Origin of the sequence: Pseudomonas koreensis, assembly GCF_036668835.1 — a bacterium.
Classification (GTDB): Bacteria; Pseudomonadota; Gammaproteobacteria; order Pseudomonadales; family Pseudomonadaceae; genus Aquipseudomonas; species Aquipseudomonas koreensis_I.
In genome coordinates this window covers 1-57,671 of sequence record NZ_JAZEVW010000008.1, presented here as the reverse complement: position 1 = coordinate 57,671, position 57,671 = coordinate 1, and the positions used below count along the sequence as shown (strand labels likewise).

At 60.3% G+C, this 57,671-nt stretch carries 49 protein-coding genes and 1 pseudogene (1 of these 50 running past the window's edge); 22 read left to right on the top strand and 28 right to left on the bottom strand.

Going from position 1 to position 57,671, the window contains the following annotated elements; translation table 11 throughout:
* The 4 genes from hmgA to V6F91_RS21000 form a co-directional block, all read left to right on the top strand.
* Positions 1-813 carry the 3' portion of a homogentisate 1,2-dioxygenase gene (gene hmgA / locus V6F91_RS21015; RefSeq protein WP_332767807.1) on the top strand. 492 nt of this gene lie to the left of the window's left edge, so 813 of the gene's 1,305 nt are visible here — the last part of the coding sequence; its start codon lies off the left edge, out of view; it ends in the stop codon at positions 811-813.
* 3 nt (positions 814-816) lie between these two features.
* The gene (fahA, locus tag V6F91_RS21010) at positions 817-2,121 is read left to right on the top strand and encodes a fumarylacetoacetase (protein ID WP_332767804.1); all 1,305 of its coding nucleotides are present in this window, start codon (positions 817-819) and stop codon (positions 2,119-2,121) included.
* 12 nt (positions 2,122-2,133) lie between these two features.
* Positions 2,134-2,769: a maleylacetoacetate isomerase gene (gene maiA / locus V6F91_RS21005; RefSeq protein WP_332767802.1), complete on the top strand. Its 636-nt coding sequence runs from the start codon at positions 2,134-2,136 to the stop codon at positions 2,767-2,769.
* A 150-nt stretch (positions 2,770-2,919) separates the two neighbouring features.
* A complete protein-coding gene (locus tag V6F91_RS21000) occupies positions 2,920-4,290 on the top strand; it encodes an aromatic acid/H+ symport family MFS transporter (protein WP_332767800.1) in 1,371 nt (456 codons plus the stop codon).
* 685 nt (positions 4,291-4,975) lie between these two features.
* Here V6F91_RS21000 and V6F91_RS20995 read toward each other — a convergent pair.
* Positions 4,976-5,779: a SirB1 family protein gene (locus tag V6F91_RS20995; protein WP_332767798.1), complete on the bottom strand. Its 804-nt coding sequence runs from the start codon at positions 5,777-5,779 to the stop codon at positions 4,976-4,978.
* A 186-nt stretch (positions 5,780-5,965) separates the two neighbouring features.
* On the opposite strand from V6F91_RS20995, the gene V6F91_RS20990 reads away from it, so the two are divergent.
* Entirely contained in the window at positions 5,966-6,985 is a 1,020-nt protein-coding gene (locus tag V6F91_RS20990) for a Glu/Leu/Phe/Val dehydrogenase family protein (protein ID WP_332767796.1), read from the top strand.
* A gap of 154 nt (positions 6,986-7,139) precedes the next feature.
* On the opposite strand, the pseudogene V6F91_RS20985 reads toward V6F91_RS20990, so the two are convergent.
* Positions 7,140-7,394 (bottom strand): annotated as a pseudogene (locus tag V6F91_RS20985) (YebG family protein); the annotation flags it as partial.
* Positions 7,395-7,723: 329 nt separating this feature from the next.
* Here V6F91_RS20985 and V6F91_RS20980 point away from each other — a divergent pair.
* Positions 7,724-8,224, top strand: a complete 501-nt coding sequence (locus V6F91_RS20980) for a phosphate-starvation-inducible protein PsiE (protein WP_332767794.1) — start codon at positions 7,724-7,726, stop codon at positions 8,222-8,224.
* Here the strand turns inward: V6F91_RS20980 and V6F91_RS20975 are convergent.
* Positions 8,221-8,535 carry a DUF3509 domain-containing protein gene (locus V6F91_RS20975; protein WP_332767792.1) on the bottom strand — a complete coding sequence of 105 codons (315 nt, stop codon included), beginning with the start codon at positions 8,533-8,535 and terminating at the stop codon, positions 8,221-8,223. The genes V6F91_RS20980 and V6F91_RS20975 overlap by 4 nt on opposite strands.
* A 262-nt stretch (positions 8,536-8,797) precedes the next feature.
* The gene (locus tag V6F91_RS20970; RefSeq protein ID WP_332767790.1) at positions 8,798-10,174 is read right to left on the bottom strand and encodes an L-serine ammonia-lyase; all 1,377 of its coding nucleotides are present in this window, start codon (positions 10,172-10,174) and stop codon (positions 8,798-8,800) included.
* A 135-nt stretch (positions 10,175-10,309) separates the two neighbouring features.
* Between V6F91_RS20970 and V6F91_RS20965 the strand changes: the two genes are divergently transcribed.
* Together V6F91_RS20965 and V6F91_RS20960 are read left to right on the top strand one after the other, a co-directional pair.
* Complete coding sequence (locus V6F91_RS20965) at positions 10,310-11,257, top strand: LysR substrate-binding domain-containing protein (protein WP_093104610.1); 948 nt, start codon at positions 10,310-10,312, stop codon at positions 11,255-11,257.
* Positions 11,258-11,457: 200 nt separating this feature from the next.
* Positions 11,458-11,865 (top strand): HPF/RaiA family ribosome-associated protein, encoded by a 408-nt coding sequence (locus V6F91_RS20960; protein ID WP_016771629.1) that lies wholly within the window; start codon positions 11,458-11,460, stop codon positions 11,863-11,865.
* Positions 11,866-12,099: 234 nt separating this feature from the next.
* Here the strand turns inward: V6F91_RS20960 and V6F91_RS20955 are convergent, their stop codons facing one another.
* The 4 genes from V6F91_RS20955 to V6F91_RS20940 form a co-directional block, all read right to left on the bottom strand.
* Complete coding sequence (locus tag V6F91_RS20955; RefSeq protein WP_332767785.1) at positions 12,100-12,468, bottom strand: endonuclease domain-containing protein; 369 nt, start codon at positions 12,466-12,468, stop codon at positions 12,100-12,102.
* Between the two features lie 208 nt (positions 12,469-12,676).
* On the bottom strand, positions 12,677-15,010 hold the full coding sequence (fecA, locus tag V6F91_RS20950; RefSeq protein WP_332767783.1) for a TonB-dependent Fe(3+) dicitrate receptor FecA: 2,334 nt from the start codon (positions 15,008-15,010) through the stop codon (positions 12,677-12,679).
* Positions 15,011-15,099: 89 nt separating this feature from the next.
* Positions 15,100-16,032: a DUF4880 domain-containing protein gene (locus tag V6F91_RS20945; RefSeq protein WP_332767781.1), complete on the bottom strand. Its 933-nt coding sequence runs from the start codon at positions 16,030-16,032 to the stop codon at positions 15,100-15,102.
* Positions 16,029-16,517 carry a sigma-70 family RNA polymerase sigma factor gene (locus tag V6F91_RS20940; protein ID WP_332767779.1) on the bottom strand — a complete coding sequence of 163 codons (489 nt, stop codon included), beginning with the start codon at positions 16,515-16,517 and terminating at the stop codon, positions 16,029-16,031. Before V6F91_RS20940 ends, V6F91_RS20945 begins: the two co-directional genes overlap by 4 nt.
* A 185-nt stretch (positions 16,518-16,702) precedes the next feature.
* On the opposite strand from V6F91_RS20940, the gene V6F91_RS20935 reads away from it, so the two are divergent.
* The 4 genes from V6F91_RS20935 to V6F91_RS20920 all read left to right on the top strand — a co-directional run bounded on the left by V6F91_RS20935 (position 16,703) and on the right by V6F91_RS20920 (position 21,251).
* Positions 16,703-17,008, top strand: a complete 306-nt coding sequence (locus V6F91_RS20935) for a DUF3649 domain-containing protein (RefSeq protein WP_332767777.1) — start codon at positions 16,703-16,705, stop codon at positions 17,006-17,008.
* Positions 17,009-17,062: 54 nt separating this feature from the next.
* Positions 17,063-17,629 (top strand): RNA polymerase sigma factor, encoded by a 567-nt coding sequence (locus V6F91_RS20930; RefSeq protein WP_332767775.1) that lies wholly within the window; start codon positions 17,063-17,065, stop codon positions 17,627-17,629.
* Positions 17,626-18,615: a FecR family protein gene (locus V6F91_RS20925; protein ID WP_332767774.1), complete on the top strand. Its 990-nt coding sequence runs from the start codon at positions 17,626-17,628 to the stop codon at positions 18,613-18,615. Before V6F91_RS20930 ends, V6F91_RS20925 begins: the two co-directional genes overlap by 4 nt.
* Before the next feature lie 206 nt (positions 18,616-18,821).
* The gene (locus V6F91_RS20920) at positions 18,822-21,251 is read left to right on the top strand and encodes a TonB-dependent receptor (protein ID WP_332767772.1); all 2,430 of its coding nucleotides are present in this window, start codon (positions 18,822-18,824) and stop codon (positions 21,249-21,251) included.
* Positions 21,252-21,450: 199 nt separating this feature from the next.
* Here the strand turns inward: V6F91_RS20920 and V6F91_RS20915 are convergent, their stop codons facing one another.
* Entirely contained in the window at positions 21,451-22,326 is an 876-nt protein-coding gene (locus V6F91_RS20915; protein ID WP_332767770.1) for an AraC family transcriptional regulator, read from the bottom strand.
* A 190-nt stretch (positions 22,327-22,516) separates the two neighbouring features.
* Between V6F91_RS20915 and V6F91_RS20910 the strand changes: the two genes are divergently transcribed.
* Positions 22,517-23,368 carry a DMT family transporter gene (locus V6F91_RS20910; RefSeq protein WP_332768107.1) on the top strand — a complete coding sequence of 284 codons (852 nt, stop codon included), beginning with the start codon at positions 22,517-22,519 and terminating at the stop codon, positions 23,366-23,368.
* 18 nt (positions 23,369-23,386) lie between these two features.
* On the opposite strand, the gene V6F91_RS20905 is transcribed toward V6F91_RS20910, so the two are convergent.
* From V6F91_RS20905 to V6F91_RS20895, 3 genes are all read right to left on the bottom strand, one after another.
* A complete protein-coding gene (locus V6F91_RS20905; RefSeq protein ID WP_332767768.1) occupies positions 23,387-23,896 on the bottom strand; it encodes a DUF2165 domain-containing protein in 510 nt (169 codons plus the stop codon).
* A 148-nt stretch (positions 23,897-24,044) separates the two neighbouring features.
* Positions 24,045-25,019, bottom strand: coding sequence for a D-glycerate dehydrogenase (locus tag V6F91_RS20900; protein ID WP_332767766.1), 975 nt, complete (start codon positions 25,017-25,019; stop codon positions 24,045-24,047).
* 687 nt (positions 25,020-25,706) lie between these two features.
* Positions 25,707-26,675: a LysR family transcriptional regulator gene (locus V6F91_RS20895; RefSeq protein WP_090281850.1), complete on the bottom strand. Its 969-nt coding sequence runs from the start codon at positions 26,673-26,675 to the stop codon at positions 25,707-25,709.
* 261 nt (positions 26,676-26,936) lie between these two features.
* Here V6F91_RS20895 and V6F91_RS20890 point away from each other — a divergent pair, with 261 nt between their 5' ends.
* From V6F91_RS20890 to V6F91_RS20875, 4 genes are all read left to right on the top strand, one after another.
* A complete protein-coding gene (locus V6F91_RS20890; protein WP_332767763.1) occupies positions 26,937-28,436 on the top strand; it encodes an efflux transporter outer membrane subunit in 1,500 nt (499 codons plus the stop codon).
* A gap of 141 nt (positions 28,437-28,577) precedes the next feature.
* A complete protein-coding gene (locus tag V6F91_RS20885) occupies positions 28,578-30,770 on the top strand; it encodes an FUSC family protein (RefSeq protein ID WP_332767761.1) in 2,193 nt (730 codons plus the stop codon).
* Positions 30,760-30,960: a DUF1656 domain-containing protein gene (locus V6F91_RS20880; RefSeq protein WP_041479478.1), complete on the top strand. Its 201-nt coding sequence runs from the start codon at positions 30,760-30,762 to the stop codon at positions 30,958-30,960. The genes V6F91_RS20885 and V6F91_RS20880 overlap by 11 nt, the downstream gene beginning before the upstream one ends.
* A 10-nt stretch (positions 30,961-30,970) precedes the next feature.
* Positions 30,971-31,834: an HlyD family secretion protein gene (locus V6F91_RS20875; protein ID WP_332767757.1), complete on the top strand. Its 864-nt coding sequence runs from the start codon at positions 30,971-30,973 to the stop codon at positions 31,832-31,834.
* A 124-nt stretch (positions 31,835-31,958) separates the two neighbouring features.
* Here the strand turns inward: V6F91_RS20875 and V6F91_RS20870 are convergent, their stop codons facing one another.
* From V6F91_RS20870 to yaaA, 16 genes are all read right to left on the bottom strand, one after another.
* Complete coding sequence (locus V6F91_RS20870; RefSeq protein WP_332767755.1) at positions 31,959-32,957, bottom strand: sel1 repeat family protein; 999 nt, start codon at positions 32,955-32,957, stop codon at positions 31,959-31,961.
* 235 nt (positions 32,958-33,192) lie between these two features.
* Positions 33,193-34,017 (bottom strand): SDR family oxidoreductase, encoded by an 825-nt coding sequence (locus V6F91_RS20865; RefSeq protein WP_332767753.1) that lies wholly within the window; start codon positions 34,015-34,017, stop codon positions 33,193-33,195.
* A gap of 36 nt (positions 34,018-34,053) precedes the next feature.
* Positions 34,054-34,518 carry a multidrug transporter gene (locus tag V6F91_RS20860; RefSeq protein WP_130910246.1) on the bottom strand — a complete coding sequence of 155 codons (465 nt, stop codon included), beginning with the start codon at positions 34,516-34,518 and terminating at the stop codon, positions 34,054-34,056.
* Positions 34,519-34,784: 266 nt separating this feature from the next.
* Positions 34,785-36,236, bottom strand: a complete 1,452-nt coding sequence (locus tag V6F91_RS20855) for a mannose-1-phosphate guanylyltransferase/mannose-6-phosphate isomerase (RefSeq protein ID WP_332767748.1) — start codon at positions 36,234-36,236, stop codon at positions 34,785-34,787.
* A gap of 102 nt (positions 36,237-36,338) precedes the next feature.
* On the bottom strand, positions 36,339-36,995 hold the full coding sequence (locus V6F91_RS20850; RefSeq protein WP_101159307.1) for an alginate O-acetyltransferase AlgF: 657 nt from the start codon (positions 36,993-36,995) through the stop codon (positions 36,339-36,341).
* 14 nt (positions 36,996-37,009) lie between these two features.
* A complete protein-coding gene (locus V6F91_RS20845; protein WP_332767745.1) occupies positions 37,010-38,182 on the bottom strand; it encodes an alginate O-acetyltransferase in 1,173 nt (390 codons plus the stop codon).
* A gap of 10 nt (positions 38,183-38,192) precedes the next feature.
* The gene (locus tag V6F91_RS20840) at positions 38,193-39,758 is read right to left on the bottom strand and encodes an MBOAT family protein (RefSeq protein ID WP_332767743.1); all 1,566 of its coding nucleotides are present in this window, start codon (positions 39,756-39,758) and stop codon (positions 38,193-38,195) included.
* Between the two features lie 336 nt (positions 39,759-40,094).
* Positions 40,095-41,219, bottom strand: a complete 1,125-nt coding sequence (locus tag V6F91_RS20835; protein ID WP_332767741.1) for a mannuronate-specific alginate lyase — start codon at positions 41,217-41,219, stop codon at positions 40,095-40,097.
* A gap of 8 nt (positions 41,220-41,227) precedes the next feature.
* Entirely contained in the window at positions 41,228-42,694 is a 1,467-nt protein-coding gene (locus V6F91_RS20830) for an alginate O-acetyltransferase (RefSeq protein ID WP_332767738.1), read from the bottom strand.
* Between the two features lie 9 nt (positions 42,695-42,703).
* Complete coding sequence (gene algG / locus V6F91_RS20825; protein WP_332767736.1) at positions 42,704-44,275, bottom strand: mannuronan 5-epimerase AlgG; 1,572 nt, start codon at positions 44,273-44,275, stop codon at positions 42,704-42,706.
* A 26-nt stretch (positions 44,276-44,301) separates the two neighbouring features.
* A complete protein-coding gene (locus tag V6F91_RS20820) occupies positions 44,302-45,783 on the bottom strand; it encodes an alginate export family protein (RefSeq protein ID WP_332767734.1) in 1,482 nt (493 codons plus the stop codon).
* Entirely contained in the window at positions 45,780-47,291 is a 1,512-nt protein-coding gene (gene algK / locus V6F91_RS20815; RefSeq protein WP_423815345.1) for an alginate biosynthesis TPR repeat lipoprotein AlgK, read from the bottom strand. Before algK ends, V6F91_RS20820 begins: the two co-directional genes overlap by 4 nt.
* A gap of 9 nt (positions 47,292-47,300) precedes the next feature.
* A complete protein-coding gene (locus V6F91_RS20810) occupies positions 47,301-48,470 on the bottom strand; it encodes a PilZ domain-containing protein (RefSeq protein ID WP_208938654.1) in 1,170 nt (389 codons plus the stop codon).
* A gap of 35 nt (positions 48,471-48,505) precedes the next feature.
* Entirely contained in the window at positions 48,506-49,987 is a 1,482-nt protein-coding gene (gene alg8, locus V6F91_RS20805) for a glycosyltransferase family 2 protein (protein WP_208938653.1), read from the bottom strand.
* A gap of 99 nt (positions 49,988-50,086) precedes the next feature.
* Positions 50,087-51,403, bottom strand: coding sequence for a nucleotide sugar dehydrogenase (locus tag V6F91_RS20800; protein ID WP_016771595.1), 1,317 nt, complete (start codon positions 51,401-51,403; stop codon positions 50,087-50,089).
* 809 nt (positions 51,404-52,212) lie between these two features.
* Positions 52,213-52,992: a peroxide stress protein YaaA gene (gene yaaA, locus V6F91_RS20795; RefSeq protein ID WP_332767728.1), complete on the bottom strand. Its 780-nt coding sequence runs from the start codon at positions 52,990-52,992 to the stop codon at positions 52,213-52,215.
* A gap of 314 nt (positions 52,993-53,306) precedes the next feature.
* Here yaaA and V6F91_RS20790 point away from each other — a divergent pair, with 314 nt between their 5' ends.
* The 5 genes from V6F91_RS20790 (at position 53,307) to moaE (ending at position 57,508) form a co-directional block, all read left to right on the top strand.
* Positions 53,307-54,431 (top strand): polysaccharide deacetylase family protein, encoded by a 1,125-nt coding sequence (locus V6F91_RS20790; RefSeq protein WP_332767726.1) that lies wholly within the window; start codon positions 53,307-53,309, stop codon positions 54,429-54,431.
* 338 nt (positions 54,432-54,769) lie between these two features.
* The gene (locus tag V6F91_RS20785) at positions 54,770-56,164 is read left to right on the top strand and encodes a PhoH family protein (RefSeq protein WP_332767724.1); all 1,395 of its coding nucleotides are present in this window, start codon (positions 54,770-54,772) and stop codon (positions 56,162-56,164) included.
* 175 nt (positions 56,165-56,339) lie between these two features.
* Entirely contained in the window at positions 56,340-56,813 is a 474-nt protein-coding gene (gene moaC / locus V6F91_RS20780; protein WP_332767722.1) for a cyclic pyranopterin monophosphate synthase MoaC, read from the top strand.
* Positions 56,810-57,052: a molybdopterin converting factor subunit 1 gene (gene moaD, locus V6F91_RS20775; protein ID WP_332767720.1), complete on the top strand. Its 243-nt coding sequence runs from the start codon at positions 56,810-56,812 to the stop codon at positions 57,050-57,052. Before moaC ends, moaD begins: the two co-directional genes overlap by 4 nt.
* A gap of 3 nt (positions 57,053-57,055) precedes the next feature.
* Positions 57,056-57,508, top strand: coding sequence for a molybdopterin synthase catalytic subunit MoaE (gene moaE, locus V6F91_RS20770; protein ID WP_332767718.1), 453 nt, complete (start codon positions 57,056-57,058; stop codon positions 57,506-57,508).
* The last annotated feature ends 163 nt before the right edge of the window (positions 57,509-57,671 follow it).

The following is a 57,671-nucleotide window of genomic DNA, read 5'->3' as shown; positions in this document are numbered from 1 at the left end:
ACTGAATTGGGCGTGCTCGAAGTCGCGCCGTTGGAGATCGTCGTGCTGCCGCGCGGCCTGAAATTCCGCGTTGAATTGCTCGATTCGCAGGCGCGTGGCTATATCGCCGAGAACCACGGCGCGCCGCTGCGCCTGCCAGACCTGGGGCCGATCGGCAGCAACGGGCTGGCCAATCCACGGGATTTTTTAAGCCCGGTTGCCGCTTATGAAAACCTGCAGCAACCGACCACGCTGGTGCAGAAATTCCTTGGCCAGTTGTGGGCCACGGAACTCAATCACTCGCCGCTCAACGTGGTCGCCTGGCACGGCAATAACGTGCCGTACAAATACGATCTGCGCCGCTTCAACACCATTGGCACGGTCAGCTTTGATCATCCCGATCCATCGATATTCACCGTGCTGACCTCGCCAACCAGCGTGCACGGCTTGGCCAACCTCGACTTCGTGATTTTCCCGCCGCGCTGGATGGTCGCCGAAAACACCTTCCGTCCGCCGTGGTTCCACCGCAACCTGATGAACGAATTCATGGGCCTGATCCAGGGTGAATACGACGCCAAGGCCGAAGGCTTCGTGCCGGGTGGCGCATCACTGCACAGTTGCATGAGCGCTCACGGTCCGGATGGCGAAACCTGCACCAAGGCGATCAACGCCGAACTCAAACCGGCGAAAATCGATAACACCATGGCCTTCATGTTCGAGACCAGCCAGGTGCTGCGCCCAAGCCGCTTCGCCCTCGACTGCCCGCAATTGCAATCTTCTTACGACGCCTGCTGGGCCACGCTGCCCGCCACGTTCGACCCGACCCGGAGATAACCCATGACGCAGAATTCCATCACCCACAGCTGGGTCGCCTCGGCCAACGGCCACACTGAGTTCCCGTTGCAGAACCTGCCGCTCGGTGTGTTCAGCAGCAACGGTTCGGCGCCGCGCGCCGGCGTTGCGATCGGTGATCACATCTTCGATCTGCAAGTGGCGCTTGAGGCCGGGCTGTTCGACGGTGCGGCGCGCAGTGCTGTCGAAGCCATGCACGGCGGTCAGTTGAATGCGTTTTTCGAACTCGGCCGCGAGGCACGGATTGCCTTGCGCACGCGTTTGCTGGAATTGTTCAGCGAAGGCAGCACCGTACGCGGCAGCATCGAAGCGCAGGGCGCAAAAATATTGCCTCTGGCTGCCGATTGCCAGATGCACCTGCCAGCACGCATCAGCGACTACACCGACTTCTATGTTGGCATCGAACACGCGCAAAACGTCGGCAAACTGTTCCGCCCCGACAATCCGTTGCTGCCCAACTACAAGCACGTGCCGATCGGCTATCACGGCCGCGCCTCGACCGTACGCGTATCCGGCACCGACGTGCGGCGCCCGAAAGGCCAGACCCTGCCGGCCGGTCAGACTGAACCGGTCTTTGGCCCCTGCGCGCGTCTGGATTACGAACTGGAACTGGGCATCTGGATCGGCCCGGGCAACGAGATGGGCGACTCGATCGCCATTGGCGATGCCGCGCAGCATATCGCTGGTTTCTGCCTGCTCAACGACTGGTCGGCGCGTGATATCCAGGCCTGGGAATATCAGCCGCTGGGGCCGTTTCTGTCGAAGAGTTTCATCACCAGCGTGTCGCCCTGGGTGGTGACGGCCGAAGCGCTGGAGCCGTTCCGCACCGCGCAACCGCCGCGTCCGCAAGGCGATCCGCAGCCGCTGCCGTATCTGTTCGATAAACGCGATCAGGACGGCGGAGCCTTCGACATTGAGCTGGAAGTGCTGCTGCTCACCGAAGCCATGCGCGAGCAGCACCTGCCGGCCCATCGACTGACCTTGAGCAACACCCGCTACATGTACTGGACCGTCGCGCAAATGGTCGCGCATCACAGCGTCAACGGTTGCCAACTGCAGGCCGGTGATCTGTTCGGCTCGGGCACCTTGTCTGGCCCCGAGAGCGGTCAGTTCGGCAGCCTGCTGGAAATCACCGAGGGCGGCAAAAAGCCGATCGAGCTGGCGTCTGGCGAGGTACGCAAGTTCCTCGAAGACGGTGATGAAATCATCCTGCGTGCACGCTGCGCCCGCGACGGTTTTGCTTCGATCGGCTTTGGCGAATGCCGCGGCAAAGTACTGGCGGCACGCTGACGGGAGCGGCTCATGGATCTCTATACCTATTACCGTTCGACCTCGTCGTACCGGGTGCGCATCGCGCTGGCGCTCAAGGGTCTGGAATATCAGGCGCTGCCGGTCAATCTCATCGCGCCGGCGGGTGGCGAACATCGGCAAGCGGCGTATCTGGCGCTCAATCCGCAGGGCCGGGTGCCGGCCTTGCGTACCGATGACGGCGCCTTGCTGATTCAGTCGCCGGCGATCATCGAATATCTCGAGGAACGTTATCCACAGGTGCCGTTGCTGCCGGACGATCTCATTGCCCGTGCGCAAGTGCGTGGCGTGGCGGCGGTGATCGGTTGCGATGTGCATCCGCTGCACAACGTCAGCGTGCTCAATCGCCTGCGCCAGTCGGGGCAGGACGAGCCGCAGGTGATCGAGTGGATCAGCCACTGGATCAGCCAGGGCCTGGCGACGGTGGAGCAGTTGATCGGTGAGAGTGGCTTCTGTTTCGGTGAATGGCCGTGTGTGGCGGATGTCTATCTGATCCCGCAGTTATATGCGGCTGAGCGCTTCAATGTGAGCCTTGAGGCGTATCCGAAAATCCGTCGGGTGGCGGCGTTGGCGGCGGAACATCCGGCCTTCATCAAGGCGCATCCGGCCAACCAGCCCGACACCCCGTAGGGTGTCCTTGTGGGAGCGAGCCTGCTCGCGAAGGCGGAGTATCAAACACAGACGTGTTGGCTGACACACCGCATTCGCGAGCAGGCTCGCTCCCACACGTACCAGTGCTGAACCGTCAAAAAATCATAAAAATAAGACAGGTACCTTGCGATGCACAACCAGATTGCCAGCTTCCGCGCGGCACTCGACGCCCGCCCTGTGTCGCGTTATCAATGGTTGCTCTTGATCTTGCTGGCGCTGCTGCTGGTCACCGATGGCTATGATGCCCAGGTGCTCGGTTATGTAGTGCCAGCGCTGGCGCAGGATTGGGGGCTGGAAAAATCGGCGTTCGGACCGGTGTTCAGTGCCAATCTGCTCGGCCTGACGCTTGGCTCTCTGGCGGTAACGCCGCTGGCGGATCGCTTTGGCGTGCGGCGCATATTGCTTGCCTGCGTGCTGATCTACGCAACGTTGACTGTGCTGATGGTGTTCGCCGACTCGTTGAACAGCCTGATGCTCGCGCGCTTTATCTGCGGCATCGGCATGGGCGGGGCGATGCCCAGTGCCATGGCGCTGATGTCCGAATATTCACCACCACGCTTGCGCACCTTGATGGTGACGCTGGCGGCCTGTGGTTTTTCCTTCGGTGGGGCGGCTGGTGGATTCGTCGCCGCCGGGTTCATCGACCGGTTCGGCTGGCAAGCGGTGTTCCTCGCCGGTGGCGTCACGCCATTGCTGCTGTTTCCATTCCTGTGGTGGATGCTGCCGGAGTCGCTGCCGCGTCTGCTGCGTGATTCGCCACCCTATGCGCGGCTGCGCAAAGTCAGCGCGCGGATGCTGCCGGACTGGCAGCCGCCGGTAGCCAGCGTCGAGCAGAACGAGCGCGAACAGGGCAGCAAGCTTACTGTGGTCGAGTTGTTTCGTAATGGCTACGCACGGCCGACCTTGCTGATCTGGGCAACGTTTTTCGTCAGCCTGATTCTGTTGTATTTCATGATCAGCTGGCTGCCTTCGCTGCTGTTGGAAAGCGGCCTGAAACTCAACCAGGCCAATCTGGTGACCTCGATGTTCCTGTTCGCCGGAACAATTGGCGCGATCTGCATGGCCTGGTTCGCTGACCGGTTGAAGCACAAAGTGCGTCTGTTGTCCGCCGTGCTGGCCGGCGCGGCGCTGTGCACGATCCTGCTCGGCCTCAATCACGACAATCCGCGCTATCTGGTGGCCTGCGTGTTCGCGGCCGGGTTCTGCATCATCGGCGGGCAACTGACGCTGAATGCCTTTGCCAGCAATTTTTACCCGGCCCACGTGCGCGCCACCGGCACCGGCTGGGCCTTGGGCGTGGGGCGCTTCGGTTCGATCCTCGGGCCGTTGTTCGGCAGCCTGTTGCTGGCGATGCACATACCGGTGACGCAGATTTTCTTTTTCTGCGCGATCCCGGCGGTCATCGCTGCACTGCTGATCTTTCAGGTTCGTGCGCCTTCCGAGGGCATGCACAATCCTGCGGGGGCCAGTCTGCTGGCGAAGAGCGATAGCGCGGTTTGACTGTAGGACCGAGTCGCCTGCATCGCTAGCAGGGCTAGCTCCCACATGAAATCGCGCATAACCATAGGTCGAGTGTCAGCTCGCCATCCCTTCAAATCAGAAGCCCCTCACCCTAGCCCTCTCCCAGAGGGAGAGGGAACTGACCGAGTGGTTTGGTAGAGATACGCCGACCAAGATACCGAGTCGAACACAAATTCTGAAAAGCACAAAGATCGGCCCCCTCTCCCTCGGGAGAGGGCTGGGGTGAGGGGCGAACCCACCACAAACCCCAAGCCAACCACCCGCTTCTAACCACTCAACAATGAGCGCAAGCTCGAGTGCCCTTGATCTTGATCTTGATCTTGCCTAACCGGCGACATCGGAAGGCTGAGTGGAGGGATCGATCCGGGCGTGGGAGCGCAGCGACCGTCTGGCGCAGCCAGACACAGCGCAAGTAGGTGCAGCGAAGCAAACCGTAGGCGCTGCGCCCGGATCGGTCCCGCAGCGAAGGAACCCGAGCCTGCGAGGGCCGTACGTAGGAGCAAAGCCTTTTGGTTCCTTTTTGGCGTCTGAAAAAGGGACTCGCCGTAAGGGCGAAACCGCCAGCCGCAACACCCCAAGCAACGGATATATCCCCGATCAGCCAGAAAACCATAGCCTGACAAACAGCAATCGCGAGCAGTCTCACTCCTACAAAAACGACGCTTCAGTGCACAACAGAGTTAGGCGGCAAATGCCCGAGACGTTCAGTCAGGCGCAGGCGCTGGATCGGATCATCGCTAAGCAACAGAGCATGCTCCAGATCGAAGCGCTCGGCATTCGGACAGTCGAGCCGCTGATACAGACTGGCGCGAGCCAGATAATCGGCGGCCGAAGCATTGCCCAATTCCAGCACCCGTTCGGCGTCGACCAGCGCAGCAATAAAGTCATCGTGGCTCAAGTGCAACTGACGCAGATTGCGCGACAGGCGCTGCAACATTTGCTGCGGGCTTGCGGTCAGCAGATGCTCGGCACTGAGCTTCATGTTCGGCCCGTACTGACGCTGCAGCAACTCTCTGCAGTCATTGGGATACAGACGTCGACCGCCGCACGGATCAAGCAAATGATCGGCGCCCGGCGCGCGCAGCAAGAAATGACCCGGAAAGTTGACCCCGACCAGCGGAATCTCCAGACCCCGCGCCAACTCCAGCGCAATCACAGCCAGCGCCAACGGTTGTCCGCGACGGTTCTGCAAGACTTTAGGCAGCAAGGCCGCCTGCGGGCGCAGCGGCAAAAAGTCGTCCTTGGCAAAACCCAGATCGTTCATCCGCCGTAACAACGGTTGCGCCAACTCGCTGACCGGCAGCATCGGCAAGCCATAACTGACCCGTTGCTGCAGCTCCTTGAATTCCTGCAACAGCGCTTGCGGATCGACGGCTTTTTCGTGCTCGGCCGCGATCCACAACGCCGCTTCCAACAGTGCGGGCGGTGAGCGGTGCAGGCAGTCGAAAAAGCGTTGACGCGGGTTCATCGAAATCTCCAGGCATTGCCTCGTTTTTAGCCCGGTCCGCAGCATTCGTCCAGTGCCTCGCATTGCCGACAGAGAGTTATGCTGCAAAGCGGTTGTCGGCGCGGGCGCTTATTCCGGCGCGCTCCAGCAATTTCCATGGGCAAGCCTATACTGGCGTTCTACAAGAAGTGATTCGGGAGCTTGTCGATGTTCGCTCTCATGCAAAGCACTCGCCTGGAATCGCTGCACCTTAGCGTCGACCCGGTTACCGGGTTGAAGGCGGTCATTGCCATTCATAACAGTCGTCTCGGGCCTGCCCTCGGCGGGTGTCGTTACCTTGCCTATCCCGATGACGAATCAGCCATCGAGGACGCCATTCGTCTTGCCCAGGGCATGAGCTACAAAGCCGCGCTGGCCGGGCTGGAGCAGGGCGGCGGGGTGGCCGTGATCGTGCGGCCGGCCCATGTCGAAAATCGCGGTGCGCTGTTCGAAGCCTTCGGCCGTTGCATTGACCAGCTCGACGGCCGCTACATCACTGCCATCGACAGCGGCACTTCCGTGGCCGACATGGATTGCATTGCCCAGCAGACCCGCCATGTCACCAGCACCACGTCTGCCGGCGACCCGGCGCCGCATGCGGCAATGGGCGTGTTCGCCGGGATTCGCGCCACAGCCATGGCGCGGCTGGGCAGCGACAACCTCGAAGGCTTGCGCATCGCCATTCAGGGCCTGGGCAATGTCGGTTTTGCCTTGGCCGAGCAACTGCACGCGGTGGGCGCTGAACTGCTGGTCAGCGATATCGATCACGGCAAGGTGCAACTGGCGATGGAGCAACTCAACGCCCACCCGATTGCCAACGACGCCTTGCTCAGTACGCCCTGCGACATCCTCGCACCGTGCGGTCTGGGCGGCGTTTTGAACAGCCACACGGTCAGCCAATTGCGCTGCGCGGCGGTGGCCGGCTCGGCGAACAATCAGCTGACACACCTGGACATGGCCGATCAACTGGAGCGGCGCGGCATTCTCTATGCGCCGGATTACGTGATCAATGCCGGCGGCCTGATCTACGTTTCGCTGAAACATCGCGGCGAAGAACTGCCGACGATCACCGCGCATCTGTCGAAGATCAGTTCACGGTTGACTGAAGTCTTCGCTCACGCGCAGGCGGAAAAACGCTCGCCGGCGCGGGTGGCTGATGAACTGGCTGAGAAAGTTTTGTATCGCTGAGTTTCACAGACATTAAAAAGGCCCCGAGTCCTGCGACTCGGGGCCTGTTCAATTCAGGCGTTTATCACTTCGCAGCCTTCGCCGCTTTGGCCGGTTTGACCGGCGCCTCAGACGCTTCCACGCCCTCGCCAGGCTCGCTGGCCTCGACCGTTTCGGCCGGTGCGTTGATCAGTTCTATCAGCGCGTCCGGCTGGCTCTTGAATGCCCGGGCGAACACATCGCGATTCTTCGCCATGTAGATCCCGGCTTCTTCCACTTGCTGCTCAGTCAGCGACGGAACGGCTTTTTGCAGAACATCGGCCAGATATTCGGCCAGTTCGAGCATTTTGTCATGACGGTCAGCTTCGGCTTTATCCATGAACAAGCGCTCCAGATCTCGGCTGCTGCGGTATACCACTTCGACGGCCATTCACCACCTCACATGCCTTCACGTTAAGTTGTCTTGTCGACTACTGTATCTATATACAGCGAAAAGCATAAGCGAATCCCTGCGCCATGGGTAGTGGCTTTTCAATGTAGACCGGATTTTCGCTTTGTCAGAGGGGCGTGTGTCGGCTGCATTCGCGAGCAGGCTCGCTCTCACACAGCCACCGACCGTGCGACGAAACGCCACGGGGCGGGGTTGGCGGCGGTTCGCCATGATGGCGTGGCCTCGTTTCTGCATGACAACCAGGGCATGCGGCAAACCGTAACGTCCAACACGCATCATCCGCTCGAATCGGGCTAAGGAACATCATCGTGAAAATCAACTGGGCCGAGAACCTGCGGCAGAACGTGCATCAACTGGCCGAGTCCCTGGGCAACCTGTTCGTCGAAACCTTCCACTACCTGGCGCTGTTCGCCATCGGTGCGGTGACGGCGTGGGCAGCGGTGATGGAGTTTCTTGGCATGCTCGAAGTCGGGCATATCAAGATCGATGACATTCTGCTGCTGTTCATCTATCTGGAACTGGGCGCGATGGTCGGGATTTATTTCAAGACCAACCACATGCCCGTGCGCTTCCTGATCTATGTGGCGATCACCGCACTGACGCGTCTGCTGATCTCCAACGTCTCGCACCACAATCCGCCGGACATGGGCATCATCTACCTGTGCGGCGGCATTCTGTTGCTGGCGTTTTCGATCCTCGTGGTGCGTTACGCCTCGTCGCAGTTCCCCTCAGTGAAGATCGAGAACCCGCAGCGCAAGATCGGCACGGGCTCAAGCGAGCATCCGGAAGTCGAAAAGGGTGAGCTTTAAAGCCCCGCCGTCTGGCTCGGCGGGCTCTTGACTGGCGGCGGCGGGGTGAGCCCGGCGCCGTTGGTCATGGCTTCGAGAATCGACATGGCGCTGTGGCCCTGCTCGATGGCGATGCCGAACTGGATGCTCTGCACCAGACGCTTCAAACGCTCGGGGTCATTGCGCTGTTCGGCGCTGATCATGCGTTTGGCGACAATCCGGCCGCCGTTGGACAGGGTCAGCATGATGCTGCCGTCCAGCCCTTGAATGCTCAGGTTGATCTGATAGTCCGGCGCGAAAGCATCGGTAATGATCTGAAATGGGTTGTCCATGATGCGTCACCGCCTGATTGAACGTGCAGTTGTTGACCGGCCATGATCGGGTTGGTTCGCCATACCGGACCATTGGCATATCGTTCGCTGAGGTTCGCAAAGTCCGTTTGCCTCACAGGGGGTATAGCAAGGGCCATGCCGGAATAATTGTCGAACAATAAACACGGACACAACACAGGCGAGCGCTCGGGCTCGCCTGTGTTTATCGCGCGTTTTCAGGGCAGAAAGGCGTTGGTGGTCGCTGACGGTGCAGGTCGTTCGATCAGCATTCCACCCAGTTCACGGCGAGGCCGCCGCGCGAGGTTTCCTTGTATTTGTCGTGCATGTCGGCGCCGGTATCGCGCATGGTGCGGATCACCCGGTCGAGGGAAATGAAATGATTGCCATCGCCGCGCAAGGCCATTTGCGTGGCGTTGATCGCCTTGACCGCGGCAATCGCATTGCGCTCGATGCACGGCACCTGCACCAGTCCGCCGACCGGGTCGCAAGTCAGACCGAGGTTGTGTTCGAGGCCGATTTCCGCGGCGTTTTCCAGCTGCTCCGGGGTAGCGCCGAGGATCTCAGCCAGGCCCGCCGCAGCCATCGCGCAGGCCGAACCCACTTCACCCTGACAGCCGACTTCGGCCCCAGAGATCGAGGCGTTTTTCTTGCACAGAATGCCGACGGCGGCGGCGCCGAGAAAGAACGCGACGACATCATCGTCAGACGCGTCCGGGTTGAATTTCATGTAGTAATGCAGCACCGCCGGAATGATCCCGGCCGCGCCATTGGTCGGCGCAGTGACCATGCGCCCGCCGGCGGCGTTCTCTTCGTTGACAGCGAGGGCGAACAGGTTGACCCACTCCATGGCCGACAGCGTTGAACTGATCACATTCGGCTTGCCGATCTCCAGCAGGCTGCGATGCAGTTTCGCCGCGCGGCGCGGCACATTGAGACCGCCCGGCAGGATGCCTTCGTGGCTCAAGCCTTTTTCCACGCACTCACGCATCACTGCCCAGATGTGCAGCAGGCCCTGACGGATCTCGGCATCGCTGCGCCAGGCGCGCTCGTTGGCCATCATCAACTCGGACACGCGCAGGTTGTGCTGCTTGCACAGCGACAGCAATTGCGCGGCACTGGAAAAATCGTATGGCAATTCAACGTCGCCGCTGGGCGCCACACCGGACTCGGCTTCAGGGGCTTCAATGATGAAACCGCCGCCGACCGAATAGTAGGTTTGCTCGAACAACTCGCCGGTCGCGCCAAAGGCTGTGAGCGACATCGCGTTGGGGTGATAGGGCAGGCTCTCATCCAGCAAAAGCAGATCGCCCTGCCAGTCGAAAGCAATGGTTTGCTGGCCGCCGAGGCGCAGTTGGCCAGTTTCGCGCAGTTGCTGAATGCGGGCGTCGATGGTCGACGGATCGATGCTGTCCGGCCATTCGCCCATCAGGCCCATGACCGTGGCGCGATCGGTGGCGTGACCGACCCCGGTGGCGGAGAGCGAACCGTATAAACGGATTTCGACACGCCGTACGTCGTCGAGCAAATGTTGATCGATCAGGGCTTGGGCAAATGTCGCCGCCGCACGCATCGGACCCACGGTGTGGGAACTGGACGGGCCGATGCCCACTTTGAAAAGATCGAAAACACTGATAGCCATGCTAAACCCTTACAAGCAATGGAGGAGGACTCGCTGCCATTTTTTGTCGGACAAGCGCAATGTCGGCGATACTGCCCGCCTCGGTCCTAGGTGACCAACGAAACTTCCTAAGAAAGCCTTTAGCAGGACTAAACGATGAGTCGTCAATTGCATGCCCAGACTTACGTCTGGCTGCAGGTGTTTTCCTGTGCCGCTCGGCACCTGTCGTTCACCCGTTGTGCCGAAGAACTGCACATCACCCCCGGTGCCGTCAGCCAGCAGATTCGCCAACTTGAAGAGCGCCTGGGATTTCGTCTGTTTCACCGGCGCGCGCGCGGCGTGGAACTGAGTGCTGAAGGGCAGCGGCTGGCGATTACCGTCAACGAGGCTTATGGCAGCATCGATGCGGAATTGCGCCGGCTGGATGCCGGGATGATCAGCGGCACGCTACGTGTGCGCTCGATTCCGTCGTTTCTCAGCAAATGGCTGACGCCGCGTCTGCCACGCCTGCAACAGCGCTACCCGGACATTCAGTTGCGCCTGGTGGCCGAGGACAGCAGTGTGCCGTTGCACGAGGGCGAATTTGATCTGGCAATCGATCTGAACGACGGCAGCTACCCCGGATTGTTATCCACAGCTTTGCTCGACGAGCAGATATTTCCCGTATGCGCGCCGAGCCTGTTGCGCGGCCGGCCGCCATTGCATGGGCCGGCGGATCTGCTGCATTTCCCGCTGCTGCACGACATCACTGCGTGGCGCGGCAGCTATGAATACGCCGAGTGGGAATTCTATTTGAACGCGATTGGCTTCGAAGGCGCCGATGTGCGGCGCGGGCATACTTTCAATCGCAACCACCTGACCATCGAAGCGGCAATTGCTGGCATGGGCGTGGCGATTGCCCGACGTACTTTACTCAACGACGAACTGGAGCGCGGCGCACTGATCGTGCCGTTCGGCCTGTCGGTGCCTAATCACAAACGCTACGTGCTGCTCTATGCGCCGGGGGCGCTGAGCCATCCGGGCGTACGCGCGGTGCATGACTGGCTGGTGGAGGAGGCAGGGATTTTCCGCAGCTTGCACCCGCTGAATGACGGGCAATTGTGAGCAAACTTTGCCGGGGCGCAGGGCGACCCAACTCCCGACCTTACCAGCGCTTCGCTCGGTTGTCCGGCTTTTTTTGCGAATCAATATTTATCTTTTTTCAGGGGTTGAAATGTTCGCCGCTCGGGCCGATTGTTGTAATCAAGGGGTCACGAAATCCTGTTCCAGGCCCCTTGCGAGCTAGCTGAAATAAGGGATGAACTATGCAAATCCAAGTCAACAGCGATAACCATATTCAAAGCAGTAAGCGACTGGAGGAGTGGGTACGTACAACTATTGAGAGCACGCTCGACCGTTATGAAGAAGACCTGACGCGTGTCGAAGTCCACCTGAGCGACGAGAACGGCGAGAAACCAGGTCCCCATGACTTGCGCTGCCAATTGGAGGCGCGGCCAAAAGGCCATCAACCGATTTCCGTGACCCACAAAGCCGATTCGCTGGAACAGGCGATCGATGGCGCCGCCGAAAAACTCGAGCACAAACTGGATCACCTGTTCGGCAAACTGCGAGGTAAACCACGCGCTGCGGTAGTGCCATTCACCGGCAAAGCCAACGACAAGTTGCTGGCAGAAGAATTTGACGAGAACGAACAGGCAGCGATCAACAGTTGATGCGCTGATTTCATAAGCCACCCCAACGAGAACGGGCCTGCGAATGCAGGCCCGTTCTTGTTTGTGCAGGTTTTTTATGAAGGGCACGAAAAGGCAGACCCTCACCCCAGCCCTCTCCCGGAGGGAGAGGGAGCCGATCTCTATTGGTTTCAAAACTTGAGTTCGGCTCGATATTTCATGTCGACGTAATCCGCTAAAACAACTCGGTCGGTTCCCTCTCCCTCCGGGAGAGGGCTAGGGTGAGGGCGTTCTTCGATGCGCCGCGATTCTGATGATTTGCTCCAAAACATCGCCCATCTGCTGCATCACCTCAAGATTACTGAAGCGCACGACTTCAATGCCCTTCTGGTTCAGATATTGCGTCCGGCGCTGATCCTGGATCAGTCCCGGCGATTCATGGTGCTGCCCACCATCCAGCTCGATCGCCAACTTCAGCTCGGCACAGTAAAAATCCAGCACGTAAGGCGGATAGGGGAATTGCCGGCGAAATTTCAAATTGGTGATTTGCCGGGAGCGAGGCTTTTGCCAGAGCAGGTGTTCGCAGTCGGTTTTTTTGATGCGTAGCTGGCGGGCGAACTGGGCGAGGGTGGGGCGATTTTGCATGCTTCACGATCCTTGTGAAGTGGGTTTGATATTTCACTGTAGCCGAGAACCCTCACCCCAGCCCTCTCCCGGAGGAAGAGGGAGCTGATCTCTATCGGTTTCAAAACTTGAGTTCGACTCAATATCCCAGCCTGCGCAACTCGTTGAAAACAACTCGGTCAGTCCCCTCTCCCTCCGGGAGAGGGGTAGGGTGAGGGGCTCTTGGGCGTTAAAACGCTATAGAGGTCTGCACATAAACGGTCCGCGGCTCCCCCACGTACTTGCCCTTGTTGTTGTCATCGAACGAGCGCGTGAAGTACTGCGTGTTGAAAATGTTCTTCACCCCCATCGCCACATTCAGATCGGACAACTGCGGGCCGAAGTCATACCCGGCACGGCTGCTGAACAGCATGTAGCCGGGGATCTTGCCGGTGCTGCCATCGGCGCTTTCCTTCACGGTGTTGGCGTTGTCGGCGAACTGGTCGCTCTGGAAGGTGCTGTCCAGATTGAGCTTCCATGGCCCCTCGGTGTAGCCGACGCCCAGCGTGCCTTTGTGCTTCGAGGAGAACGGCACCCGGTTGCCCTTGTTCGGGCCGTCCTCACGGATGGTCGCGTCCACATAGGCGTACGAGGCGTAAACATCGAAACCGGCCAGCGCCGGATTCAAGTCGTCGAGTGCGTAGTTGATGCTGGTCTCGATGCCCTGATGGCGCGTTTCACCGCGGGCGATCACCGAGTCGTTGGTCTGGTTGCTTTCGTACTGGTTGTCGAAGTTGATCAGGAACGCGCCAATCTCCGCACGCAACGCGCCGTTGTCATAGCGCGTACCGACTTCCCAGGTGCGTGCCTTTTCCGGTTTTACTTCACCGCTGGTGACACGGTTGGGCATCTGGCTGTATTGCACGCTGCCGAACGAGCCTTCGGTGTTGGCGTAGAGATTCCAGCTGTCGTTCAGGTGATAAAGCACATTCAGCGCCGGCAGCGCAGTGTTGTAGTCGCCCTTGTATTTGACGTTGGTCAGGTTGTTGGTCTGCTGCGACTCGATCATTTCGTAGCGCACGCCGGGGGTGATGGTCCACTTGCCGATATCGATGCGATCGTCGACGAAGAACGCATTGGCCTCGGTTCCGCCACGGGTATCGCGGTCGTTGCGGCTGTTGGTGGTGGGGTATTCATTGCTCGCGATTGGCGTGCGATAGCGCAGTTCGTGGCCGGCTTCGTTGATGTAGCGGTAGCCGACGCCGACTTCATGGCTGGTCGGGCCGAGGTCGAAGCCTTGGGCGAAACGCGTTTCCAGACCGCGCACCCAATACTCGCGCGGCGACAGCGAAAGGAACGTGCCCTGGTCCAGATAACCGCTGCGCAGGGTTTTGGTGAAGAAGGTGTTGGCAGTGAATTCGCGGCGATCTTCCTGATAGCGATAGCCGACATTGAACATCGTGCGGCGGCCCCAGAACTGGTCTTTCGGTCGCGTCGACTGGTACGGATCGGCGTCGTAATCGGCGACGTTCAAACCACCAGGCATGTCGGCCTTGCCTTCGTAATACTGGGCCATGGCATTGAAGCTGTTGGCCTCGTCGAGCTGGTATTTGCCTTTGAGAATCAGGTCGTCGATTTCAGTGTCGCTGTGTTCGCGCCAGTCGCCGCCGCGAGTGCCGGAGTACAGCAACGCGCCGCCCAGGCCATTGGCGTTGGTGCCACCGGCCAACAGGTTGGCACTGGTCTTGAAGCCGTCGTGGCTCGACGAAGGGCTGGTTTCAGTCTGGAAACCGCCTTTCACGGTCGGCTCATCGGGAATCGCCCGGGTCACGAAGTTGACCACGCCGCCGACGTTCTGCGGGCCGTAGCGCACCGCGCCACCGCCGCGCACCACGTCTACTGCGTCCATATTGCCCATGCTGATCGGCGCGAACGATAACTGGGGTTGGCCGTAGGGCGCGAACGGCACCGGTATGCCGTCCATCAGCACGGTCGAGCGCGCGGCCAGACGCGGATTCAAACCGCGGATGCCGAAGTTCAGCGCCATGTCATGGCTGCCGGTGCCGTTGTTTTCCGGGGCGTTGACGCCGGGGATGCGGTTGAGCACGTCGCGTGCCTGTGTGGCCCCCTGGCGTTCAAATTCTTCGCGGCGGATCACGTCGCGAGCACCGGGATGTTCGAACACGTTGATCTGCGCAGCAGCGCCAAGCCAGTCGCCGACGACTTTCGAGGTGTCCAGCTCCAGCGCCGCGTCTGCCAGCGGTTGCAGGCTGAAGGCGTTGTCGCCCTCGGCGCGTGCTTGCAGGCCGGTGCCTTCGAGCAAGGCATCGAGACCTTGCTCGGTGGTGTAGTTGCCTTCCAGGCCACGGCTTTGCAAGCCACCGGTGACTTGCGAACCAAAAGAGATCAGCACTCCGGCTTCACGGCCGAATTGATTGAGCGCGCTTTCCAGTGACGACGGCGCAATGTGATAAGCCTTGGCATCAGCGGCCAGCGCCGCGGGCAGGGCGCTGAAGCTCAGGCTGGCGCCAAGGACGACGTTGCGCAAAGTGCGCGTCAAGGGTGTGAGGCGGGTGGGGTGCATGGCGGATGATCCTGAGAAGGTTGAATCAAGGGGCTTTCCTTCTCTGTCACGCCAGATCTGAAAAACGGCTCATTTATTTTTCAGGTGCTTCAAACCCGCGCTTCGACGCTCACCCAGTAGCGGGTGAAACGCCGGACTTTGACCGGCAGACTGATTTGCAGCAGGTCGAGAATCCGCTCACTGTCGTCCAGTGGATAAGTCCCGGAGATCAGCAGATCGGCGACGTTTTTATCGCAATGCAGCTGACCGCGACGGTAGCGGCCCAGCTCATCGAGGAAGTCGCCCAGACGCATGTGTGCGGCGACCAGCATGCCGTCAGTCCAGGCGCCGCTGTTGGCATCCAGCGGTTTGGTGTCGCTGATGGAACTCGCGGTGAAACTCAGCTGGCCCGCGACAGGCAGCAGCACGGGCGCGCGTTGATTGACGGTCAGTTCGACGCGCCCGGCAAACAGGGCAATGTGCGTGCAGTCGGCAAACTGACGCACATTGAGGCGCGCGCCTTGAGCGTTCAGAACACCTTGCGCCGTGCGGATTGCAAACGAGTTTGCAGCGCTCAGGAGCATTTCGCCTTCGAGCAAATGAATCAGGCGCTGCGCGCCATCGACATCGACGGCGCTCGCGGTATTGAGCTGCAACAGATCGTCGCCACCCAGCGACACCTTGCGCCGCTGCCCGAGCGGCGTGCGGTAATCGGCGAGCAACGACGGCAGCGGCGTGTGCTCGCGCAGGCCCCAGGTCATGGCCGAACCGGCGCCCAGAATCAGCAGCAGTTTCAGCGCCTGCCGACGGCTAGCGGACTTCGGCCCATTCAGCGCCGCATGCGCCAGCGGCGACGCCACACCGCGCAAGCGCTGATTGACCCGCTGCATGTGTTCCCAGGCGCGGCGATGTTCGCTGTGCGCGTCCAGCCATTGCTGCCAGGCCTGTTGCTGACGCGGGCTGAGGCTGCCTTGCTGCATTTCCAGCAGCCAGTGCACGGCTTGCTCGGCCACTTGCGCGGAAAAATCCGGCGCGCGGTTCATAGCGCGAAATAGCAGCGCAGCGCCGCTTTGTGCAGGTGCCGTTTGACTGTGGCCACGGAGATGCCGAGTTCTGCGGCGATCTGTGGATACGTCAGGCCATCGACCTGCGCCAGCAAAAAGGCGCGTTTGACCGCACGCGGCAGGCCGTCGAGCAATTCGTCCAGCTCGATCAAGGTCTGCAGGATGATCGCTTTGTGTTCTTCCGATGGCGCGACGAGCTCCGGCATCTGCGCCAGCGTTTCGAGGTAGGCGCGCTCGAGGTCCTGGCGACGGTAATGATTGAACAGCACGCGTTTGGCGAGGGTGGTCAGGAACGCGCGCGGCTCGATGATCAGCGGCGGCTCGCGCGCAGTCAGCACTTTGATGAAGGTGTCCTGGGCCAGGTCCGCCGCGCTGTCCGGGCAGCCGAGCTTGCGTCGCAACCAGCCGGTGAGCCAGCTGTGATGAGCCTGATAAAGCGATTCGACAGGATGGGCGGACGACAACGGAATGACTCCGGACGCAAAGAAGGCGTCGAGAACGTGCGTTAGAGAACAAGAACGGTTCGCATTGTAGGGTGCGAGCGCATCGCTCGGCAATCAGAAGCTTTTGCGTATGAGAATATTTATCATTAATATCGCTGGCTTGATCCGGCTCGTCAGCCGGACGTTTTTCGTTTCAGGGTCGAAACATGAAAGGCAAATTCGCCACACTGCCCATGTCCTGTCGCCTGGCCGTCACCTCACGGGTATTGGCGGCGGTGTTCGGTGGCTATCTCGTTGCCGCGTTGGCCAGCGTGACACTGGCGCAGTGGTTACCGCTGGGCCGCGCCGACGCGCTGGTGACCGGCATGGCCGTTTCGTTTCTGGTCTATCTGGTCGCGGTGCTTTGGTGCATTGCCTGTCGTACGGCGTGGTCGGCGTGGGTCGGCTTGCTGGTGCCGAGCGTGATTCTGGCGACTGTTTCCGGCGCAGCGCGCGGCTTGGGACTGGCATGAAACACGTTTTGCAGCAGGTGATGGCCTGGCCGCGAGCGGGGGCGCAGCGCTGACATGTTGATTGATCTGCCACCGGAGTCGCGTGACGACGAGCCGCATGGCGCGCGCGCGTATTTTCTCCAGGTGTTTCTGTCGCAGCGCTCGCAAATGGAAGCGCTGGTGAAGCGTCGTGTCGGTTGCCGCGCGACGGCAGCGGATCTGGTGCAGGATCTGTTTTTGCGTTTTTGGCGACGGCCGCTGGTGCAGGTCGAAGAGCTCAGCACCTACCTGTTGCGTTGCGCCGGCAACATTGCCATCGACCACCTGCGCAGTGAAGGCACGCGTGCGCGCGTCAACGAAGGCTGGCAACCGGACGAGCCACACAGCCACGGCAGCGAGCCGCAAGCTGCGCTCGAAGCCGGCAATGACCTGCGCCATGTCGAGGCGGCGTTGCGCGCGTTGCCCGAGCGCACCCGGCAGATTTTCCTGCTCAACCGCATCCACGGGCGCAAATACGCAGACATCGCCAGAGCCATGGGCCTGTCCCAAAGTGCTGTGGAAAAACATATGATGCGCGCCCTTGAGGCCTGCAAGGCCAGCCTGCGCGACCCCGCGCCACGTCTGCCAGGGAAAGCACCGTGAACCCTGCCGATAACATCGTTCCGACGCCCGCTCAGGAACAGGCCGCTCTGGCCTGGCTGAGCCTGCTGCATGATCGGCCCAGCGCCGGCGATCAACTGACCTTCAGCCAGTGGCTGCGCGCCGACCCGGCCCACGCCGAGGCGTATGCCCAGGCGCAGGTGCTGTGGGAGCTGAGCGAAGGCCCGGCACAAACCCTGGCCGATGAAGAGGCGTTGGCGTTGCAAGGGTATATCGACGCCATGGACCGTCCGCGACGTTCGCCGGTTTTGCGCTGGTCCGGGGGGCTGGCCATGGCGGCGTGTCTGCTGCTGATGGTCAGCCTCGGCACGGGATGGCAAGCGCAGCGCTGGCTCGATGATCTGGGCGCCGATTTTGTCTCGGCACCCGGCGAGATCCGCACGGTGACGCTGGCCGATCAATCGCAAGTGACACTGGATGCCGACAGCGCAATTGCTGTCGATTTCAGCCACGGCGAGCGCCATGTACAGCTGCGTCGTGGTGCCGGATTCTTCAGCGTCAGCCACACCGGCGCGCCGTTTGTCGTTGCGGCCGAAAACGGCGAGGCGCGGGTGCTCGGCACGCAATTCGAAGTGCGCTTGCAGCCCCATGGCGCGCAGGTCACGGTGCTGTCAGGAAGGGTGGGGGTGACGGCGAGCCGCGATGGCGAGCAGCAGATTCTCGCTGCCGGACAGCAGGTGGCTTATGGCGAAGGTGCGGCGCAAAAGCTTCATGGTGTCGACAGCGAAGCGCAACTGGCCTGGCGTCAGGGTTGGCTGACTTACTACAAATCGACGCTGGCCGAGGTGGTCGAGGATTTGCGCCGCTATTACCCGGGCAGGATCGTGTTGCTCAACGATGAGCTGGCGGCGCGCAAGGTCAGTGGCAGCTTTCCCAGCAAGGATCCGCAGGCGGTGCTCAATTCGTTGCAGGGGGTGTTGGGGTTTGAGCAGCATCGGGTGTTGGGGCATCTGATTATTTTGCGTTGAGCCGTCTGACGCCATCGCGAGCAGGCTCACTCCTACAGGGGAAACGCATTCCAGATGTAGGAGTGAGCCTGCTCGCGATGGCGCCGGATCAGTCAGCGCAAAAATAATTTCAGATTATGAGTGAGGTAAACCCAGACCCCATCCGTGTAGTGACTGAAACTGCGAGTCATTCGCATCCGTTGCGGTTCTACACAGGTCATTGAGTCATGAAGTCCAGGGCAAAATCGGGTTCGGTCAAACAGTGGTTGGGCAGGTCGGCGTTGAGTTTTTCGGCACTGGCGTTGTTGCCGGTCAGCGTCGCATTGGCCGCTGAAACGCTCAGCAGCCAAGCGCAAAAGCAGTACAGTTTTTCTCTGACCGCCAAACCCCTGCCGCAAGCCTTGAGCGACTTCAGCCGTGTCACCGGGCAAAGCGTGGTCTACACCGACGAAGCCCCGTACGGGCTGACGGCGCCGGCGGTCAACGGCCAGATGAGCGCCGAACAGGCACTGCAACGCTTGCTCAGCGGCTCCGGCCTGAACTTGCGCCGCACCGACAGCCACACGCTGGTGCTTGAGCCCAAGCCAACCGAAGGCGCGCTGAACCTCGGCGCCACCACGATCACTTCGACGCGTGACGACTCAACCAGCTATCAGCCACCGGAAACCAGTTCAGTGATGCGTTCCTCGGCGTCATTGCAGGAAGTCCCGCAGACCGTCAATGTCATCCCGGCCCAGGTGATCCGCGATCAGGCGCCGCGCAATCTTGACGATGCGCTGGCCAATGTCAGCGGCATCACCCAGGGCAACACTTTGGGCAGCACTCAGGACTCGGTGATGACCCGCGGTTTTGGCGACAACCGCAACGGCTCGATCATGCGCGACGGCATGCCGATCGTGCAGGGCCGGGGGATGAATGCCACGGTCGAACGCGTCGAGGTGCTCAAGGGCCCGGCCTCGTTGCTCTATGGCATTCAAGACCCGGGCGGCGTCGTCAACCTGGTCAGCAAGAAACCGGAACTCACGCCCTACAACGCGCTGACGGTGCGCGGCTCGACCTATGGCGAAGGCAAGAATGGCAGCGGCGGCAGCTTCGACAGTACCGGCGCACTGGGTGAGTCCGGGCTGGCCTATCGGATGGTGGTGGATCACGAGGACGAGGATTACTGGCGCAACTTCGGCACGCACCGCGAAACCTTGATCGCGCCGTCGCTGGCATGGTTCGGCGAAAACACCCAGTTGCTGTTCGCCTACGAGCACCGCGAATTTCTTACCCCGTTCGACCGTGGCACGCTGATCGATCCGCGTACCAATCACCCGCTGGACATCTCCCGTAAACAGCGTCTGGACGAGCCGTTCAACAACATGGAAGGGCGCTCGGATCTTTATCATTTCGAGGCCGATCACCAACTCAACGACGATTGGAAAGCTCATTTCGGCTACAGCTGGAACCGCGAGACCTATGACGCCAGTCAGGTACGGGTAACCGCGATCGACACCAACAAAGGCACGCTGACCCGCAGCATGGACGGCACCCAGAACGCGATCAGCACCGACCGTTTCACCACCGCCAGTCTCGAGGGCAAGGTCAACGTGCTGGGCATGCAGCATGATTTGGTGTTTGGCGTTGACGATGAGTACCGCAAGATCTATCGCGAGGATCTGATCCGGCAGAAAAGCCTGACCACTTTCAGCTATCTCAATCCGGTCTATGGCCGCGAAGTGATGGGCACTACGGTGAGTGCGCCCGACAGCGCGCAGACCGATAAGCTGCGCAGCGACTCGCTGTTCCTGCAGGACTCGATTCACCTCAACGAGCAGTGGATTCTGGTCGCTGGCGGACGCTTTCAGGAGTACGACCAGTACGCCGGCAAAGGCGTGCCCTTCAAGGCCAACACCGACAGCAATGGGCAGAAATGGGTGCCGCGCGCAGGGCTCGTGTATCGCTACACCGACGCCTTGTCGTTCTATGGCAGCTACACCGAATCGTTCAAACCCAACTCGACCATCGCCCCGCTGAGCGGCAGCAGCACTGTGCTCGACGGCAGCATTGCGCCGGAAGAAGCCAAGTCGTGGGAGCTGGGCGCGCGTCTGGATCTGCCGGGGCGCATCACCGGCAACGTCGCGTTGTTCGACATCAAGAAACGTAACGTACTGGTGGCCAATGCCGAAGGCCCGACGACGATCTACAGCGCCGCCGGTGAAGTGCGTTCGCGCGGCCTCGAAGTGGATTTGAGCGGACAGCTCAGTGACCGCTGGAGCATGATCGGCAGCTATGCCTACACCGATGCCGAAGTCACCGAAGACCCGGACTACAAAGGCAAGCGCCTGCAAAACGTGGCGAAAAATTCCGGTTCGTTGTCAGCGGTGTACGATTTCGGCAGCGTGCTGGGCGGCGACCAGTTGCGCATCGGCGCGGGCGCGCGTTACGTCGGTGAGCGCGCGGGGAACGCGGTGAATGATTTTGATCTGCCGAGCTACACCGTGGCTGATGCATTTGCGACTTACGACACGAGGGTTGAAGGGCAGAAGGTCAAGTTTCAGCTGAACGTGAAGAACCTGTTTGACCGCACGTATTACACGTCCTCGGCGAGCCGGTTCTTTGTGTCGATGGGGGATGCGCGGCAGATTTCGTTGTCGAGCACTTTGGAGTTTTAAGGCAAGATCAAAAGCCCCTCACCCTAGCCCTCTCCCGGAGGGAGAGGGGACTGACCGTGTGTTATTCGAAAGGTACTTCGGCCTGAGATTTATGTGCTGTATCCATAATCGACTGGTTCTGTCAGGTCGGCGGAGAATCTGAGACACCGCGGTCGGCTCCCTCTCCCTCCGGGAGAGGGCTGGGGTGAGGGAAACAGGCTCAACGCAAAAACGCCTGCCGATATTCCCCCGGCGTCCCACCCAGTACCTGGCGAAACCGATTGGTGAAATGACTCGCACTGGCAAATCCGCACGCCAGCGCAATCTCACCCAGCGGCAGCAGGGTCCCGCGCAACATCTGCCGCGCCCGATCCAGGCGTCGCGCCAGCACATATTGATGCGGTGGCAAACCGAAACTCGCCCGGAACATCCGCGCGAAATGGTATTCCGACAGCGCACACAATCCGGCCAGTTGCCCGAGGCTGATCGGCTCCGCCAGTTGACTGTCGATGTACGCCACCAGTTGTCGGCGTTGATGCGCCGCCAGTCCGCCCTTCAAGCGCAAGCCCTGCCGCGCACCGACCTGGCGGAGCAAAGTGTGGCTGATCAACTCGTGGGCGAGGCTACTGGTCAGCAAGCGCTCAGCGGGTTCGTCCCAGTTCAGCGCCAGCAATTGGCGAAAGCGCTGTGCCTGTTGCGGGTCTTCGAGGAAGGTATGCTCGCGCAGCTGCATTTCGCGCGGTTCGCGATCGAGCAACGTCACGCAACCGAGGGCGAATTGTTCGGCGCTGAAATACAGGTGCGCCAGGCGAATGTCGCCGTTGACCACCCAGCCCGACTCATGTTCGGCCGGCAGAATGCACAGCTTGTCCGGTGCACCCTTTCGCTGCGGTTGGCCGCGACGAAATGTGCCGGTGCCGCCGGCGATGTAGCAGGACAGGGTGTGGTGGCCCGGCGCTGAATATTCCCGGGCGTCGTGGTGATTGGTCCATACCGCGGCGGACAAGCCGTCGCCAAGCTCGGCGCTGTGCACCAGGCGGGCGTTCGGCGAGCTGTTGAGCTCTTGAAAGACTTGCAGGGTATCGATTGCGGCCATGGGCGATTTTCTCCGACGCCTTGCATGCTACTCCGTAGACGCCAGGCTGCCAGCCCGTTAACCGAGAAAAGCGCAAGAATCTGCAAGCGTGCACAGCGGCGCCAGACCGACACTCAGGGCCTGTCGAGGAGAGTGCACCATGAACCTGTCGTTGTATTTGTTGACCGTACTGATCTGGGGTACCACGTAGATTGCCTTGAAATGGCAATTGGGCGTTGTGGAGATACCGGTGTCGATCGCCTACCGCTTCGGCCTCGCCGCGCTGGTGCTGTTTGCGCTATTGCTGCTCAGCCGTCGTCTGCAGCCGATGAATCGTCGCGGGCATCTGATTTGTGTGGCGCAGGGGCTGTGCCTGTTTTGCGTCAATTTCATGTGTTTCCTCACCGCCAGCCAGTGGATTCCCAGCGGGCTGGTGGCAGTGGTGTTTTCCACGGCGACGCTGTGGAATGCCCTCAACGCGCGGGTGTTTTTCGGCCAGCGTATCGCACGCAATGTGCTGATGGGCGGCGGGCTCGGTTTGTTCGGCCTGGGCCTGTTGTTCTGGCCGGAACTGGCAGGGCATCAGGCCAGTCCACAAACCCTGCTGGGGCTTGGTCTGGCGCTGTGTGGGACCTTGTGTTTTTCGGCGGGCAACATGCTGTCGAGTCTGCAACAGAAGGCCGGCCTCAGACCGCTGACTACCAATGCCTGGGGCATGGCGTATGGCGCAGCCATGCTGACGCTGTGGTGCCTGGTCAAAGGCATCCCGTTCGACATGGATTGGAGTTCGCGTTACGTCGGCGCGCTGCTGTATCTGGTGATTCCGGGTTCGGTGATCGGTTTCACTGCCTACCTGACACTGGTCGGACGCATGGGCCCGGAGCGCGCGGCGTACTGCACGGTGCTGTTTCCGGTGGTGGCATTGAACGTCTCGGCGTTTGCCGAAGGTTATCAATGGACGGCACCGGCATTGATCGGTCTGGTTCTGGTGATGCTGGGCAACGTGCTGGTGTTTCGTAAGTCGAAAACAGTGCCAGTCTCCGCGCAGCGAAAGCTGGCTTGAATAATCGAGCGCTGAACTTCAGTGCTCGACTTTCAAGGTGATGTAAATCATCACCGGAAAAATGAAATCGACAATATGCCGGGCCCAATCCTTGGCATTCCACGATTGCGAAGTGTCCATGTCGAACCATTCGACGCCCACGGTTTGCAGGCAAACGTAGTAAATGAAAATGGCCGCCAGAATACCCATGATTGAAAACTTCTTCGCTTCATGGAAAATCTCGGCGGAGGAGTTGATATGCCGATACAACTGATAGGTGCCTATCAGGCAGAGCACGGTATAGGTGACTTCCATCGTTATGATGAACCAGTAGATCCGGTGGTGGACTATAGGCGAGTCAATGGCTCGATACTTGAGATTCTCGCTGGCGGTGGTGGTATCCATGCTCAGTATATGCGCCACGTAAGTGTAGTTTGATTCGTAGTCGGTGAAGTTGTGAATCATTACCAGCAGTCCAAAGAAGCTGATATAGGCCATCAGGATTACTTTGCTGTAACGGATCAGTTTTTCGGTGGTCAGCGTGTTCAAGGTGTGGGCTCTCCATAGCATATGTCTTTAGATAGACGGATGCGGAGAGCTTATAGTGCGGCTGTGGAAGTTTGGTCGTGGTTCGATTGCAAGTTGTGTATATGTAACTAACGGGCAAATGCAGATGTGTGCACTTGCCCGTTGTTTTTCAGCCGCGCCAGACTTGCGGGTTGACCAGATCCTGCGGACGTTCGCCGAGCAGGGCGCTGCGCAGGTTGGCCAGTGCGCGATGGGCCATGGCTTCACGGGTTTCGGTGGTGGCCGAGCCGATGTGTGGCAGGGTCACGGCGTTACTCAGTTGGAACAGTGGCGACTCGGCCAGCGGTTCCTTTTCGTAGACGTCCAGCCCGGCGCCACGGATGCGCTGGTTTTGCAGGGCTTCGATCAGTGCCGGTTCGTCGACAACCGGGCCGCGCGAGATGTTGACGAGGATGGCGCTCGGTTTCATCAGCGCCAGTTCGCGATGGCTGATGAGGTGGCGGGTCTTGTCGCTGAGCGGCACCACCAGGCAGATGAAGTCGGCTTCGGCGAGCAGTTGCTCGAGGCTGCGAAATTGCGCGCCGAGTTCCTGTTCCAGTTCGGTCTTGCGACTGTTGCCGCTGTAGATGATCGGCATGTTGAAGCCGAAACGGCCACGGCGGGCCACGGCGGCGCCGATGTTGCCCATGCCGACGATGCCCAGGGTTTTGCCGTGGACGTCGCAACCGAACAGGGGCGCGCCGACGCTGGCTTGCCATTGGCCGGCCTTGGTCCAGGCGTCGAGTTCGGCGACGCGGCGGGCGCTGCTCATGATCAGGGCAAAGGCGAGGTCGGCGGTGCTTTCGGTGAGCACGTCGGGGGTGTTGGTGAGCATGATCCCGCGTTGGTTGAAGTAGTCGAGGTCGTAGTTGTCGTAGCCGACGGAGACGCTGGAGACCACTTCAAGTTTTGTCGCGCTTTCGAGTTGTGCCTGGCCGAGTTTGCGGCCGACGCCGATCAGGCCGTGGGCGTGGGGCAGGGCTTCGTTGAATTGCGCGTTGATGTCACCGGTCTTTGGGTTGGGGACGATGACGTCGAACTCCTGTTGCAGGCGTTCGACCATGGGCGGGGTGATGCGGCTGAAGGCCAGGACTGTTTTTTTCATTGCTCGGGGCTCGTCGTGCGGCTTGATTGAAAGCACGCTAACATTTTCTGGGCTGGGTTGTCTTGGCGGCCTCTGGGCCGGCCGGGCTCTGGTTGGTTTGGCGTGTATATCCGTTGCTGCGGGTGTGGCGGCTGGCGGTTTCGCCCTTACGGCGAGTCCCTTTTTCAGACGCCAAAAAGGAACCAAAAGGCTTTGCTCCTGCGTCCGGCCCTCGCAGGCTCGGGTCCCTTCGCTCCGGGATCGATCCGGGCGCAGCGGCTACGGTTTGCTTCGCTGCACCTACTTCCGCTGTGTACGACTTCGTCGTACGGTCGCTCTGCTCCCACGCCCGGATCAATCCCTGCGCTCAGCCTTCCGATGTCGCTGGTGACGCAAGATCAAAAGCACTCGAGCTGGCGCTCATTGTTGAGTGGTGAGAAGCGGGGGGTTGGCTTTGGATTTGTGGTGGGTTTGCCCCTCACCCCAGCCCTCTCCCGAGGGAGAGGGAGCCAGATTGATGAGCTGTTCAAATCCTGAGTTCGGCTCGGTATTTCAGGTCTGCGTACCTTGCCTGAACAACGCGATCAGTCCCCTCTCCCTCCGGGAGAGGGCTAGGGTGAGGGGCTTTTGATTCTCATCCGACGTCGGCGCAGCTCTCGCATCCACCACGAACGGTCCTCACTCCCTACAAACGCGTAAGTTTAAAAATCAGTTCGCAACCCGTGCCCCGGCCAGGCTCCCGCTCAATTCATACGCCGCCAGTTCCGCCTGATGCGCCGCCAATATCTCCGGCAACGATCCGCGCAGATATTCGACCCACGTCTTGATCTTCGCATCCAGATACTGCCGCGACGGGTAGATCGCGTACAGGTTGAGCTCTTGCGAGCGGTAGTTCGGCATCACCCGCACCAGCGTGCCGTTGCGCAGGCCTTCGATGGCGGCGTACACCGGCAATACGCCCACGCCCATGCCGCTGATGATCGCGGTTTTCATGGCGTCGGCGGAGTTCACCAGAAACGGCGAGCTGTTGATGGTGACCATTTCCTGGCCGTCCGGGCCGTCGAAGGCCCATTTTTCAAGGGGTATCACCGGGCTGACCAGACGCAGGCAGGCGTGGTTGAGCAGGTCGCTGGGTTTTTGCGCGGCGCCGTTGGCTTTCACGTAGGCCGGCGAGGCGCAGACGATGCTGTAGGTGATGCCCAGCCGTTGCGAGACGAAACCTGAGTCCGGCAGTTCGCTGGCGAGCACGATGGACACGTCGTAGCCTTCGTCGAGCAGGTCCGGCACGCGGTTGGCCATGGTCAGGTCGAAAGTCACGTCCGGGTGGGTCTTGCGATAGCGGGCGATGGCGTCGATGACGAAGTGCTGGCCGATGCCGGTCATGGTGTGCACTTTCAACTGTCCGGCGGGGCGGGCGTGGGCGTCGCTGGCTTCGGCCTCGGCTTCCTCGACGTAGGCGAGGATCTGCTCGCAGCGCAGCAGGTAGCGCTTGCCTGCCTCGGTGAGGGCGATGCGCCGCGTGGTGCGATTGAGCAGGCGGGTTTGCAGGTGGGCTTCGAGGTTGGAGACCGCGCGCGAGACGTTGGCGGTGGTGGTGTCGAGTTGCACGGCGGCGGCGGTGAAGCTGCCGGCTTCGGCGACGCAACTGAAGGCGCGCATGTTTTGCAAGGTGTCCATGGGGTGCTCTCAAGGGAGATGGCAAATTGTGACACGAAGTTTCAGGGGCTGAGACCCCAGACTTAAGGATTATCGCGTTAACCGTAACAAAGATTCACAGAAAACCCAGCTTATCGCCGTAATGGCGCCCCCCTAGAATTGCGCCGTTGTGGGAGTCGAGGCGCACAGGCCGGTTGTTCAGCCCGAACAGAGGCGCTGATTTGGCGAACAGACTCGCCCCCGCAAAGTCCCGGTTTATCCCCTTTTCAGGAATTCGCAGCTGTGCCGCGTCGCATCAACAGAGCGCTTTTGCCGCTCAGTGTTCTGGCTTTTACCCTGGGTCTTGGCGGCTGCATCTCAACGCAAGGAATCGCCCCGCACAGCGAGGCATTGGCGGCCAATTCGCTGGCTGCCGACGAGGCCATCGCCCACGCCGCCCGTGACGCCAATTGGCCCAGCGCGCAATGGTGGCAAGTGTACGGCGACCCGCAACTCAACCACTGGATCGACCTCGCGGTGCAAGGCAGCCCGACGATGGCCATGGCCGCCGCGCGGGTGCGCCAGGCCAGGGCGCTGGCCGGTGTCGCCGAGGCGGCCGAGTCGTTGCAGATCAATGGCGAGTCGACGCTCAAACGGCACAACTGGCCGACCGATCAGTTTTACGGCCCCGGCGAGCTGGCCAACACGACGACCTGGGACAACAACGCCGCGCTGGGTTTCAGCTATGCGCTCGATCTCTGGGGCCGGGAAAGCAATGCCAGTGAGCGCGCCGTGGATCTGGCACACATGAGCGTCGCCGAGGCGCGGCTGGCGCAGCTGGAATTGCAGAGCAATATCGTGCGCGCCTACATAGAGCTGTCGCTGCATTATGCCCAGCGTGACATCGTCGCGGCGACGCTGGCGCAGCAACAGCAGATTCTCGACCTGGCGCAGAAACGTCTCAATGGTGGGATCGGCACGCACTTCGAAGTCAGCCAGGCTGAAACGCCGCTGCCGGAAACTCATCGCCAACTCGATGCGCTGGATGAAGAAATCGCCCTGAGCCGCAACCAGATCGCCGCGCTCGCCGGCCAGGGACCAGGGGCGGGGGCGCAGTTGCAGCGGCCGACGCTGGCCCTCGGTGCGGCGTTGAAATTGCCTTCGGCGTTGCCTGCGGAGCTGCTCGGTCAGCGTCCCGATGTGGTCGCCAGTCGCTGGCAAGTGGCGGCGCAGGCGCGCGGCATCGATGTCGCTCATGGCGGTTTTTACCCCAACGTCGATCTGGTCGGCAGCCTCGGCTACATGGCCACCGGTGGCGGCGCGCTGGAGTTTCTGACTGGCAAGAAACTCAACTACAACGTCGGCCCGGCGATCTCGTTGCCGATTTTCGATGGTGGGCGATTGCGTGCCGAGTTGGGCGAGGCCTCGGCCGGTTACGACATCGCCGTGGCGCACTACAACCAGACGCTGATCAACGCGCTGAAAAACATCTCCGACCAGTTGATCCGCCGCGAGTCGATGGACAAGCAGCAAGGCTTCGCCGCCGAGTCGGTGGCCACGGCCCAGAAAACTTACGACATCGCGATGATCGCTTATCAGCGCGGCCTCACCGATTACCTCAACGTGCTCAACGCGCAGACGCTGCTGTTCAAACAGCAACAGGTGCAGCAGCAAGTGCAGGCGGCGCGGTTGAGTGCGCATGCCGAGCTGGTGACGGCGTTGGGCGGTGGCCTCGGTGCCGGCAGTGATGTGCCGAGTGCCGAGCAAACCCAGGCGCCGATAACCCCGGCACTCCTGAAGTGAACCCATGACCAATGTGGGAGCGAGCCTGCTCGCGAAAGCGGTGTATCAGTCGACGTCAATGCTGAGTATGAAAACGCATTCGCGAGCAGGCTCGCTCCCACAGGTTCTGCGACCAGACCGAATCTCATTGAGCACATCTGAATGACTCCCTTACCCGCACCCATACGCTGGCTCTACACCCTGGAATGGCGCCGCGGTTTCTATGACTGGGCGCGCAGCGACGGCGTGACCTGGGTCTACATTTTCAAAGTGTTGATCGCTGCATTCCTGACCTTGTGGCTGGCGATGCGCCTGGAATTGCCGCAACCGCGCACGGCGATGATCACCGTGTTCATTGTCATGCAGCCGCAGAGCGGTCAGGTGTTCGCCAAGAGTTTTTATCGCTTTCTCGGCACGTTGGCCGGGTCGGCGATGATGGTCACGCTGATCGCTTTATTTGCGCAGAACACCGAACTGTTCCTCGCCAGCCTGGCGATCTGGGTGGGCATCTGCTCGGCGGGTGCCGCGCGTTGCCGCAACTTTCGCGCGTATGGTTTTGTCCTCGCCGGTTATACGGCGGCGATGGTCGGTCTGCCGGCGCTGGCGCACCCGGACGGCGCGTTCATGGCGGCGGTGTGGCGCGTGCTGGAGATCTCGTTGGGGATTCTCTGCGCCACTCTGATCAGCGCGGCGATCCTGCCCCAGACCGCCAGCGCGGCCATGCGCAACGCCCTGTATCAGCGCTTCGGCGTGTTCGCGCTGTTCGCCACCGACGGCTTGCGCGGGCGCAGCAAAGCCGAAGCGTTCGAGGCCAGCAACGTGCGCTTCATTGCCGAAGCCGTGGGCCTGGAAGGGCTGCGCAGTGTGACCGTGTTCGAAGACCCGCACATGCGTCGGCGCAATGGTCGGCTGAGCCGTTTGAACAGCGAATTCATGGGCATCACCACGCGCTTCAACGCCTTGCACCAGTTGCTCGAACGCCTGCGGGGCAATGGCGAGGAACATGTCGTCGCGGCGATCAAACCGGGTCTGCAGGACCTTGCCGAAGTGCTCGACGGCTTCAGCGGCCGCGCCCTGACCAGCCCCGACGCCGCACGTCTGACAACAGCGCTGGCGATCTACAAGGACGGTTTGCCGGCACGCGTGCGGACCCTGCGCGGGCTGTTTCAGGAGACCGCGCCGAGCGAGGCCGAGCAGCTGGATTTCCACACCGCTTACGAATTGCTTTATCGCTTCGTCGACGACTTGCACGGCTACGCCCTGACCCATGCCTCGCTCGCCGAACACCGCCACGAACGCGAGCGCTGGGACGAGCCGTTCACTCCGCAAACCAACTGGTGGGCGGCGGCCGCGTCGGGGATTCGTGCCTCGTTCATCCTCATTGTGCTGGGCAGTTACTGGGTCGCCACCGCATGGCCGAGCGGGGCGACCATGAGCCTTATCGCCGCCGCCACCGTGGGCTTGTCCGCAGCGACGCCGAACCCCAAACGCATGGCATTCCAGATGGCCTGCGGGACGTTTCTCGGTGCCTTGATCGGCTTCGTCGAGATGTTTTTCATCTTCCCATGGATCGATGGTTTCCCCTTGCTTTGCGTGATGCTCGCCCCGGTGATCGTGCTCGGCTCGTTCCTCGCTTCGCGGCCGCAATACGCCGGGGTCGGCCTCGGTTTGTTGATCTTTTTCAGCACCGGGTCAGTGCCGGACAACCTGACCCTCTACAACCCCTACACCTTCATCAACGACTACATCGCCATGGTCATGGGCATGCTCGTCTGCGCGGCGGCGGGGGCGATTATTCTGCCGCCGAACAGTCGCTGGTTGTGGCAACGGCTGGAGCAGGATCTGCGCGGGCAAGTGGTCTATGCGATCAGCGGCAAACTCAAAGGCCTGGCCTCGAGTTTCGAGAGCCGCACCCGCGATCTGCTGCATCAGGCCTATGGCCTCGCCGCCGGCCAGCCGAAGGTGCAGAAAAATCTGCTGCGCTGGATGTTCGTAGTGCTGGAAGTCGGTCACGCGATCATCGAGTTGCGCAAGGAACAGGCAATTCTGCCGGTGCATCCGGCCTATGCCGAATCGCAGCCATGGCGTCAGGCGATCCGCGTGATGGGCCGGGCGCTGGTGCGGCTGTTTCTGCAACCCGGTTCGAGCAATCTGGAGCGTGCGCTGGTCGCCGTCGATCATGCGATCAGTCGCGTCGCGGCCACCGACGAGCCGTTCGCGCCGCATTTCGATACCTCAGCGCTGCGTCGGGTGAAGAGCTATTTGCACTTCATCCGCACCTCGCTGCTCGACCCGCAATCACCGCTCGCTGAATACGCCATCGTCAGCCCCGAAGGACTCGCCCATGCCTCGTGAAATCGCCTTCCATGGCGTGTACATGCCGACCATGACCCTGATGTTTTTTGTTGCTGCGGGACTGGCCTGGGCGCTGGACCGCTTCCTCTCGGGGTTCGACCTGTACCGTTTTTTCTGGCACCCGGCGCTGCTGCGTCTGAGCCTGTTCACCTGTCTGTTCGGCGCGATGGCGCTGACTGTCTACCGTTGAGAACGTATCGATGAAAAAGTTTTTCAGCCTGCTCGCAACCCTGCTGGTGCTGGCCCTGGCGCTGTGGATCGGCCGCACTTTGTGGCAGCACTACATGAACACGCCGTGGACCCGCGACGGCCGCGTCCGCGCTGACATTATCAACGTTGCCGCCGACGTCACCGGCGAAGTGGTCGAGGTGCCGGTGCGTGACAATCAGTTGGTGAAGAAGGGCGATCTGCTGATGCGCATCGACCCCGAGCATTACCGTATCGCGGTCAAACAGGCGCAGTCGCTGGTCGCAGCGCGCAAGTCGACGTGGGAAATGCGCAAGGTCAATGCCCACCGCCGCGCCGACCTCGACAACCTGGTGATCTCCAAAGAAAATCGCGACGACGCCAGCAACATCGCCGACGCCGCGCTGGCCGATTACCAACACGCCCAGGCGCAACTGGAAGCCGCCGAACTCAACCTCAAACGCACCGAAGTGCGTGCGGCGGTGGACGGCTACGTGACCAACCTCAATGTGCATCGCGGCGACTACGCGCGCATCGGCGAGGCGAAAATGGCCGTGGTCGACATGAACTCGTTCTGGGTTTACGGCTTTTTCGAGGAGACCAAACTGCCGCATGTGAAAGTCGGCGATAAGGCCGACATGCAGCTGATGAGCGGTGAAGTGCTCAAGGGCCATGTGGAGAGTGTTTCTCGCGGCATCTACGATCGCGACAACCCGGAAAGTCGTGAGCTGATTGCCGATGTGAACCCGACGTTCAACTGGGTGCGCCTGGCCCAGCGGGTGCCGGTCCGAATCCACATTGATGAGGTGCCGGAGGGCGTGTTGCTGGCGGCGGGAATTACTTGCACGGTCGTCGTAAAGCAGGACGACATCAAATAGCGAGTATCAACAAGGGTGGTGTGGCGAGGGGCGCTTGCTCCCGCTTGAGTGCGCAGCGCTCACCTTTTGCGGGCCGCCGCGCCGCCCGGCGGGAACAAGCTCCCTCGCCACAGCTGGGTATGTATCAGTAGAACTTGCTGACCACCCGTAATCCGGATTCGATGGTTTCGTCGACCGACAGCTCTTGATCTTCCATCAGCGAGACGATTCGCTTGTCATTCGCGATGTTCGCGTCAGGTAATTTCAGCTGAGCGGCGCGATTGATCACGATGTAGCTCATTACGTCGCCACGGCTTTTGGTGAACGGCTGTTTGATAGCCGTCAGCATGGTTCGCTTCACATAGTCGTAACGCTCGACTGACGACATTCCTTTGAAGGTATCCGGATAGTTCTGATAGATATCGGCGGAGTATCGTCCGACGTCTTCTTCACGCGCTTCTTCGATCAATGCTTTCTTGCTGGTGACCTGGGTCAGGAGCTCGCTGTAGAGCTTGTCGCCTTCTGCGATCTGAGCGGCGTTCATCTTGGCCTTCAGGTCATCGCCAGCCGCGGTGTCTTCGGCATTGGCCATGATTCTGGTCCAGGCGTAGGCGGCGCTCAGATTGCCCTGCTCCTCATATTGCTCGATCAATATCTGCTGGGATTCGGCATATCCGTGCAGCGAGGAGCGCTCGAGCCAACGAGTGGCGAGCGCCACATCTTTCTTGGCCCCGACTGTGCCGAATTTGTAGCTCTCGTACATACCGTACTCAGCGCACCAGTCGTTCTGCATCGCCGCATAAGCCATGTAGTTGAAGGCTTCAGTGTTACGTTGGTCGGCGCTCAGGGTGCTGTCGTAACGGGTAGTCATCGACAGGTAGCAGAACGCGCGGGTGTGCTTTGGGGCGGCCATGACCATGCAGGTTTTGGCATCCTTGTACTCGCCGTTTTCGTATAGCTGGTAGCCCACGCCGTACAGAATGTCGCTGTCCATCTGCGCATTGCAGTGCTCGTTGGCGGCAACGACCGGTAGCACGTTTTGCAGGGTCAGTTTGGGCAGTGTGTCATTGAGGGAAGGTTCTTTGATTGCGCAGCCAGCCAGCAAGGTGAGCAGTGCCAGTGGCAATACGTGGAGGAGTTTCAAAAGCTGTTTCCTGATCTGAGTTGAAGCGTGTATGCAGGGCTCGTGTCAGGCAGGTCAACAAAGCAGCGACTGTTCCGGGCGGGAACAGTCGCGAGAGGAGAGGATCAGCAATTCCCTTGCTTCGATGCTTGCCCGAGCGACTCCTTGCGCTATTGGGATTACTTCAAGCATTGGAGGCTTCAAGTGACGCGCATTCTACGTGTACTGATCCGCTTGGCAATTTGATCGGTTGTAATCAAAGATTTCCACGCAACCCGAACCGCTTCATCAACGTCGATTCCAGCAAACCCCTGGGCATCAACGTCGCCAACAACGGCAACGCGCGGCTGCCATTGCCGATGCGGAGCAAGCGTGGCGGTTTGCTCTGCTGCACAGCCTTGAGCAACTCGGCGGCAAACTCATTGGCCGGTGTCGGCTTGTCCTGCGATGCCTTGGCCCGTGCGCGAATGCCTTCACGCAGGGGAAACCACGGCGATTGCTCATTGATCAACTGTTCCGCTTCGTGCTCGGCATTCTTCGCGAAGCTCGATTCGATGGCGCCGGGCTGAACCTCCATTACGCGGATACCGAACGGCGCCAGTTCCATGCGCAGCGCATCACTCAGCGCATGCACCGCCGCTTTCGAAGCGCAGTAGGCGCCGGCAAATGGTGTGACCAGCACGCCGGAAACACTGCCGATATTCACCACCAGCCCCTTGGCCCGGCGCAGTACCGGGAACAGCGCGCGGGTGACACCGACAATCGAAAACACATTGGTTTCGAACTGGCGCTGCATGGCCGCGACACCGCCATCGAGCAGCGGCCCCATCGCGCCGTAGCCGGCGTTGTTGATCAACACATCGAGGCCGCCGTGTTGCTGGTTCAGGCGCTCGGCGAGTTGCTCCAGCGCGGCGCCATCGTTGACGTCCAGCTGAATCGCGGTGAAACCGGCAGCGCTGAGCGCAGCGACGTCTTCAGCCTTGCGCGCACTGGCCCACACTTCGTAGCCGGCTGCTTTGAACGCATCGGCGAGGGCGCGGCCGATGCCGCTGGAACAACCGGTAATCAACGCAACGGGCATGGCGCATTCCTTGTGCAAAAAAGTCGGGGGAGGGGATCAGTCAGAGAAACTACCCTGCAAATGCTCGGCGCGAAACTCCAGGGTTTGCGGGCGATAGCCGGGGCGCAGTGGCGGCAGCGGCAGGCAGTCTTCCCAGGTCGCGCCGGCCTGCAGTTCGCCGGGGCCGCGATAGCGTGGGGCGGTGTATTGATTGTCGGCCAGATTGACCGTATCGCCCGGCGCATAGGCAGCGATGCGCCAGCGCAGCTCGGTCAGCGGCACATCGTTGCCGTTGTTCATTTTCAATTGCAGCGGACGGTCGGCCGGGCATTGTTCGGGAGCATAAGCGATGCGCAATTCCAGGCGCGCCAGCTGTTTGACCTCGCGGTTGTCCAGCCACACCACCCACATGGCTACGAAGCCGAGGCCGATGGCAGCGGCCACCGACACCGGCAAGGCCTTGGCCGGGTAGCGCAGCAGCAGGATCAGCCAGGTGATGACCAGCAGGATGCCGATGAACATGTCGGATAACCTCGTAGAGACAGAGAGGCATCCTACCTAAGCGTAGGTGAGGTTGGCGATGGGCATCGGGACTTGAGCCGTCAGACCGGCGTCTTCGCGAGCAGGCTCGCTCCCACACTTGAAACGCATTCCCCTGTGGGAGCGAGCCTGCTCGCGAAGAGGCCATTTCTGCCACGCTGAATCAGGACAAAAAAAAGCCCCCGCCCAGCCCGCTGCGGATAGGGGACGCAACGGGCTGGACGAGGGCTTCTTGTTTGAGCAAGCGATTACTGCGCGATGGTTTTCACCGACACGCCGCGTTCGATCGGGGTGGAGCGACCGTAGATATCTTCGAAGCGTTCGATATCGTCTTCGCCCAAGTACGAACCCGACTGAACTTCGATGATTTCCAGCGGGATCTTGCCCGGGTTGCGCAGACGGTGCACCGAGGCGATCGGGATGTAGGTCGACTGGTTTTCGGTGAGCAGGAACACGTTCTCGTCACAGGTCACTTCAGCGGTGCCGCTGACCACGATCCAGTGTTCGGCGCGGTGATGATGCATCTGCAGCGACAGGCACGCGCCCGGCTTCACCGAGATGTGCTTGACCTGGAAGCGCCCGCCCATGTCCACCGAGTCGTACGAGCCCCACGGACGATAGACTTCGCAGTGGTTCTGGGTTTCGCTGCGGCCCTGCTCGTTGAGCGTGTTGACCATCTGCTTGACGCCCTGAACCTTGTCCTTGTGGGCGATCATCATGGCGTCTTTGGTTTCGACCACGACAATATTTTCCAGACCGATCACCGAGACCAGTTTGCCGTTGCCGTGGATCATGCAGTTCTTGCTGTCCTGAATGACCACGTCACCTTTGCTGACGTTGCCGTTGGCGTCTTTCTCGTTGACTTCCCACAGCGACGACCAGCAGCCGACATCGCTCCAGCCAGCGGTCAGCGGCACGACGCAGGCGCGCTGGGTTTTTTCCATCACCGAATAGTCGATGGAGTTGTCCGGGCAGCAGGCGAAAGTGGCTTCGTCGAGGGTCACGGTGTCGGCATCCTGCTGGCTGCGCTCGAGGGTCAGCAGGCAGGTGTCGTAGATGTCCGGATCGTGCTTTTTCAGTTCTTCGAGGAAACGGCTGGCGCGGAACAGGAACATGCCGCTGTTCCAGTAGTAACCGCCGGATTCGACGTATTCGGTGGCGCGCTTGACGTCAGGTTTTTCGACGAAGTGCGAGACGCGGCTGACGCCTTCCGGCAGCAGCGAATCGTTAGTGGACTTGATGTAGCCGTAACCGGTTTCCGGTTTGGTCGCCGGCACGCCGAACAGCACCATTTCGCCATTTTCAGCGGCAACGGTGGCCAGGGCGAGGGCGCGTTGCAGGGCTTTCTGGTCTTCCAGAACGTGGTCGGCCGGCAGCACCAGCATCAACTCGTCACGGCCTTCATTGACCAGCATCATCGCGGTCAGCGCCACGGCCGGTGCGGTGTTGCGGCCGAACGGTTCCATCAGGATGCGCTGGCATTCCAGATTGCGGTTGGCCAACTGCTCGTTGACGATGAAGCGGTGATCCTTGTTGCAGACCACGATCGGGGTGTCCATGCCTTCGAACACCAGGCGCTCCAGAGTTTGCTGGAACAGCGTGTGTTCGCCGGTCAGGGCGAGGAACTGTTTAGGGAACTGCTTACGCGAAAGTGGCCACAGACGCGAACCGCTACCACCTGACAAGATCACCGGAATCATAATGTTTACTCCATAAAATGCAGTTGAGAGCTGCAAGCTGCAAGCGGTGAGTTAGAAGCACTGCACTTGCAGCTTGAAGCTAGTAGCTGATAGCTCGAGCGATTAGCGAGTCGACACTGGGCGTTTCACCCAGACTGGCGACAGGTTGCTGCCGTTACCGGTGACGTACAGCACTGCTGCTTCACCGCGCTCCAGAGCGACGGGTTTGACGTCGCCGACTTTCTTGTCTCCTTCGTACAGCGCCAGGCTGACTTTCACCGGGTTGATTTCACGTTCGCCACGGCCCTTGGCAGCCACGTTCGGCACCACTTCGGTCTTGCCGTCAGCGGTCTTCAGGGTCAGCGGTTTGTCGCTGAGGTTCTGCACGCGCACCAGCGATTTCTGCTTGTTCTTGAACGGCGGCTCTTCGATCAGTTGCGGCGCGCCGGACGCGTTGTTGACCAGGGTGTAGTAGTGGTCACCGGCGAGTTTCACCGGCAGGGTCTGGCTGCCGACCTTGGCGCTGTAATCGCCGCCCGGCATGAAGCTGAAATCGCTGCTGGCCAGTGGCGCGATGTCGCTCAGATTGGTGCTGCCGACGGTGGCGCTGACTTCAGCGTTGCTGGCGTTGTAGACGCGCACGAAGGTCGAGCCTTTCGGTGCGGTCGGGCCGTACAGCGCGGCGTCGCCACCGGCGAAAGCTTGCACCGACAGCACGCTCAGACCTGCAACCAGTGCGATGCGTTTTGCGAGACGACGAGGAGTAGTAGTGAAAGTCATGGTGTACCTCTCTTTCAGTTTTGCGCCCGATCGGGCGTCTCGGATTTAGTGTTGATGGCTACGTTTTGTTGGCGGGCGCCGGCTTGTTTGAGCTCTGCGACCCACTGTGGGTCGGCGTCGCCGATTTCGTTGTTCACAGGCAGATATCGTTCAGGAAACTCCCAGATCAGCACCTGTGGCGGGCTGTTCTTGAAGTCATCGCTTTTCAGGTAGCTGAGCATTGGCAGGATCGGGCCGTGGCCGTCTTCGGCGTAATTGACCACGTCGCTGTGCAGTGCCTGCTTCAGCGCGCCGACAAAGTTCCAGTTCGGGTTGGCGCTGTAGCTGGTACCGATCAGCGCGACCGGTACTTCGCTGTTGGCGAACAGGGCGTCGTCACCGGCAGGCTGCTCGGCGGCCACGGTGTTGCGCTTCTGCAGGGGCTCCGGTGCCGGCATCATGTTTTCAAACAGCGGATCGAGCGGCAGGAACAGACGCAGATCGCCCTTGTGCGTGACCGTCTCCGCCGGCGTGGTGACGAAGCGCTGTGGCTCGCCGCTGAGCGGGAATTTCTCGGCAATGGTCTTGGCCAAGGTATTGGCGGCGATCTCCGCACCTTCCGGAGTCCAGTGGGTGTCGGTGCGCAGGAACACTTGCTGACCGTTCTGCTTGGCCTGTTGCAACGGGCCGAGCAGGTCAGGCGCGAGGATCTTGTCGCCGGCAACGCGAGCGTGGAAGTCCTGATAAAGGTTTTCGTGGATGCTCGAAGGTTTCACTTCATCCAGGTGTTCCGGATACAGGCGCGCCTTGGCCGGAACAATCGCCATCACCAGTTTCACGCCTTTGTCTTTCAGGGTCTGGCGTACGCCTTCGACCAGCGCGTAGTTGCCTTGCAGGTTCAGCTCTTCGTTGACGATCGGGTTGAATTCCTCATCGCTGTACAGCCACTGATCGCGACCGAGCACCACGCCCGGACGACCTTCGTTGAACAGCTTGAAATCCAGCGCGGCCCAGAGATTGGTGCCCAGACGCTTGATCGGAAATTCGTCGTCGTAGTGGGTTTCTACAGCCTTGGTCCAGCGGCCGTTGAGCACCGTCGCATCGGCGTTGGTGCTGAAGCCGAAGAAGCTGCGAATCGACCACACACCGAGGACCAACAGCGTCACCAGGAACAGGGCGATGTAGAAGATGCGTAATGAGCGGGTCATGTCAGATCCCTCAGAACTGGAAGTAAAGGAACGGCGAGAAGCTTTGCGCCGAGAGTTTGAGAATCGAGGCAATGAACAGCAGCAGGATCAGCCCGCGCATCACGTAGCGCGACCAGTCAGCGGTCCAGTAGGCCGGTTGCACCTGGGCTTCGACGCCGACGGTGTAGCCAGGTTCATGGATGCTCGCCGGGTTTTCGCCAGGCGCTGCCTTGATCATTCCAGGCGTGGCGGTGGCCGGGCCATCGGCCTCGACGTTGACCGCAGGTTTGGTCTTGGCTGGCGGTTGATTGGTGTACAAATCACGCAGTCCGAAGAACGCCAGGGTCAGGTAAGCCACCACCAGAGTTGCCACTTGCAGACCGGTCAGGCTGGCCTGATTGAGTTCCGACAGCGACCAGTCGCCGAAGCTGAACATTGCGCCGTACATGCGCCCGGCAACGTGCAGGTTCTCGGCACGGAAGATCACCCAGCCCATCACCACCAGCAGGAAGGTCAGCGCCCAGCGGATCGGGTTGAGGCTGCGCGGCGAGGTGTTCAGGCCCAGCGCTTTTTCGATCGCCAGCCACATGCCGTGCCAGGCGCCCCAGACGATGTAGGTGATGTTCGCGCCGTGCCACAGACCACCGAGGAGCATGGTCAGGAACAGGTTGCGATAGGTCATCAGCGTGCCTTTACGGTTACCGCCGAGGGTGATGTACAGATAGTCACGCAGCCAGGTCGACAGGCTGATGTGCCAGCGGCGCCAGAACTCGGTGATCGACTGGCTGATGTACGGCTGTTTGAAGTTTTCCATGAAGCGGAAACCCATCATCAAGCCCAGACCAATAGCCATGTCGCTGTAACCGGAGAAGTCGAAGTACAGCTGCGCGGTGTACGCCAGTGCGCCGAGCCATGCGTCACCGGTGGTCGGGTTTTGCAGGGCGAAGCAGTGGTCCGCAACCACGGCGAGGGTGTCGGCAATGAAGACCTTCTTGATGAACCCCTGCATGAACCGGGTGCAGCCCTCGGAGAACTTGTCGAGGGTATGCGTGCGGTTGTTGAACTGGTCGGCGAGATCGCGGAAGCGCAGCACCGGGCCGGCAATCAGGTGCGGGAAGATCGCCACGAACGCTGCGAAGTCGATCAGGTTGCGCGTCGCCGGGGTGTCGCCACGGTACACGTCGATGATGTAGCTGATCGATTCGAAGATGTAGAACGAAATACCGATCGGCAACAGCACGTGAGTGAGGATGAATGGCTCCAGACCGAACGAGGTCATAATCTCGTTGATGCTGTCGACGCCGAAGTTGGCGTACTTGAAGTAGCCGAGGATGCACAGGTCGACGGCCACGCCGAGCAGCAGCCAGCGCTGGGCCGGTTTGGTTCTGACGCCAGCGGCACCGACTTTCAGGCCGATCCAGTAGTTCCACAGCGTGACGGCTGCGAACAGCGCGAGGAAGTCCACACGCCACCAGGCGTAGAACACGTAGCTGGCGATCAGCAGCAGCAGGTTGCGATAGCGTTGCCCGCTCAAGTAGTACAAGCCGAGAAAGATCGGCAAGAACAGAAACAGGAACACGTTGGATGAAAATACCATCCCGATCTCTCCATGTTTGAACCAACAGTCAAGGGCCAAAGCCCCCCCAAACCCCCCGTGGTAGTGGAGGGGTGACACAGTATTCGCTTGGGGCCGGGGCTGGCCTTCAGACCGCGCCCCTCACCCCCCGCCCTCTCCCGGAGGGAGAGGGAGCCTGATCTCCATGGTTTTCAGAAAAGGAGATCGACTCGGTATTGCCTTGCAGCCTGATCTCACTGCTTTTCAAAGCCTGAGATCGACTCGGTATTTCTTTTGCCGCAGTCCGCACAGCCACCTCGGTCAATTCCCTCTCCCTCCGGGAGAGGGCTAGGGTGAGGGGCTTTTGCTCTTCGCCTGTCAGGAACCCTTATTGCCCTTTTCATGGGACGGGTCGTAAACCTTGGTCAGGTCCCCACCAAGACGGAAGGTTTTGAACGGTTGCATGTCGCGTTTCTTCTCGATCACATCCGGCGCGCAGGTGTAGAGGGTGCAGAACGGTTCGAGCCAGGCGAATTTCATGTCCTCTTTCAGGTCGGTCATGTCCTGCTTTTTGCCGTTCTTTTCTTCGAACTCGTCAGGGTCCTTGACGCCGGCCAACACGCGGTCACCCAGACGCTTCAGTGCGCCATTGTTTTCCTGACGCAGATCGACACCGTTGACCTGGGCGAAACTGGCGATCATCGCCAGCGGCGGCAGGGCGTAGTTGTGATAGGCGAGGGCGCGTTGCTGGCGCTTGAGTTCGTTGGGCAGGAAGCCATCGGCATCGACTTGATTGACGCCGACCTTGTATTCCTTGACGGCCCAGTCGAACAGGTCGCGGCGGTTGGTGGCGACGGCGGTGGCCATCACCGACCAGGCGGCCCAGTACGAGTGATTGTTGGTTTTTTCCAGCGGCAGGTTGTCCCAGTCGCTGACCACCTGATCGGCCATTTTGCTGAACCAGGCTTCGATCAACTGCGCTTCCTGCTGATGCTGGGCCAGCGGATGCGAGTCGGAAAACTTCAGGCGAATGTACGACGAGGCCATGCTGCCCAGCGCCCATTTGCGCATCGACTTGCCGGTATGGTTGAAGTCTTTGGACATCAACGCATCAGCCTTGGCCCACGCGGTCAGCCAGTTCAGCGTGCATTCGAGCTGTTCCGGACGACCATCGCGCATGAATTGCATGACGCGCTTGGCGGTGCCGCGCTCCAGCGTGGTGATGTCTTTGGTGGTGTCGCGAAAGGCTTTTTCCGACTGCACGTTCAGCGTCGCGCGGGCCTTGTCCGAACCTTCGTACTTGCTGCGAAATTGCAGCGGGCCGGTGTACGGCGCCGGCATTGCATCGCAACCGTCGCTCTTGTCGCCGCTCTTGAATTTATCCACCGGGGCGAAGTAGCCCTGTGGCGGACGCAGTGGCGCGGCGGCCTGGGTGGCCCCGGCGAACATCGCCAGGGTCAGCAGGGAAGGCGCGAGCAGGTGTTTGATCGTTCGATTTCGCATAGCAGACCTCATTGCCCAAGCTGCGCGGTCTGTTGACCGACGCCCGGGAATACGTTGCGTTTGCAGATTTTCGCTTCGACTTTTTGCGGCGCGGCGCCAGGTGCGGCTTCAGGCCCCTGGACTTCAACGGCCAGCAGGTTTTGCGAGGCCCAGTCTTCGTCCGTGCGCAGCTCAAAGGCGAAACGACCGTCGGTGTCGGAGGTTTCCGGTTTCTCGATCTTGATGTCCTCGTGGCGACCGTTCATGTACCAGAGGGTGGCTTGCAGGGTTTTCACCGACGTGTCGGCGAAGCGGATGTCGACCTGATGGTTGGCGTTCTGCAGGTTCAGGTTCTTGCTGTTGACCATCAGTTCCTGTTTGCTGCCCGGCTTCAGCGTGGCGCTGCCGGTCATCTGCGCGTCTTTGCCTTCGCAGCCGTTGTCGAGCAAGGCCATCATCTGGCGATAGATGGTTTCCTGGTCGAGGCGATACAGCGGCGAGAATTCCCAGATGAGGATCTTCGGTGGCGACTTCTGGAATTCCTCGCTGCCCAGGTATTGCAGCATCGAACCTTCAAAACCGCCGCCGGGGAAGGCGACGTTGAGAATGTCGGCGCCAATGGCTTCTTCGAGGAAACCGGCGAAGTTGTAGTTCTTGCCGCTGTGCGAGGTGCCGACCAGGGTGATCTGCGGATTGCCGGAATCGCCGAACAGGTCGCCATCACCCGCTTCGCCTTTCGGCTCGGTGGTGAACTGGTCCATGTATTGAATCGCGTAGCTGGTGCCGCACAGTTGGCCGGCCATGTTGTGCAGGGTGCCGGTCTTGCCCATGCGCCCGGACTTCTTGGTCTCGAACTCACGCTTGGGAATGTCGGCAAAGGCCGGGATCTGCTTGACCTTCTCGGCGACGATTTTCGCCGTGCGCTGGGCGCCATAAGGCGTCCAGTGCTGGTCGCCACGGAAGTAGAAATCGTGGGCGGGCAGGGTGTCCGGCAACGATTCGTTGGTCAGTGGCGACAGGTCCGGCACCACATAACCCATCTGCGCGAAACGGCCGAGCATGGTCTTGTAGTTGCCCAGTGCTTTCTCATAATCGAACGCGGCTTTTTCCTGCGGGTTGAGCTTGTTGCGGTTCACCAGGCCACGGGTCGGCTGGTAAACGATGACCAGCTCGACGCCTTTGCTCTTGAACGCATCGTGCAGCTGTTGCAGGCGCTTGTAGCCGGCCGGCGTGGTGTTGAACTCGGTGCGCAGGTCTTCCTGAGTCCGGAACAACCAGTCGCCCTGGGCTTGCACCAGCGTGGTGAAGTTCTGCTGATAACGCGTGGTGTAGTTCTTCGCGTCATGGGCGGCCGGGCACAGGTTGCAGCATGGCTCGGCGGTGAATTTCGGCGGCGTAGCGGTTTCACTGCCAGCGTCGGCACGTGCATTGCCGGCGGCGAGAATGCCAAGGGTCAGGGCCGAGAGGCTGAGCAGTTTGATCATGTGTGGGTGCATAAATTATCCTCAGTCCCGCATTTCGGTCTGGCGTTCGACAGGGTCGATCAGCACGGCTTTCTGTTGGCGTACCAGCAAGTCGAGAATTTCATCCTGGCGCTCGCCGAGGATGCCGTTGAAGCTGATGCCGCTGGATTTGGTCGGCGCCAGCATCGACACGCGATACAGCTCGACACTCAACGGCGAATCGATCGACAGCGGGCCGCTGCCATTGGCCGCCAGCTCGCCGCCGACGACGATCAGCGAGACCTGCGCATCGAACGGGTCGAGCTTGATGTCGCGGTCGGTGTCGGTCAGGTCCTTGATGTGCCCGTAAATGCCGGTCAGGCCGTTGGTCATGGCGACGTTTTCGTACAGGCGGATGTTCACGCTGTTACGAATACGGATGCCGTGACGCTGGTTGCTGATGACCTTGTTGCCCCACAACAGGTTGTCGGCAGACTCATAGAGCGTGATGCCGTCGGTGTGGTTCTTGTAGATCTCGTTGTAAGCAATGATGTTGTTGATGCTGTTACGGTCGATCACCAGGCCCGACAACTTGTTGTCGTAGCTCTTGTTGTTGAAGATGAAGCTGTCGTTGACCTCACGGGAAATAATGATCCCGTGCTTCTTCTTCGTGCCGTACACGGTGTTCTCGGCAATGATCAGCCGGTGCGAACGGTCGTGTGGGTCGATGCCGTAGACGATGTTGTCTTTGTAGGTGTTGCCCTTGACCACAAAGTCGCTGGTTTCGTAGCAGTAGAAGCCGTACCACATGTCCGAGAACTCGGAGCCGACGATCCAGCCTGTCGGCTCGGGACGCTTGAGCACCTTGGCCATGTTCGGCGTGTACTGGGAAATACTCACCCCGTACGACTTACTGTTGGCGTAGCCGAAGCTGGCCATCTTGCTGTTGACGATGTAGGTCTCGGTGCCGCCCCAGGCGAGCAGGAACGGACGGAATTCCTTCGGCGAACGGAAGGTTGCCGGGCCGTTGTCCTTCTCGCGCCAGCCGGTGACTTTGGTGTCACGCACGAACAGTTTGCCGTCATTGACGAGGAACGAACCGGCCTCTTGGGACAGGCGCAGTTCCTGGGTCTGACCGTCGATTTCGAGGATGCCTTTCTCGCCGACCACGATCGGCAATTTGGCCAGGTACACGCCCGGGGACGTCTCGCTGAAATACTGCTTGGGCAGTTTTTTCGCCAGATCCTTGAGGTTCATGTAGCCGTCGTCGATGAAGATCGCCTGCGGGATGCCGTGCTGACGCACGACCCATTCGGCCATCTTGTTATCGCCGCCGATGAAGTCCTTTAGAGCGTTTTCCTGCATCATCCGGCGCACGCTGATCTTGCCCGGCTTGCTGCGCACGATCTTCGCCGCAGCGGCTTCGGCGGTGAAGCCGGAGAGGTCGGGCAGTGTCGGCTTGGCCAGTTTCAGTGCGTCGGTCGGCGCGCTGCTGACGGTGTAGGTCTTGGCCTGTTGCAGTTCTTTGGCCACGGTCGCAGGTTTCGCCGGTTCAACATTGGCGAAGGCGCCGGCGCTGGCCAGCAGCATCGCGCCGGCCAGCAGGCTGAGTGAGCCTGTTCTGGTGCTGATCATGTCGGGCACTCCCTTGGCGGTTTGCATCAGAAGCGCCAGATCACGTCGATGAATGCGCGGTGCATGTACGAATCAACCTGGCTGCCGTAGGCATCGCCCGGTTTGAACACACCGCCACGGAAACGCACCAGTGCCGAAGGCTCGTCGATCGACTGGCTCAACGCCGCCGGCAACAGGCCTTGCTTGAAGTACTTGGTGACGACCAGGTCCATTTCCTGACCCAGGTCCTTGTTGCCATCTTCAAGCGGCAAGGATGTGCTGGAGAGGATCGCGCCGGTGACGTCGTCGGTGTTGTTTTCCACGGCGTTGATGCCGTTGCTGCCCACCGGCTTGTTGCCGTCGACACGCCAGAACTTGTGGTAGATCAGGCTGGCGTCGTATTCGTCGTTGACCATCCACGAACCGAACAGGGTCGCGGTCTGCATGTTGTTCATTTCGCCGCGAAAGGCTTCGCCGAAACGGTGTACGCGCGAACGGGTACCGGTGAAGTTGGAGCGGTTGCTTTCCAGACCGTTCTGTTCGTAATCGGCGCTGGCGCGGGCATAGGCACCGCCGACTTGCCAGTGCGGATCGAGGCGCAGACGCAGACCGATGTCAGTGGCCCAGCCGCTGATGTCGTCGCTGCGCTTGGCTTGTGCCGGACGGCTGCCGTCGGCGTTCAGCGCGTTGACCGTGTCACGGTCGCCGCTCATGCCGGTGATGCTGCCCCAGTAGTTGACGGTGTTGGTGTTGCGCCAGTTGTAGGCGTCGCTGTCGGCGGTCAGGCCGATCCAGCTGATGTCGCCGTTCTCGGTCTTGTCCAGCGAATCGCGCGGGACGCCCGGCTCGGCGTAATCGAGTTTGCCGTCATCGTGAGTGTGGTGGCCGCGAATGCCGACCCACTGGCCCGGCGTCCACTGGTAAGCGGCATCGGCGTAGGCGTGCAGGCGATCCTTGTCTTTGGGCGCCAGCTCTTTCAAGTCGGTGCGGTATTCACTGAAGCGCTCGGCAACACCGGCGTTGGCCCGCAGCAGGGTGGTGTCGAAGGTCCAGTTCAGCGCTTCGATGTTGGTGTCGCGCCATTGGCCGTCGTCATTGCGCAGGCGCTGGCGACCGAACTTGAGGATCTCGCCAGGGTAGGGCGTGAAGCCGCTGTAGCCGACCCAGAATTCGCGCATCGCCAGGTAGTTTTTCTTGGTTTCGCGATCACCGCTGTCGGTGGTTTGCGCACCGTCGGATTGTTGCAGGGTGTCGGTCTCGATGATGTCGGTCGAGGTCACGGCCTGGCCCATGGCGTAGGCGCTCCACGCGCCGCTTTCGCCGTAGATCCACGGACGCAGGTCGAGGCCCACGCCATTGACGTCGCCGCCACCGGCGGTGCCGAGGTCACGGTCGTCTTCGGACTGGCCGGTGAGTTTCACTTCCAGGCCGAAGTTCTTGCTTTCAGTCATCGCAGCCAGTGTCGGGCAAGACCAGATCAGCGCGAAAGTGAGGCCAATGCCGGCCTTCACGAATGGATTCAACTTCATAATTTTTCCTCGCCGTCTTCTTCTTGCAGGGCGTGCAGTTGCAGCGTGTTCGGGTTCAGCGAGCCACGGCTGGCTTGCTCTTGTTGCAGCAGGCGGCGCGCTTCGGGCAGACGCTCGGGCGGCAATTGCGCCTCGAGGGTGGCGGCCAGCTCAGCGGCTTGCGGAGTGTTTTGCGCCTTGGCCAATTGGCTGAAGACGTACGCGTTGAGTGGGTCAGGCTTGGTGCCCTTGCCTTGGGAAAACAATTGGGCGATGGCGAAGTCGGCGCTGTTCTGGCCGTTGCGCGCAGCGGTCAGCAGATGGTCGAGGGCCTTCTGCGGATAGACCTTGCCCAGGTAGCCACGGCGATAGATCTGGCCGAGGTAGTAATCGGCGGCGACTTCACGGCCGACGGCTTTCTGGAAATGTTCCTCAGCGACTTTCGCGTCGGCCGGAACCAGCTTGCCTTCGTAGTAGACCTTGCCCAGCAACAGTTCGGCGCGCGGCTGATCGGCGGCGCGGCCGTTGTCGAGGTACTTCATCATCTGATCGACATCGCCCAGTTCCGGGAAGTCGTAGAGCAGTTGCGCGAGGCTGACCCACGCTGCCGGGTAGCCCGGAGCGATCGGCTCGAGCAGCGCCTGCGCGGTTTTCTCGTCGGTCTTGCCGAGGGTCGAATCGGCAAGCACGCGGGCGACCGAATCAACGCGCTGGGCGGTGACGGTGCCACGGCTGTAACCGGCCTGCATCTGCTTGATCAGCTCGGCTTGCTGCTCTGGCTGGCCACGTTTCTGGTAAACGGTGGCGAGTTCGACGTAGCAGATATCGGTGGTGTTGAGCGCGGCCTTGCAGATTTTTTCCACGTCATCCAGGTGCTGGTCGTAGGTACCCTGGGTGCGATACAGCAGCACCTGAGCCAGACCGGCTTCCGGGTAACCGGCCTTGCGCCACTGATCGATCTGCTGCTGGGCGTTGATGTTGGGGAAGCTGTGCGGGTATTGCAGGTACAGCATCGCCAGCGGGATCAACGTGTTGCCTTCGCCATTGGCGGCGGCTTTTTTCAGCAGGGTTTCGGCTTCGTGGTGCTCGGCTTCGGTCGAGCCCGGCTTGGCCACCAACAGACGACCGAGACGGGCCTGGGCACGCGGCGACACGCTGGCCGCTGCGCGGTAAGTCGCTTCGGCCTGTTTCATTTGCGCCGGGTCACGGCTGTCGACCTGGATATCGGCGAGGCCGACTTGCGCCTCGCTGTAACCCAGATCGGCCAGTTGCTGGTAGTTCTGCGCAGCGGTGGCGGTGTCGCCACGCTTGAGCGCTTCGTTGGCCAGACGCTGGTCGGGCAGACCGGCGCAACCGGCCAGACTCACCGCCAATGCCAATGCGCACACTGACCCCATGTGGGAGCGAGCTTGCTCGCGAAAGCGGTGTGTCAGTCGGCACTGAGGCTGAATGTCAGAATGCATTCGCGAGCAAGCTCGCTCCCACAGGGTTTGTGGTGTGCTTGAGATGGGTGGAGTAGTCACAGGCATGTCCTCGACTTAAAGACCGGCAGCCATGGCTTTGTCGATCAGCCAGTTCAGGTTCGGGCCACGGTCGCTGTTTACTTCCACCGGGCGGCCGGCGAAGCTGCTGTCCAGAGGCTCGTCTGGCTGGATCTGCACGCGGATGTCGGAGGACAGGTCGGCGCTCTTCAGGCTGGTGCTGCTGACGATCTTGCCGGTGCGGGTCTTGTCTTCGCCGGCGATCTGGAAGCTCACTGGCGTACCCGGACGCACATCGCCGAACTGGCGATAGGAGAAGCGCGCATCAACGGTGGCCTGGGTGTTGCGCGGCACCAATTGGAAGATCACGTCACCCTTGCTCGCGTACTGACCGTCGGCGACCAGTTGCTGGGCCACGGTGCAATCGCATGGCGAGGTCAGGGTGCCGGTCATCTGCTTGCCGAACAGTTCTTCAACCTTGGCCGGGGCCAGTTGGTCTTCAGCCAGATGCCCCTTGAGCACGTCGAGCATGCTGGTGCTGAACGTCGCCAGCGGCGCGCCTTTGGCGGCAACGCCGTCGGACTTGACCAGGCTCTGCACGGTGCCGTCACGCGGCATGGTGATGTTCATCCCCGGCACGCTGACCAGACCGGCCTGGGCGTGGCTGACGAAGTACATGCCATACACCGATTTGAAGATGAAACCGGCAGCGACCAGGCCAACAGCGAAAATACCGGCGCTGAAAGTCACCGCTTTCAGACGACCGAACGGGGTCATGCCGGTGTCGTTGCTCTTGTTCTTGCGCGCCTTGGTGAAGTTGTCGCGCTGCAGGGTCGCCAGCACTTCGCCGATGCTGACGATGTCGCCGGCCAGGTGCGAAGTGATCAGGTGGCGCAGGGTGGAAATGTCCTGCGGCTCGAGGTTCTGGAACTGGCAGCCGGCGCGGCCGGTGGCGCGATCAAAGGAACGCACCTGCAGTTCAACGTCCATGGCCAGGCCGAGGTTGTCGATGACAAATTGCAGACGCGCCTTGTACACCTCGCCGATGGTCAGCGGCATCTGCCCGGCGTTGAACGCCAGACCGCCGGCCGACAGGTCCAAAACCCGCGCTTCGACCGGAGTCCGGTCAGGGCCGAAGAAACGCAGCTTGGCCGGGATTTTCACGCGAGCGTGCTGGCGCTGGGCTTCGGATTCATGCACTACGTTGACGTTGACGGCGGTATTCATAGGGGCGATTTCCTTGTTAATTCAATAGGAGCGGGTCAGACCATCATCAGCAGCACGGCGACAAAAATGCTGCCGGCGGAGAAGGTCATGGTCCGAGACGACCAGGTGTTGAACCAACGTTGAAAGCTGGCGAGGTCACGGGTCAGGGAAGTGGGCTGGCGAGTCCACGATTGTTGGTCGAGGCGGAAAAACACGTAGATCTTCACCAGCGCACCAACGATCTGGTTGTAATACAGAATCGCCGGGTAAGCCGGGCCGATGCGGTGGCCGGAGCACGACAGCAACAGCGTCAGAATCAGACGGGTGATGCCGATCCACAGCAGGTACACGAGGATGAACGCGGTGCCGTATTTGAAGCTGGCGATCAGCGCCACGGTCAGACCGAGCAGGGAAGTCCACATCGAAACGCGCTGGTCGAACAGCACCACCGAGGTGAATACGCCGAGACGACGGATACCCAGGCCCAGTGCACGCGAGTTCTGCCGCAGGTTGTTGCCGTACCAGCGGAACATCAGCTTGCGGCTGGCCTTGATGAAGCTCTTTTCCGGCGGATGCTCAACGGTGTTGATCGCGGCGTCCGGCACGTAGAAGGTGTCGTAACCCAGGCGCATCAGGCTGAACCAGCTCGACTTGTCGTCGCCGGTGAGGAACTTGAAACGGCCCAGACGCCAGTGTTGCAGCGAGTCGCTTTCGACGTCGGCGATGAATTCCGGATTGGTCACCACGGATGCTTTGAACACCGACATACGACCGGTCATGGTCAGTACGCGCTTGGACAAGGCCATCGAGCACATGTTGATGTGGCGCTGGGCGAAGCGCAGCTTGTGCCACTCGCTCATGATGTAGCCGCCGCGCACTTCGCAGAATTCGTTGGTGGTCAGGCCGCCGACGTTGCCGAACAGCTGGAACCACGGCACGGTCTTGCGCACGACGCCTTCGCCGAGCACGGTGTCGCCGTCGATCACGGCCACGACGGCACGGTCGTCCGGCAGGTGCCGGGAGATCGCGCGGAAACCAAAGGCCAGACCATCACGCTTGCCGGTGCCGGGAATGCGCACGAAGTCGAGCTTGACCCGCTCCGGCGGATTCATCCGCGCCCACAGCGCCTTGACCAGCAGCTCGTCGGACATTTCCACGATCGAGCAGACAATGGTGGTCGGCAGATCGCAATCGATGGCTTCGCGGATCACCGAGCTGTAGACCTGCGCAGTGGTCAGCGCGTCAATACGGAAACTGGTGACCATCAGAAACACATGCGATGGATCGGCGGCCTTGCCCAGCTTGCGCACTTTGCGGCGCAGGTGCGGGTAGACGATGTAGAGAAAAATCATGCCGCGTACAAAGTGCGTTGCACCCATCGAGTAGCGCCAGATACCCACGGCGCCAATCAGGAAAATGAAGTCCTTCGACTCGGAGTCGAATGTGGACGTGGGCAGCATCAAGGCCAGGCCCATCAGCAGACTGAGATAAAAAAGCCAGCCGGCTGATTGCAGAAAAAAATGTTTGAGCTTGGTCATAACCGTCATCCGGGGGTAAGGGAAGCTGCAAGTTGCAAGCTTCAAGCTGCAAGCCAATCGCGTTGACTTGCAGCTCGATGCTTGTCGCTTGGCGCTGCGTTACCAGCAAATACCTTCGGTGCGGCTACCGGCGCTGGTGGCCTTGGACATGAAGCCCACCAGGTCGATGACTTGCTTGCCCTGCGGCGCTTCCTGGGCCAGCGAACGGAATTTCTCGTCGCGGTTGCCGAGGATGATCACGTCGGAGTTGTCGATCACCGAATCGAAGTCCGAGTTGAGCAGGGACGATACGTGCGGGATCTTCGACTCGATGTAGTCTTTGTTCGCGCCGTGAACACGGGCGTACTCGACGTTGCTGTCGTAGATGCTCAGGTCGTAACCCTTGCCGATCAGCATTTCGGCCAGTTCGACCAGCGGGCTTTCGCGCAGGTCATCAGTACCGGCCTTGAAGCTCAGACCGAGCAGGGCGACTTTGCGTTTTTCATGGCTTTCCACGATGTCGAAAGCGTTTTGCACTTGCGATTCGTTACTGCGCATCAGCGAGTTGAGCAGCGGCGCTTCGACGTCCAGCGAACCGGCGCGGTAGGTCAGCGCACGGACGTCTTTTGGCAGGCACGAGCCGCCGAAGGCGAAGCCTGGGCGCATGTAGTACTGGGACAGGTTGAGGGTCTTGTCCTGGCACACCACTTCCATCACTTCACGGCCATCGACGCCGACCGCTTTGGCGATGTTGCCGATCTCGTTGGCGAAGGTCACCTTGGTCGCGTGCCAGACGTTGCAGGTGTACTTGATCATTTCGGCAACGGCGATGTCCTTGCGGATGATCGGTGCGTCGAGTTCTTCGTACAGCGACTGCAGAACGTCACCGGAGGCGGTGTCGAACTCGCCGATGACCGTCATCGGTGGCTGATCGTAGTCGGCAATCGCAGTGGATTCGCGCAGGAACTCAGGGTTGACCGCAACGCCGAAGTCGACGCCGGCTTTCTTGCCCGAGCAGTCTTCGAGAATCGGGATCACGACGTTGGCAACGGTGCCCGGCAGAACGGTGCTGCGCACGACGATGGTGTGACGGGTGGTTTTTTCACGCAGAACAAAACCGATCTCGCGGCATACCGCTTCGATGTAGTTGAGTTCCAGGTCGCCGTTCTTTTTGCTCGGTGTACCGACGCAGATCATCGACAGGTCGGTGTCGCGAATGGCTTCGGCGAAGTTGGTCGTGCCGCGCAGACGACCGGTCTGGATTCCTTGTTGTAGAAGTTCGCCCAGACCCGGTTCAACGATCGGCGATTTACCGGCGTTGATCATATCGATCTTGTCTTTGGCAACATCGACGCCAACTACGTCATGGCCCCGTGCAGACAGGCAACCGGCACATACTGCGCCAACGTAACCCAAACCAAATATGCTGATGCGCATCGCAATTACCTCTGTATATATCAGGCCTTAGAGGCCGGAGTTAATGGTGTTCAGCGGACACTAGTGCACTCGAAAGTGCGGCTTACAGGCGCCACAATGCCGTGTGCAGGCATACTAAGTTTCGAGTGTCTAAATAAGTGCACTCAAGATGTGCGCAACCAGGCCTTATTGTTATGACTTGCCCTGTTATGCAGCGGATCTTCTTTCTGAAGACTCTTGTGCAATCGTCTTGCACGCTTGATGCGGGGATGAAAATCCCTGTAAATCAAGCGGTTCAGTGCTCAGGCGAGCACGTTTAAAGGGTACGACCATGGCCTTTGCAGGGGATATCAATGGTGCGTATCGCCTGTCCATCGTTTCGTATTCAGACCGGTTAGTCATCTAGTCAAGTTGCTGTGACAACTTGGTTACATGGCTATCTGCTCTGCGTAAGTTATCTCGTACAAACTCGCCGAGAATCGTTACCGGTGGTATGAGCTACGCATTTGGACATAGTTCCTGTCCGCTCATCGTGCCATCTGAAATTTTTTGAAATATTGGTAAAGATGGCACTGCTTTCAATTTGATAGCACTAGCGATTTCGCCCTTTAGTTCTGGGGCTATAAGCGCGCTAGATAGTTTTGTGCCACTACTGCAAAAAAATTTAGGTGCCACTACTGAAAAAACTGACGAGTGTCGAGTGAAAGAAATCTCAGAAAAGACAGGGGTGTTTTTTTGGCGCCATTAAACTGGCGAAATGCGGCGGGGGATTTCTGACATCGTGCGAGGTGCACGACTCTTGATGAAAAGAGTCGTGCATTGGGCATGCTTTATTGCGGGGCGTGATCGCGCAGAAAAACCAGATTGTCGGGTTTCGACTGCTCGGCGCTGTAGCGATAACCCTGCACATCGAAGTGCTTGAGTTGCGCCGGATCGTTGATTTTTTCCTGGATCACGAAACGGCTCATCAGACCGCGGGCTTTTTTCGCGTAGAAACTGATGATCTTGTACTGGCCGTTCTTTTGGTCCTTGAACTCGGTATTGATGATCCGCGCGTTCAGGGCGCTGCGTTTGACGGCCGAGAAGTACTCGTTGGATGCCAGGTTGAGCAGCACATCATCGTCTTGTTCGGCCAGCGCTTCGTTGAGCCATTCGCTGATGCGCGTGCCCCAGAAGGCATACAGATCTTTGCCTCGGGCATTGGCCAGTTTGGTGCCCATTTCCAGGCGATAGGCTTGCATCAGGTCGAGGGGGCGCAGCAAGCCATAAAGGCCGGAAAGCATGCGCAGGTGTTTTTGCGCGTAATCGAAATCTTTTTCGCTGAAAGATTGCGCGTCCAGACCGGTGTAAACGTCGCCTTTGAAGGCGAGCAGTGCCTGCTTGGCATTCTCCGGCGTGAAAGCCGGCGTCCAGCTGCCGAAACGCGCGGCGTTGAGCCCGCCGATCTTGTCCGATACGTGCATCAGCTCGCTGATCTGCGCCGGGCTTAGCTCGCGCAATTGCTGGATCAGTTCCTGGGAATGGTCCAGGTATTGCGGCTGGGTAAAGCGCTGGGTCGCCGGCGGTGTTTCGTAGTCGAGGGTCTTGGCGGGGGAAATCACCATCAGCATGAAGTCGTCTCCTTTAATCGTGTGGGCGATTCTAGGGGGTTGGCGGGGTTGACTCCAGCTATGGGGGTTATAGGTCGGTGCAAGTGTCGGGATTTGCGACGGTTGGTGGATCTTTCCCTCTCCCTGAGGGAGAGGGGACTGACCGAGTGGTTCTTTCGATACCCGCCTACCTGAGCTATCGAGTCGAACTCAGATTTGAAACCGACAGAGATCGGCTCCCTCTCCCTTTGGGAGAGGGCTGGGGTGAGGGCAGCGACCTTGAGCCGTGCACATCAGCTATAGTGCCGCGCGGGTTTTGTTATGGAGACGTCCCTTTGCGCATTGTTCTTTTATTCACCGCTTGGCTGTTAAGTGTCGCTGCCGTCGCGGCGCCTGGTGATCCGGCGACGCTGGATCGCACGACCTGGCCGGAGCAGCTCAGCAGTCCGACCCTGTTCGACGTCGCCTCACGCGCAGAAATCCTGATGTTTGCCCGTGGCCTGCTCGGCACCGAGTCGATCGACGAGGCCGCGCTGGCCCAGCGCCTTGGGCTGCGCACGGTCAACATCGATGCGGTCAATCAATTGCGCCAACGTCTCTGGCAGCGCCTGCTTGCCAATTACAACTCTGCCCAGCAAAGCTGCGACCAGGACGCCTCGTTCTGCTTTCTCGTCGAAGACCTGCCGACTTTGCGTGAGCAAGCCGCCAAGTTTGTGGTCAGCGACGACAGCTATTACACCAAGTGGGCCGAACCGAGCCGGATCTTCCATTTGCAGTACCTCGACGAGCTGATGCGCAAGGCCGCGTTGTCGCCGCAAACCAGTAATGAATTCGACCGTTTCGGCGACTACGAGCGCAACGGCGACGACATGCACGATCGCCTGTTTCTGCTGACCTTCGACAGCGCCGCCAACGTACAACCGGACAATACCGACTGGCTCACCGAGTACCTGCGCAAATCCAATATGAGCGGCACGTTCTTCGTGTTGGGCAAGGATATTCAGGCGCGGCTGGCCGATCGCTCAGTCAGCAGCCTGCAAGCCAGTTTCTCGGGCCAGTGCGCAGGCGTGCAAGGCTGGGAGTTCCGCTCCCACAGCCACTGGCAGGACTGGCAGGATTCGGTGCGGCGCAGTGCCGATCTGGTGAAGAACAAACTGCCGGAAAACTACGTGCCGCTGTTCCGTCCGCCAGAAGGCCAGCGCCGCAGCGATGCGCAAGGTTTCTTCAACTCCCAGGGCCTGCAAGTGGCGCTGTGGGACATCGACGCCCAAGATAGCGCCGGCAAACTCAAGGGTGCAGCGAGCGCGCAGCGAGTGCTGACCCTGATGCTGTTGTGGCGCCACGGGGTGATCAATTTCAACATGAAACAGGATGCGGTGAAGACCTCGTTGCCGTGGTTGATCACGCAAACCGCGCAAAGCGGCATCGGCTGGGAAGACTGTCAGGACGCGTTTCGATGAACAACGCCAGGAGGCCCGGAAACATCGGGCTTGAGGTGATTTTTCAAAGGGATTCGATGCAGGCGGACTTCCGACTTTAGCGGGGTACGGGGAGTCCGCCAAGGGCTTTTCGTCACTCTGCAAAATAAACTTAAAAAAACCGTCAAAGTACTTTTTTATGTCATCGGTTTTGGAGTATTACGAAGACAGACCGCCGAAACCTGCAACACAGGTGGCGTCTTCCAAGACCCGTTTGTTTGCAGTCACTTGAATCTCCGCAGGTGAGATTTCGGCAGTCACTTCGAGGCGCAGCACCGCTCAGGTATTGCGTCTACTGGCTCTGACATAGGTGACCGAGTATGGATGATCACGGACGTAGCCCTTCCTCCAACCAGCCAATCCTGTATGTACTCGATACCAACGTATTGATTCACGATCCAAACGCCCTGCTGAATTTCGAAGAACACCACGTTGCCATCCCGATGACCGTGCTTGAAGAGCTGGACAAGCTCAAGAGCGGCCATCACAGCGTTGCCGCTGAATGCCGTCAGGCGATCCGGCTGATCGACAAGACCCTGGGCGATGCGTCTCCCGAAGACGTTGAACTGGGCGTGCCGATCCAGCGCGGCAAGGGCGGGCCGAAGGGCTTGCTGTCGATTCTGATGAGCAAGCAGGCCGAATCGAACCTGATTCTGCCCGAGCACCTGAACGACAACAAAATCATCAACCAACTGATCGACCTGCACACCCGCGACCCGCACAAACCGGTGGTGCTGGTCACCAAAGACATCAACATGCGCCTCAAGGCGCGCGCCTGCGGCATCGATGCCGAGGATTACAGCACCGACCAACTGGTCGATGACGTTTCCCTGCTGCCCAACGGCTACCACACCATGACCGGCTCGTTCTGGGACCGCGTGAGCAAGGTCGATACCCACCAGGATCACGGCCGCACCTGGCATCAAGTGCAACTGATCGACAACCTGCCGGCCGTGCACATCAACGAGTTCATTATCGACGAACAGGGTTTCGTCGGCTGGATCAAGGAGATCGACGAGGCCAAACTGCTGATTCTCGATCTGCATCAGGAACCGCTGCTGCACCAAGAGGCCTGGGGGCTCAAGCCACGCGACATCTACCAAAGCCTGGCGCTGTATGCGCTGCTCGACCCGGACATTCACCTGGTCAACCTGTCCGGCGCTGCCGGCTCCGGTAAAACCATTCTGGCCCTGGCCGCGGCGATCGAGCAGACCATGGTCAGCAAGCGCTATCGGCGCATCATCGCCACGCGCAGCGTACAAGGCCTGGACCAGGAAATCGGCTTCCTGCCCGGTACCGAAGCGGAAAAAATGGAGCCTTGGCTCGGCGCCATCACCGACAACCTCGAAGCCTTGCACATGGATGACGAAAACACCCATGGCAGCGTCGATTACATCCTCAGCAAAGTGCCGTTGCAGTTCAAATCGCTCAACTACATTCGCGGTCGCAGCTTCCAGCAGAGCCTGATCCTGATCGACGAATGCCAGAACCTCACACCGCACCAGATGAAAACCATCATCACCCGTGCCGGCGCCGGTTCGAAAGTGGTGTGCCTGGGCAACCTCGCACAGATCGACACTCCATACCTGTCCGCGACCAGTTCCGGGCTGACCTACCTGACCGAACGCTTCAAGGATTTCCCCAACGGTGTACACATCACCCTGCAAGGGGTGCCTCGCTCGATTCTGGCTGAATACGCCGAATCGCATCTCTAAGAGGAGCAGCGACAAGCTTCAAGCCGCAAGCTACAAGTGGTCCGAGTGAAATTCACTTGCCGCTTGAAGCTTGCGGCTTTCGGCTGTTTAAATGCGAGCTTTCCTGACGCCTGCCTACCGCGCTTTAACTTGCCGCTTGTAGCTTGCCGCTCGCAGCTGCCTCAAGGAGGCCCTCGTGCTGACTCATCTCGATTCCCAAGGTCGCGCCAACATGGTCGACGTCACCGAAAAAACCGTGACGTTCCGCGAAGCGACGGCTCAAGCGCTGGTGCGCATGCTTCCTGAAACGCTGCTGATGATCGTCAGTGGCGGCCATCCCAAGGGGGACGTATTTGCAGTGGCGCGCATCGCCGGGATTCAGGCGGCGAAGAAAACCAGCGATCTGATTCCGCTGTGCCATCCGCTGATGCTCACCGGCGTCAAGGTCGAACTGAGCGCCGAAGGCGACGACAGCGTGCGCATCGTCGCCCGCTGCAAGTTGTCCGGGCAGACCGGTGTCGAGATGGAAGCGCTGACCGCCGCCAGCGTCGCCGCCCTGACCATTTATGACATGTGCAAGGCCGTGGACCGCGGCATGACCATCGAAAGCGTGCGTCTGCTGGAGAAGGTTGGTGGCAAGAGCGGCCACTTTCAGGCGGAGCAGCCATGAACCTGACCGTGAAGTTTTTTGCCCGTTACCGTGAAGCGCTGGGCGTCGATTCGGTAAAGGTTGAAGGCGATTTCACCACCGTTGACGATGTGCGCGCGTTGTTGGCGCAGCGTGACGGCGCCGAAGTGTTGAGCGAGCAGAACCTGATGTGCGCCCGCAACGAAGATCTTTGCCAGCTCGACGAGCCCGTGGCCGATGGCGACGAAGTGGCGTTTTTCCCCACCGTGACCGGAGGCTGAGCCATGGCGATTCGTGTGCAGGCCACACCGTTCGATCCGGGTGTTGAAGTCAACGGCATGCACGCGGCCAACGTCGGCGTCGGTGCGGTGGTGAGTTTTGTCGGTTATGTGCGCGACTTCAACGATGGTCTCGATGTCGCGGGAATGTTTCTCGAGCACTATCCGGGCATGACAGAAAAAGCCCTGGGCAAGATCGCTATCGAAGCCGAACAGCGCTGGCCGCTGCTGAAGCTGGAGGTGTTGCATCGCATCGGCGCGCTGGAGCCGGGCGAGCCGATCGTGTTTGTCGGCGCCGCCAGCGCCCATCGCCAGGCCGCGTTCGATGCCTGCGCCTTTGTCATGGACTACCTGAAAACCCGTGCACCGTTCTGGAAGAAAGAAAACACCAGCGACGGCCCGCGCTGGGTCGAAGGGCGGGACAGTGATCATGCAGCGGCGGATCGCTGGAACAAATAAGTTTTGTAGTGCCCTCCACTAAGCCTTCGCGAGCAAGCTCGCTTGTATGGTAGGACTTGAAGGGAGGAGGAGGGACAAGGCTCGATTCTGACTGTTAGCGCAGTGCAGACCGTGGGAGATTTTCACCCTCCTCCTTTCACCCAAGCGCCGATAAAGAATGCAT

Bases quoted from the DNA above. Each gene is read 5' to 3' on its own strand.
- fahA (WP_332767804.1), top strand. From the start codon at position 817: ATGACGCAGAATTCCATCACCCACAGCTGGGTCGCCTCGGCCAACGGC.
- maiA (WP_332767802.1), top strand. From the start codon at position 2,134: ATGGATCTCTATACCTATTACCGTTCGACCTCGTCGTACCGGGTGCGC.
- V6F91_RS21000 (WP_332767800.1), top strand. From the start codon at position 2,920: ATGCACAACCAGATTGCCAGCTTCCGCGCGGCACTCGACGCCCGCCCT.
- V6F91_RS20995 (WP_332767798.1), bottom strand. From the start codon at position 5,779: ATGAACCCGCGTCAACGCTTTTTCGACTGCCTGCACCGCTCACCGCCC.
- V6F91_RS20990 (WP_332767796.1), top strand. From the start codon at position 5,966: ATGTTCGCTCTCATGCAAAGCACTCGCCTGGAATCGCTGCACCTTAGC.
- V6F91_RS20975 (WP_332767792.1), bottom strand. From the start codon at position 8,535: ATGGACAACCCATTTCAGATCATTACCGATGCTTTCGCGCCGGACTAT.
- V6F91_RS20970 (WP_332767790.1), bottom strand. From the start codon at position 10,174: ATGGCTATCAGTGTTTTCGATCTTTTCAAAGTGGGCATCGGCCCGTCC.
- V6F91_RS20965 (WP_093104610.1), top strand. From the start codon at position 10,310: ATGAGTCGTCAATTGCATGCCCAGACTTACGTCTGGCTGCAGGTGTTT.
- V6F91_RS20960 (WP_016771629.1), top strand. From the start codon at position 11,458: ATGCAAATCCAAGTCAACAGCGATAACCATATTCAAAGCAGTAAGCGA.
- V6F91_RS20955 (WP_332767785.1), bottom strand. From the start codon at position 12,468: ATGCAAAATCGCCCCACCCTCGCCCAGTTCGCCCGCCAGCTACGCATC.
- fecA (WP_332767783.1), bottom strand. From the start codon at position 15,010: ATGCACCCCACCCGCCTCACACCCTTGACGCGCACTTTGCGCAACGTC.
- V6F91_RS20945 (WP_332767781.1), bottom strand. From the start codon at position 16,032: ATGAACCGCGCGCCGGATTTTTCCGCGCAAGTGGCCGAGCAAGCCGTG.
- V6F91_RS20935 (WP_332767777.1), top strand. From the start codon at position 16,703: ATGAAAGGCAAATTCGCCACACTGCCCATGTCCTGTCGCCTGGCCGTC.
- V6F91_RS20930 (WP_332767775.1), top strand. From the start codon at position 17,063: ATGTTGATTGATCTGCCACCGGAGTCGCGTGACGACGAGCCGCATGGC.
- V6F91_RS20920 (WP_332767772.1), top strand. From the start codon at position 18,822: ATGAAGTCCAGGGCAAAATCGGGTTCGGTCAAACAGTGGTTGGGCAGG.
- V6F91_RS20915 (WP_332767770.1), bottom strand. From the start codon at position 22,326: ATGGCCGCAATCGATACCCTGCAAGTCTTTCAAGAGCTCAACAGCTCG.
- V6F91_RS20900 (WP_332767766.1), bottom strand. From the start codon at position 25,019: ATGAAAAAAACAGTCCTGGCCTTCAGCCGCATCACCCCGCCCATGGTC.
- V6F91_RS20895 (WP_090281850.1), bottom strand. From the start codon at position 26,675: ATGGACACCTTGCAAAACATGCGCGCCTTCAGTTGCGTCGCCGAAGCC.
- V6F91_RS20885 (WP_332767761.1), top strand. From the start codon at position 28,578: ATGACTCCCTTACCCGCACCCATACGCTGGCTCTACACCCTGGAATGG.
- V6F91_RS20880 (WP_041479478.1), top strand. From the start codon at position 30,760: ATGCCTCGTGAAATCGCCTTCCATGGCGTGTACATGCCGACCATGACC.
- V6F91_RS20875 (WP_332767757.1), top strand. From the start codon at position 30,971: ATGAAAAAGTTTTTCAGCCTGCTCGCAACCCTGCTGGTGCTGGCCCTG.
- V6F91_RS20865 (WP_332767753.1), bottom strand. From the start codon at position 34,017: ATGCCCGTTGCGTTGATTACCGGTTGTTCCAGCGGCATCGGCCGCGCC.
- V6F91_RS20860 (WP_130910246.1), bottom strand. From the start codon at position 34,518: ATGTTCATCGGCATCCTGCTGGTCATCACCTGGCTGATCCTGCTGCTG.
- V6F91_RS20855 (WP_332767748.1), bottom strand. From the start codon at position 36,236: ATGATTCCGGTGATCTTGTCAGGTGGTAGCGGTTCGCGTCTGTGGCCA.
- V6F91_RS20850 (WP_101159307.1), bottom strand. From the start codon at position 36,995: ATGACTTTCACTACTACTCCTCGTCGTCTCGCAAAACGCATCGCACTG.
- V6F91_RS20845 (WP_332767745.1), bottom strand. From the start codon at position 38,182: ATGACCCGCTCATTACGCATCTTCTACATCGCCCTGTTCCTGGTGACG.
- V6F91_RS20840 (WP_332767743.1), bottom strand. From the start codon at position 39,758: ATGGTATTTTCATCCAACGTGTTCCTGTTTCTGTTCTTGCCGATCTTT.
- V6F91_RS20835 (WP_332767741.1), bottom strand. From the start codon at position 41,219: ATGCGAAATCGAACGATCAAACACCTGCTCGCGCCTTCCCTGCTGACC.
- V6F91_RS20830 (WP_332767738.1), bottom strand. From the start codon at position 42,694: ATGCACCCACACATGATCAAACTGCTCAGCCTCTCGGCCCTGACCCTT.
- algG (WP_332767736.1), bottom strand. From the start codon at position 44,275: ATGATCAGCACCAGAACAGGCTCACTCAGCCTGCTGGCCGGCGCGATG.
- V6F91_RS20820 (WP_332767734.1), bottom strand. From the start codon at position 45,783: ATGAAGTTGAATCCATTCGTGAAGGCCGGCATTGGCCTCACTTTCGCG.
- algK (WP_423815345.1), bottom strand. From the start codon at position 47,291: ATGCCTGTGACTACTCCACCCATCTCAAGCACACCACAAACCCTGTGG.
- V6F91_RS20810 (WP_208938654.1), bottom strand. From the start codon at position 48,470: ATGAATACCGCCGTCAACGTCAACGTAGTGCATGAATCCGAAGCCCAG.
- alg8 (WP_208938653.1), bottom strand. From the start codon at position 49,987: ATGACCAAGCTCAAACATTTTTTTCTGCAATCAGCCGGCTGGCTTTTT.
- V6F91_RS20800 (WP_016771595.1), bottom strand. From the start codon at position 51,403: ATGCGCATCAGCATATTTGGTTTGGGTTACGTTGGCGCAGTATGTGCC.
- yaaA (WP_332767728.1), bottom strand. From the start codon at position 52,992: ATGCTGATGGTGATTTCCCCCGCCAAGACCCTCGACTACGAAACACCG.
- V6F91_RS20785 (WP_332767724.1), top strand. From the start codon at position 54,770: ATGGATGATCACGGACGTAGCCCTTCCTCCAACCAGCCAATCCTGTAT.
- moaD (WP_332767720.1), top strand. From the start codon at position 56,810: ATGAACCTGACCGTGAAGTTTTTTGCCCGTTACCGTGAAGCGCTGGGC.
- moaE (WP_332767718.1), top strand. From the start codon at position 57,056: ATGGCGATTCGTGTGCAGGCCACACCGTTCGATCCGGGTGTTGAAGTC.